The organism is Exiguobacterium qingdaonense (genome assembly GCF_018617855.1).
Classification (GTDB): domain Bacteria; phylum Bacillota; class Bacilli; order Exiguobacteriales; family Exiguobacteriaceae; genus Exiguobacterium; species Exiguobacterium qingdaonense.
Genome location: NZ_JACSKY010000011.1, coordinates 1 through 57,671, shown reverse-complemented (window position 1 = coordinate 57,671; position 57,671 = coordinate 1). Strand labels below are relative to the sequence as shown.

Sequence of the window (57,671 nt, the reverse complement as noted above, 5' to 3'; positions counted from 1 at the left end):
CCTCTCTTTATTGTAACGGACGTGCAACGGACATATCGTCCTTTTTCTTGCGCTTATCATCCTTTCATTCTGAAACGTTTTACAGATTTCAATCGTATCCTGTAGTACGATTTAGTCAGATAATGCTGTCCGTCATATGACAGATAAGGAGAAAACCTCATGCGTACTCGTTTTTCATGGAAACAATTGAAATGGCTCGTTCCTATCGCGTTGATCAGTTTGATTTTAATTCAAAGTGGACAGGAGCTAAGAGACCTCTCGCTTGCGACTGCCTTCACAACTTTAAAGCAGTTAAGCGGATGGGAACAGTTCACACTCATTGTACTCGGTGGATTCGCCGTCTTGACGATGACGGGATATGACTATTTCCTACTTCGTTCTTTACATATTGAGTTGCCGAGACGAAAAATCGTTCAGACGGCGTGGATCACGAACTCGATGAATGGGATGCTTGGATTCGGCGGCGTAATCGGGATTGCCCTTCGTACCTCGCTCTATCGTCCCTATACGGATACGAAACGTCTGCTTCGTGCGATCGGTTGGATGACCCCGACACTGATCAGCGGTCTCTCTATCCTCTCCATCGGTGTGCTCCTCGGGATGTTCCCCGCAGGTGCCCTCGTCGGAACAAAACCTTGGATTTGGCCGGTGCTACTCGTGGTGAGCGCGATGCTCCCGTTTTATTTATTCGTCACCTCACGCCGATCAAACGTTGGGTGGGCCACTCTGATTGGATACACGATGACCTCGCTTGCGGAATGGGTCACTGCAGGACTCGTTGCCCTCTATGCCTTATCGTTACTCGACGGGTCGGCCTCATTCGCGCAACTCTTCGGAGTATTTATCGTGGCGACGGTCGTCGGTGTCGTCTCACTCGTTCCCGGGGGTGCCGGCACGTTCGACTTACTATATCTCGTCGGGATGACACAGCTTGGGATTCACCAAGACATCGTCCTCTCGTCACTGATCATCTACCGGTTCGTCTATTTCGTTGTCCCTTTTTTGATTGGACTCTTTCTCGCAGCGATTTCGTTCGGGGACCAGGTCGTCAAACAAATCGAATATCGGCCAATCATCGGGTCTTCTTATGAGATTGGTACTGTCGTGTGGCGAATCGTTTCTCGAACACTCGCAAAAATCGGACGATTGGCAGGCAGCCTCATCGCACTCATGAGTAGCTTGTTGATTTGGTTCCAAACCCTTCTTCCGAGCGTGACACCGCTCTATGAGGTGAATCGCTGGTTCGAATGGATTGGGACGCTATTCTTATCAAGTGCTGGACTTCTTATGTTCTTGTCTGTATATGGTATGTTTGTGCGAACGAAACGAACGCTCTGGTTACTCAATACAGCGTTCATTTCGGCGACCATCGGTGTGATCGCTCGCGGCTTGAACCTGTTTGAAACATTCGTCGTGATCGGGTTCGCGACGTTCGTCTGGTTGACGCGTAAACGACACATCCGATATCGTTCGATTTTAACGACCGGACGCCTCATCCGAAACTTGATTTATGTACTGTTTTATGTCGGCTCCCATGCCCTCTTGTTGCAGTCGTTCGCTGGTACCGATGCCTTGTTCTTCACATCGCATCAGGCAGGTTGGTTGACCGTGTTCCTACTTCTCATCACATCACTTGTAACAAGCGTACTTCTTCTCTTGTTTGACCGTTGGAAACGTCCGGTACTTGGAGAATCATATGATGAAAGGCGAATCAGACAGTTTCAAGCAACACAACAGACATCGAGTAGCTTTGATTTGGTCCATATGGCAGATAAGCGTTTCTATATGAACGAGACTGGAAACGCGTGTCTCTTATTTGCGACAGCGCGGAACCATGCGATTGTTCTTGGAGATATCCAAGGTGAGAAACAGGCCGCGACTGAACTTTTGACGCGTTTCATTGAAGATGCGGACCGGATCGGGTATATTCCTTTATTTTATCAAATCACACCGAATTGGATGCCACGCCTCCATGATGCCGGCTTCACGTTCTTCAAACTTGGGGAAGAGGCGACGGTTGACGTGCAGACATTTTCGTTGTCAGGAAAAAAGCGGGCCAATATGCGCTCACTCTTTAATCAATTCGAGAAGAAAGGGATTACGTTTGATATCGTTCGCGAACCGGGTCTTTTGCTGTTACAGGAGTTAAAAGACATCTCGGACGAATGGATTGGGAATCGGAATGAAAAAGGGTTCTCCCTCGGTTTCTTCGACTACGAAACGTTGACCCGTTACCCGATTGCCTTGTTGCGAGATGCGGACGGCGTTGTCGTGGCTTTCATTTCGTTACTTCGAGGGGACGGGACGATTTCAATCGACTTGATGCGTTCGAAGAGTGATGCGCCCTCCGGAGCGATTGAAGTATTGATTCTTCACATCATCGACTGGGCGCGAACGGAAGGTTATGAACAGGTCGGACTCGGCGTGGCACCACTTGCCGCCGTCGGAGGGCAGACGTTCTCGCATTGGCCGGAGCGCGTCGCCGCTGATATCTTTGAGAATATCAGTTATATCTATCCGTTCAGTGGATTGAGACAGTTCAAGCAAAAATTCAAACCGTCGTGGGAAGGTCGGTATCTCGCATTTCGGCAACGTCGTAAATTGTTGCCTTCGATTTTACGGACAGCGCGATTGATTAGTCGGAAACGTTAAAGGAACCTCTTATGGCAAGAGGTTCCTGTTTTTGAATTACATCGAGGATTCACTCAATCCCCACTCGGAAAATGTCACGTCAAACCCTGTCGCATTCACATCCGGACTACAGGCATAAGGACCGACGCGTAACGTCGACACATCATGAAGGTGAGCGATGCGAAGCTGTTCACGCATTCCGTCACCATATTCAAAGAAAATCTCCACATCCCCGTCGGTATACACGATTTCAAACGTCAATGGATTTCGAACCATGTCATTTGAAAAATCACGTGTCGACCAATCCGAATAGCCAAACGAGGTGACGACTGCGCCAAGATGTGACGGTCCATCTGGAATATATTCGACAGACGTCTTGATCCAATGGTCATCGTTCACATACAAGACGATTCCGGCCTGATCATACATATGGCTCGGTTCCATCTGGATTGTCGCCCGACATGTAAAACGTCTAGCTTTGACGTCTGTCAGTCGTGCATGCGCCGTCATGCGATTGAATCCGTAGTGCGTGTTTCGCCAAAAATCTGTATCTGGTAGCGTATGAAAAGTCAACGGATCCAGCCCGCTAATCGTCTTTGGTTCATTGATCCATTTGCTTGAATGCATGTTGATTGATCCCTCCCCATTGCCCTCGCATCGCAAAAAGTAACGGTATCATCGGCGTGTGATACGGTATGAATTCATGCTGTTGAATCATCTGCAAAATCGTCGCTTCATCCGCCCACTTCACGGCCTGTACCTCAGATTCCTGAAGCGTCAGCTCATTCAAATCTACTTCCATTTCGACCAAATAAATATCGTCAAATCCTTCGTCAAAATTGACTGTCAGATGCGGTCGTGTCTGAGATAAATCAAGCTTGAGCCCAATCTCCTCTTCGAGCTCCCGCATGGCGGCTTGCTGGCTCGTGTCCCCCACCGTCGCACTCCCTCCGACCGTGATATCCCACATGTTCGCCCAACCCTCCTTGAACGGTTGACGCTGCTGAATCAACATCTCGCCCTTCTGGTTAAAGATGCACACGTGAATGACGAGGTGATACTCGCCCTCTAGCAATCGACTTCCGCGTTGACACATATGACCGGTTTTTTCTCGGTCGACCGTATAGATGTCCCACATTTCCATAAAGCACTCCCTTTTACGTTGCCGCGCTAGATGCCGCTGCTTGATCGGCTTTCGCGCAATCGATGGCTACGACGATGGCGATGAGAAGGTGCTCCATTTCGGGTTCTTCGACACGAATCTCATAACTATCGCCCCACGAGAACCATTTCTTTTGCACACTTCCGATGGACTGTCCGTTCTTCATCACGTCAAAATCCATATCCCACCAGTCTCCTTGGACATCGATCCCGGCCGCATCGATTGAATATTTCGGTTTGAAGAAAGAAAACTCTTTTGAGATGGTCATCATATCTGTGCCATCCACTTCCACAAAAAACTTTGGCAAAAAGCTGAACGTTTTTTTCGTAATGGTCGTGACTGTTTGGCCATTCACGTCTTTAATCTCAAACGACTTTGGAAACTTCATAAAGCTACCTTCGATAAAGTATTGATCATGTCCGTCCGCATCCTTGATGGTGAAACGACCGCGTAAACTGAACACTTTTTCTTTCATATAGAGCGTGCGCATGAGAATCCCTCCGATTTTGTGTAGTTCTTTACGTACGAGTCCAACTTCGAAATCGATTCATTTATGGAAAATTCGTCTCTTTTGAAACGATATCGAGCACTTTTGACAAGTGATTTAAGATGTAATCAGCTTCTTTGTTTCATACTCCCTACAGCTCAAGTAAGATGTTCTTAACAGGAATCTTCAAAACTGACGAGGTGAAAATGGATGTGCCATCAAATTTCCATTGAGATTAATCTTGATTCATTAACGTACTCTGATCAAATTGTTGGTGAGATTAACTTCGTGATTGATACATATGATTATTTCCCGGGAGTCGGTTGGTCTGATTTCGTTGCTGTCCTTTTAAAATGGTGGATTGACAGCTGTCGTGCGATTTTACATGCTCCACTTAAATCTATTCATTCGTTTTCATTTATGGATGGTCCCCTTTCTATATCAGCCAAAAAAATATCATTGTCCGAGCTTGAGCTATCATTTATGAAAGATAGTCAAATGAAGACGGAAATCGGTATCGTTTCAATTGGAGAACTGAAAGTTGCTCTTATTAAAGCAACACGACAGTTTATCAATGCAGTAAATCGATTGGGCTGGGAAAACGAAGAAGTCGATGTACTTAGGCATGCAATCAAATCACTAGAAGCGTATTAACAATAATAAGACTACGCAGGAATTCCCGCGCAGTCTTTGCATATCCATTTACTTATTTAGTCTCCCCATTATTTTTCAACAAGTTGAAGATACGTTGCGCTTGATCGGGTGTTGTCGCTCATATCGACGAACTTCTCTTCTTGTGGTCCGAAGACGTATACTGGTACATTGTCATCCGTATGTCCGGCCTGGTCGATTTGTCTTCCTTCTACCATGAGGAATAATCCATCAGTTACAGGTAAAGGACGCCTCATTGAGACGTCCTTGAACAATCATCCGTTCTTCATACTGAATTCATCCGCGAGCGTGAAGGACACGTCTTTCACTTCTAGGCCGCTTAACGCGAAATAGAGTTGGAGGTAGTTATGCTGGTTCAAGAAGAAGACCTGCTTCGTCTGCGTCACCCATTCTCCGTCTGTCCCATTAAACGTGAACGTCGCACCTGGGATATTGTTCGCAAACAACGTCACCGGCATCTGTGCCAACTCGCCTGCGTTCGAACGGGCCGTCAACGTGATGTCATACGTCCCCGTTTGATCGACCGAAATGGCGAAGACATGTGTATTCCCGGTCGAGGTGTCGATTCCTGACAAATCGACGTGTTCCCCGTTTTCGAGATGTTGATAGTCCAACTCAAATGCATCCTGTTGGTTCGTCTCATCCTCAAAGCCGAGCACCTCGACGGAACCGTCATGAATCCCAAGAAGACGCTCCATTGCTGGTGATTTCAAGACAAATGAACAAATGTTGTGCGCACTCCGCAACAACTCGCCTCGTGTCACCACGCCTTCTTCGAGCGAAGTCATCGTGTTGTCCTCGAATGAGTTGAGGTCCGGGCGGTCGACGACCATGTACAAGTCGTTTTGCGAGCGAACCATCGCTGCCGTATTTTGACGGTTGGCCGACTCATCCTCACGGAAGTTCACTTTTGCCCACCAGTCTGTCATGACGATACCTTCAAAGCCCCACTCGTCACGTAAGATACGCGTGTTTTGATCATAGAGGCCTGCTGTCCAGATGCCGTTGACCGCACCGTAGGTCGTCATGATGGACGATGCGCGTCCTTCTTTTACCGCCATCTCGAACCCTTTCAAATAAATCTCGCGTAACGCCCGCTCCGAGACGACCGAATCGATATCGTGACGATGTGCCTCTTGATTATTGGCGCTGAAGTGCTTGAGCGTGCCTGTCACACCGACGCGATGCATCCCGTTCAATTGAGCGATTGCCATCTTCCCAGTCACATGTGGGTCTTCCGAGAAGTACTCGAAGTTCCGTCCGTTCAACGGGTTGCGGTGAATATTCATCCCTGGTCCGAGCAACGTGTCGACCCGATTTTTCCGCATCTCAAGCCCAGTCATCTCAAACAAGTCTTCGACGAGGTGGACATTGAACGTGGAAGCCAACAGTGTCCCGTTCGGAAGCGCGAACGCCTTCGTCCCGATATCCATGCGAATGCCTGACGGACCATCGGCACAACACGCCGCTGGGATCCCGAGTTCATTCAACCGGTCGGACACGCCACCAAACGCCGCGGCCGTCCCCGGTGTGACACGCGGCGAGTTCATTCCCTGCCCACGGACGATGGTCACCAAGTCCTCATCCGACAATTGATCCAAGAACGCCTCAAGCGATGCCTTCCCGTTATACACATCACTCAATTTGATGCCTCGGTCACCAGTGTACAATCGCGTTTCCGGACGCTCTTCCAAATAACGCGTCTCGACGTCAACGGCGCGAAGCGGTGTCGACTCGTAATCCACTTCAAATCCCTGTTCATTTTGAATCGGTTTCATCCGTTCGAACGGGAGGACGGGGGCCATATTCTCGCTCAACGTCTCAAGGACACGCTGCTCACGTTGTTCGACTTCAAAAGCGAGTGTAGCCGCACGCACATCCGTTCCGACATATAACCGATACGTCCCCGCCTCTAAAACGAAGCTCGATTCATGACCCGTCGCACCGGAGTCGTCGTAGCTCGCAAAGTCAGTCATGTGAACATTGAACGAAAGGGTTTGGCGCTCACCTGGTTCAAGAAGCAATGTTTTCTCGAATGCCACTAAGGAGCGAAGCGGATTCCCGAGCTTCCCTTGCGGCTTCTCGACATAGAGTTGAACAACTTCTTTCCCGTCACGGTCACCTGTGTTCGTCACTTCCACCTCAACCGTCAGGACGCCATCGACTTCTTCCGTATTCTTCACTTTCGTATTGAACGTCGTATAAGACAATCCGAATCCGAACGGATATAAGACATCATCCTTTGCGAACGTTTCAAAGTAGCGGTAACCGACATAGATGTCTTCCTGATAAATTCCTTTATCCGCATGACCAAAGTTCTTTGTCGACGGATAATCCTCGATGGAACGGGCAATCGTATCCGTCAGTTTCCCGGAAGGACTCACATCGCCGACGAGCACGTCGACGAGTCCTTTTCCGCCTTCCATTCCCCCTTGCCATGCATAGAGGATGGCACTTGGCTCCTTCGCCCACTTCATGTCGATAATGTTCCCGACGTTCAACACGACGACCGTCTTGTTGAAGCGTTTCGTCACGCGCTCGATCATCGCGTGTTCGATATCCGTCAATAAGTAACTGCCTGGGTCGGCCGTGTTGTCACGGTCTTCCCCTGCCGTGCGTCCGATCATGATGAGGGCAACATCCGATTCTTGTGCCGCCTGTTCGACGAGCTCGTCCGATACGTCCATCTCCTGTTGCGACCACGGTTCGCCTGCCCAGCCGACACCTTGGTCGAACGGATTCTCTTTCACCCATTCCTCATACGTCGCATAGAGCGATTCATTGATGTGAATGTCTGGGCGCTCGTGTAGTGCCTCGAGCGGTGTCGTGACGTGCCCGATGTTCACCATCCCACCTGAACCGGTACCGCTCTTATAGTAATGGAACTGGCTACGACCAAATACGGCAAGCTTTGTTTCAGGCTGTAACGGCAGGGTCTTCTGTTCGTTTTTGACTAATACGACTCCTTCTGCGACCGCTTGACGTGCCAATTCCTCATAACGTTTCCAATCCAATGTATACTGTTTCATTTCGTCAGCTCCTTTAGTCCTTTTGCGATTTCATTCATACAATCTTCTGCCTGTGGATAGTCTCCCAATTTGTTCATGACAAGTGCGTTCGATATTGGCTTTGTTGAAAGTGTCGAACGAGATATTTATAATCGGATTCCATTATGTAAGCCCCTTTCTTCTGATGTTTCTGAACCTATTAAAATAATGTTACTGGATAAATTTGTACATCGACTCATCGCATGATACGTTGTTGAAACAGATCACTAAAGGAGTGTTATTGATGTACAACTGCGTTAGCTGTAACAGACAATTAACAGAACATGAAATCATCCATACAGATGAACTTGGTCACTTTGGTGATCCAATCAAACATTATTGTGATTCTTGTTTCATTGAGGGAGCCAAAATCGGTTTTCACAAGATGGAGATTGGTTGCTGCACAGCATGCCAACAACCGTTAGTTTTACAATTTGATCAGGAAGAAACCGCTAGCCTGGCTCGCGAAGATGGAACGGTTCATTACATATGCCCTCAATTGCTAGAAGCGTATCAACAACAAACTGAAGAGCTAATCGAACAGTTAGAAGATGTTCATGACCAGTTTATTTTTTACGTGATTCAACCCGATCCGACGTTGCCTGACTTTGGATAATCGATTCTCATTCGCTTTCCTACTGACTTTCGGTCTATAATGGACTGTATTGCAAATAGACATTGAAATTTTCTGAAGCAGAAGTTTTCACGAAAGAATGAGGTTACCCATGAACAAACAGCAATTTACTGATTATCGCCTGAGCGACGAGATTACGCGCGCATTAGGCATTATGAAATACGAATCACCGACCGAGGTACAACAACAGGTCATCCCCCGTGCACTCGAGCGCGAAGACTTGATCGTCAAAGCACAGACCGGGAGCGGAAAGACAGCCGCTTTCGGGATTCCGGTCATCGAGCTCATCGACTGGGCCGAAAACAAACCACAAGTTCTTGTTTTGACACCGACACGCGAACTCGCCGTCCAAGTCCGAGAAGACATGACAAACATCGGGCGTTTCAAGCGAATCAAAGCGACTGCCGTCTACGGGAAAGAACCGTTCTCGAAACAGCGTGAAGAGTTGAAACAGAAGACGCATATCGTTGTCGGTACGCCAGGTCGCGTCATGGACCATATCGAGCGCGAGACCCTCTCACTCGACCGCATCGAATACTTGATCATCGATGAAGCGGACGAGATGCTCAATCGCGGCTTCCTCGCTGACGTCGAGAAAATCCTTCAGCAACTACCAAGCGAGCGTGTGACGATGGTCTTCTCAGCAACGTTCCCACAAGACATCGAACGTCTCTGTCAGAAACATATGAATGTCCCGACACGTGTCGCGATTGAGTCGACCGGCATGACCGCTTCGACAATCGAGCACCGTTTACTCCCGGTTCATCGGAATGAGAAACTGGCTGTGCTTCAAGACATCACGGTCGTCGAGAACCCGGACAGCTGTATGATTTTCTGTCGAACGAAAGAGAACGTCGACACGGTGTACGCCGAGCTCGACAAAGCCGGTTACTCCGCTGAACGTCTCCACGGTGGACTCGAGCAAGAGGACCGTTTCGCCGTCATGAACGGCTTCAAGATGGGTAACTTCCGCTACCTCGTGGCGACAGACGTGGCCGCGCGCGGGATCGATGTCGACAACGTCGAGCTCGTCATCAACTATGACGTTCCTGTCGAGAAGGAAAGTTACGTGCACCGGACAGGTCGTACCGGACGTGCCGGCAAACAAGGTACGGCCATCACGCTCATGACCCGTCAGGAAGAACGTCTCATTAACGCGATTGAGTCTTACGTTCAATTCGAGATTCCGATGATCGATGCGCCGACAGAAGCGGAAGTCGCGGCGAACCAAGATGCCTTCGAGCAAAAGTTGAGCGGACGACGCGTCGTTCGAAACAACAAGACGGCTCGCATTAACCAGGACATCATGAAACTTCACTTTAGTGGCGGGAAGAAGAAAAAACTTCGTGCCGTCGACTTCGTCGGAACGATTGCCAAAATTCCTGGCGTATCTGCTGACGACATCGGGATCATCACGATCACCGATCAAATGACGTACGTCGATATCCTCAACGGAAAAGGATCGATTGTCCTTCAAGCGATGGAGACGACACCGGTCAAAGGGAAAAAGTTAAAAGTGAGCAAAGCCCGTAAGTAATGCCTACCTAGCCTCGAAGATGCTGTTCATCTTTGAGGTTTTTTTATTGTTCCACAATTCTCGAAAGCGCTTTCGAAAATGAGCAAAAAAATAAGTTCTTCCGAAAACGTTTTCATCTGCATCATACCCGTATCGTATGATTTGTTCAACCTTCCTCACTCAATTGTCAAAAAAGAGTCCAAGGTTTATGCCTTGGACCCCTCACTTGAATCGAAAATCTTGAACGTTCCCCGTGAATCCCGAGATATACACATGATTTTTCTCATCGACCCGATAGTAGTATTCTGCGTTCGGTTCATTTGTAAATGTGACGTAGATGGTATACGGATTCGTGTGTTCGAAACCCTCCGCGCGAAATGGGATTGTTCTTATGCTGTATGTTTCGTCCGGATACCGCTCAGCGAGATACATGTCAACGAGGCGCTTATCTTCCGCCACCCGCTCTGCGATAAGGACAGGGCGTGAAAAATAGAACGTACCGTACGTCACAACAATCAGCAATGCAACACCAACCATACCGAGTCTCCATTTCCCACGCAATGCTAGCGCAAGTAATAGTGGGATGGCAACTAGGATGAAAAACGCAACATGTTCCATCAACTCGATCGGATGCATCGATTTTCCTCCAATCAGTCTAGCGACTCTTCAGAGATGAGTTTGAACCCTTCAATCTCCGTCTCTTCTTCTACTTCAATCAACAAGCACGGTTTCCCCTTATAGTTCACTTGCTTCACGTATTTCAAATCTTGTGGGCTGACCGAGATATTGGCGACCTTTGTGTTGATCTTGATTGATTTCGACGTATATTTCGGAACGACACTCGTCGCTTTCATCTCATATTTTGTGTCGTCGACGACTTGCTTGAACGCCTGCTCGACCTTCTCCGTCGTCACATCTTCCACACCACTCGCTCGTAAGACGACTTCGACCGCACGGGAGTCGAGCATCGCCACTCTCTCTTCTTCCTGTTCGTTCTCTTCCTCGGAGACGATAATCTGATTGATCTCATCGTAGACGGTCGCGAGCGTCCGAGAATTGACTTCTTCGCCGATGACCGTTTTGATGACTTCTTCAAAGACCGCCTTTTCCTCCACTGCCGTGACAATCTCCGAACCGTTCAACACGTTCTCAATGAACGTCATATCCGGTTGATGCGCTTTATGGGCCGAGTAAAGGACGTGGTTCACATCGGCCGCGTTATCCGTGAAACACGGGAATAAGAAGCCGCCAATCGGTGCCTCGAGTTTGATGATCGGATTCATAATCAGGCTGGCTTTGAACTCCCGTTCGACGAAGTCGAAGACGAGTGATTTTTTCGGAAGTTCTGTCGGGCTGATGCTGCCGAGGATGAATTTCGTCGTATACACTTCATCGTTTGCGTGAATCTCAGACTCTTCCGAATGTCGGTTCGTCGGCTTATTGTAATTCCCCCGGATGAACGTCACCACCATATCTTTCTCAAACGGCGTGTCTTTCACCATCTTCAACGCGATGCGTTGCATATAGTCCGTCCAGACGTCGGTCTCTTCCGTACGAAGTCCTTCATACAGCAACCCTTGCGTATGGTCGACTTGACCTTCCTCCGGATACTGGAACTTTACTTCGAATAACTTTTCATCGAGTTTCCCACCGAGCACCTTTTTAAAGTTCGTCAAAAACAGTTCCTGTTGCTCTTCTTCGAGGAACGGGAACGGACGCAACTCTTCGTAATAAATCTCATTCGTTTCCTGTCGGATGTAAATCGTATATAGATCAGCAATCTTAAGTTTGGTCGCATTCACTTTGAACTGCCGGCGAATCGCCGCAATCTCTTTCTTGTTCATTCCATCCACCTCTTCTTTTCTCTCCATCCATGTCATCCATTATACCAGTCCTGATCATTCACTAGTTCTAAAGAAATGACACCGTAACGTTCACTCATGCCAGAGACGGATTTGCGATAGTCTTTGTAATCATTTTTATCGATTTTTACACTTTTTCAAAATCATCCTGTGTATGATCAAGTTGACTTGATTGAGTGATATTTGTCTCATTTGTTGGTTGATGAAAGGTTGCCCACTTGCCTCGCAAGTGTTCATTCCAAATACATAGTAGGAGGCTTTATATGTTGAAGAAACTCATGTCTGTCACACTGGTCACATTGCTCGTTTGGGTGGCCGCGTCCTTTGACGCTACACCGGTCTCAGCTTTCCCACCGAATATCCCGTCGAAAGCAGACGCGCTCACGAAACTGAACGCACTCACGGTCCAGAATGAAGGGTCGATGACAGGATACAGTCGTGACCTCTTTCCTCATTGGTCGAGTCAAGGAAGTGGTTGTAACACGCGTCACATCGTCTTGAAACGGGACGCTGACTCGGTCGTCGATGAATGTCCGGTCTCGACCGGTTCATGGTACAGTTATTATGACGGCTTGACGTTCACGTCAGCATCTGACCTCGACGTCGACCACGTCGTCCCGCTCGCTGAAGCATGGCGTTCTGGCGCAAGCAGCTGGTCAACGACGAAACGTCAAAGTTTCGCAAACGACTTGAACGGTCCCCAATTGATTGCGGTGTCCTCTTCATCGAACCGCTCAAAAGGAGACCAAGACCCATCGACATGGCAACCCCCACGAAGCGGTGCGCGTTGTGCGTATGCGAAAATGTGGGTCGAGACGAAGAGTCGTTGGGGCTTGAGCCTCCAGTCCTCCGAGAAATCAGCACTCACGACAGCAATCAACGCTTGTATTTATTGAGTCAGAAAAGGAGTTATGTATGAATAAGATCACTTCAACGTTTAAGGCAACTCACGGTGTCATGACTGAAGAAGTCGGTGTCATCAGCGGCGAGTTGGAATTGACGACGGCGTGTCAGGAAGATGGTTCTGTGACACTCCAGATTACGTACGTCGGGGCAAAGGATGTCTATACGCTCCCCGGGAGTCCCTATCAGCTCCATGACCTAAACGATCACGACGTCATCCATCAAATGCTTGTGAATGTGCTTGAACGAACATAAACAGGAAGGAGGCCATCACTCGATTTGAGTGACAGACTCCTTCTTTTACTTTTTCATCATTTTTAAAATGGAGCGCACGACAAGGTACGTCAGACCAAAGATGAACGCGACCAAGAGAAGACTCGCTCCTCCAACAATTCCGAATGTGAACATATGTGTACCTCTTCTTCATTTTTCTGAATTAGAACATAATGAAGATAACATATTTTCCCATTCTTATGAACCATGGCTAGTTTTGTTGTTGCTCATATCAACACCTTCCGTATCAGTTCTTACAAAAAAGCATCTCAGAAGAGACGCTTTGATGATGGCACAGTTTGATATTTCGTTAACACGTCTTTCGGAATATGACAATAATCATCCGGGCAACGCGTCAAACGGTCTTGATGCTCGTCCGCACTTCGGACATAGTTCGTGAGCGGCTTGACTTCAACAGCGATCTGTTCCGCATCCGAGCGTAAATCAATGAATGCCTGCGCCTCAGACAAATGTCGAGCGTCTTCACTATATACGCCTGTCCGATACTTCTCCCCGACATCATTTCCTTGTTGATTGAGACTATATGGATCAATGATTTCGAACAAGTAGTGCATCAAATTCTTGACCGTCACCACATCCGGATCGAACGTCGTTTTGACACATTCGGCGTACCCGTCATATTCCCCATCCAACGTGTCCGTCATTCCGTTCGCACGTCCCGCTTCGGTGATGAGAACGCCAGGTAACGTCTTCACAAATGCCTCGACACCCCATAGGCATCCTCCTGCTAAATAGATCGTTTCGATTCGAATCACTCCCCGTCTATTTGAATCTCGCGTCATTCTCCTTCAATATACCCCAATCGCTTCAAATCTTCATAGACGAGCGAAGACAACAGCTTTCGCCCTTTTCCGTTCAAATGGTCCGGATTATGGAAGAACGACTGCTCATGAATGAAACGTTCATCCCCCATGTAATTGAGGAAGGGCACATCTAAATCCAGTTTCTCTACATGTTGAAATACGAGACGTTCCATGACCCCTTCGTCGAAATACGCATGATACGATGCATGGACCGGTTCCATCGCCAAGACGACGCGATATCCTTGCTGTTTGCAGTAGTCGATGATGTCTTGTAAATGTGCCATATTCTCTTCAATCTCGTGATTGTTCACGGCATTCTCGTATTGCGCGGTGACTTCCTCAAACTTACGCTCAGAATAATTCAGCCCACCGTTCTCCCATGGCTTATGCGCATCAAAGCGAAAATCTCGGATTTCCCGGGAAATGGCGGCGTAGACACTGCCGCTGTTCAGCGCCGGGAAGCGTTCATGCGTATAATATTGAAACAGACTGGCCGACTCGATATCTTCCCGTTCCAATACACGGTAGTAGATTTCCTTCCGTCCGACGTACGAGTTGCTGAAGGTGATTTGAGATAGCGACACGATGACGACCCCACCTGGTTTTAAATGTTCATCGTATGCTTGCAACAACTTTAAATCGTATGCAATCGGTTGACTCGGTAACGCTAAATCGAGATGGGACACCCCGAGTGACTTAAACGAATATCCGTACATCGCATGAGATGTCCCGAGATTGAGGATATCGACAGGTTGAGGGTCTTCCTTGAAGGCAAGGATGGACCGGTTGTTATTGTATTCCCACGATTCTTTCACGAAATCATTGACTGGAATAAAGATGGCGATGATGACGAGTAATACGACGACTATTTTAATTCCTAAACGCTTCATGCTAATTCCTTTCCATTCACCTTAAAACCCACCGTATACGAATCCTTGGCTCGACACACCGAACAAGAACGCCGAGACAATCAAGAATAAGTTGATGGCCACGCTCGTCATCGCAGACTGACGTGCCATCCAGTCCCAAGCCGAGCCCTTCGTCCGCTCGATATGTTGGAATAGATGCACGACGACAAAGACGACGAGGAAGATGATTAAATCGAGTAACGAGAAGATTTGAATCGCCTGCATCATGCCTGACGGTGCCCATGAAGAAGGCGTCACGTATAGCTTGGCGTGTGAGAACGCCTCCGCCATGGAGTGAGACTGAAAGAAGACACGTGAGAAACAGACGAGCTGGAACGTGATGGCGATTTTCCACCATCGATGCAATGTCGGCACGCGGTCAAATCCTGCCCATGACGCCATTTTTTCACGCTGCTGTTTCGTATGGTCTCCGAACACGCGATAGATTCCGTGAATGAGTCCCCAGAGTACAAAGTTCCATGCGGCACCGTGCCAAATCCCGCTCACTAAAAACGTCGCGAGGATAGCTCCGTAAATCTGTTCACGTTTCTTCTTTCCTTTGGCGAGCGGCATGAAGATATAATCACGTAGCCACATCGAAAGCGTGATGTGCCAGCGGTTCCAAAAGTCAGCGATCGATACGGCGAAGTGTGGCTGCTTGAAGTTTTCCGATAAGCGAATCCCGAGTAAGCGTGCACAGCCGATCGCGATGTCACTGCACGCCGAGAAGTCGGCGAACAGTTGAATCGAGAACAACATCGTCGCGAGCACAATCTCCGAACCGGTCGGATCTGGACTGTTGAACACACTTGCAACAATCGGGGCCAACCGATCGGCAATCAACGTCTTTTTGAAGAATCCCCAGATGATGCGCTGGATGCCATAGCTGATGTTGTCGTAGTCGAGATGTTGTTCCGTCTTCAGTTGCGGAAGCAACTTTTTCGCCCGCTCAATCGGACCCGCCACGAGTTGCGGGAAGAAGGCGAAATAGACCGAGAAATAGCCGTAATGACGCTCCGCCTTTTGCTTCCCGCGCGAGACGTCCACGACATAGCTAATCGCCTGAAACGTATAGAACGAAATCGCCAATGGTAAGACGATTTCTTTATACGGGACATCATAATCAAACCCGCTCCATACAGCGAACGAACGAAGCGAGTCATTGACGAAATTAAAATATTTGAACCAGCCGAGGCAGAAGACGAGCCCCGAGATACCGACCCACATGAGCCGTTTCTTCTGTTCTTTCTTTTCCTGTTTCTCAATCAATATCCCAATCACGTAGGTGAAGGCGGTGCTGATCAACAGTAACGGGATGAATTGAACGCTCAATGTGGCGTAAAAGACATAACTCGCCAATATAAGGAGCACCCATCTAAATCGATGTGGTACTACATAGTAGGTTAAGACGATGAGTGTTAAAAATAAGAGGAATTCAATCGAAATAAAAGTCATATTTACCACCTGATGCTATGAAACTTGATGATGTACCGATTCCTGACAATCAGGTGGTCACAAGTTCTCGCTTCGGTAACGCGGCATAACGAATCTTTCCGAACGCATTGCGCGGAATCTCGTCAATCTGCATCACCCGAACACCTTTCACCTTGATTTGTTCTTTCATGATTTTTTTTATGTGCGTAACGTCGTCCTGTAACGTATACACGTATAGTCGGTCATCTTCCCCGGCACAAACGCACTCATGTCCATGCTCACGAAGAAGCGCCTCGACTTCGTCTAGGCTGATTCGACTCCCATGTAGTTTAATCATGCGTTTGATACGACCGACAATGAAGAAGTAACGTTCCTCATCCTGATACGCCATATCACCTGTACGCAACACACCTTGATTGTCGTCACCTTTCGCAAGATCCGCTAACGAGGTCGCGTAACCGAACGATACGTTGTCACCTTGATATACTAGTTCGCCCGTCACGTTCGCCTCATTGATGTCATTTCCGGCCTCATCTCGCAGCATGAGCGTTCCACCAGGGATGGCGATTCCGATGCTTCCTGCTTTTTCCGCATGCATCCGGTCCGGTAAATACGACATCCGGGCCGTCGCCTCCGTCTGACCGTACATGATGAAAAACTGAATCCCTTTTTCTTCACATACCGTCGCAAAGTGCTGCGCGAGCGCCGGATCCAACTTTCCACCCGCTTGCGTCAGTTTTTTCAGACTCGGAAGGTCATACGTCTCAAACTTTAACCGCTTCAACATCTCATAATGAAACGGGACCCCACCAAACGTCGTCGCCTGCTCGGCACGACACAGCTCCCAAAACTCTTTTTGAACGATGGAGCGGTCTGTCAGAATAATCGTCGCCCCTTTCAACAGATGGCTATTGATGATGGAGAGTCCATACGAGTAATTCATCGGGAGGGTTGTGATCGGCTTGTCCGTATGATCGATGTCGAGATAGTCGATGATCGATGTGGCGTTAGCTGATAGATTGTTATACGTGAGACGGACGAATTTCGGACTCCCGGTACTACCCGAGGTCGTCAACAGAAGGGCCAATTCTTCGTGGAGTTGATGGTGAACGGCTGTCCCTGTTTCGAACAGAACATAGTCACCGTATCGATAGAAAGACTCTAACGAATGTGCCAGGTCCTCTCTCGATTCAGGAGCCCAGACGTGGGTCGGCTCATAACGTTCCATCAGCTTCTGCAGCTGTTCTGCCGGAATTTCCGCATCGAGTAAGACCGGGACGACCTGCCCACGGAGAAAGCCGATATATCCGAAGAGCGACTCGATCCGGTTCGCACATAAACAGAAGACGAGCGACCGTTCGCCGACTTCCTCACAAATCGAATCCCCGACTTCAAGCATCTCTCTGTATGAATAAGAGCGGTCCGCATAGACCGCCTCACTATTCGCATACTGCTCGAGTGTTTGAAAAAGCGTCATGATTTGATGTCCACACCGAGACGCTGCAACAACGCGATACCAGACTTGTACGAATGGAACTCTGTCATCTCATCCGAGTCGATATAGACGTCAAACGCATCCTCAATCTCTGCGATGAGCGTCATGTGCCCGATAGAATCCCATTCTGTGGATTCCCCGAGTTTCATCTCTTCGAGGATCACATCGTCCTCTAATTCCAATCCGTTTTTAAATGCCATGTTATATGTCTCAAGCGTGCTCATTGTATTCATCCTTTCACGTTCACTCCAACGATTCGATTTCATCTATTCCTATTGACTGATAATGATAATCATTTGCCTTGTGATTCTATCACAATTTTTCGAAATCAGTCAATTCACTTTATGGGATAACGCTTGGAGTTGCGCGCTTTTGACAAGAAAAAGACCACATCGTTACGATGCGGTCTCAGGAGACGGTAAAACATATTCGAGTTGTAAGTCGAGTGGTTCTTCTTCGTACACTTCTGACACAATCTCCTCGGCTAATGTGCATCCCATCGCTTTATAAAAATGATACGTATCAATAGCCGGATTCGCACCGATGTATAACTTTTTCGCGCCTCGTTCAACCGCTGCCTGGCAAACTTGTTCAAACAGTACTTTCCCAAGCCCATGTCCGCGATTAGGACGACTCACATGAATGAAACCGAGGTTCAGATACTGTCCCTCTTTTCCGAGCGGTTGTCCGTTCAGTCCGGCAAAACCGAGTAGCGCCTCGCCTTTTTGGATTGCCACAACCACTCCGCCACGATCGATGTAGTAGTTGAGAATCTCAATGACCTGTTGTTTCCTCGCATCGTCCCATTCATCAATGTATTGCTCGTCTTTTTGATAAAGTTCGCCGCTCGAATCCACGGCATAGATGCGATGCGTTTCCTGGAAACGTTCGAAGGTGTTTAGAAAGTCTTGATTTATTCTTTTTGTAAGAAGATTGATGGTGTGGTTCATAAAGCGCTCCTATGTTTTGATTCGTTATTTGTGAAACTGAATATGTGAATCCTGCGTTGATTCCGAGCAAACTTTAAACAACGTTCACCGAATAAACTCTTTAAAAATCTCACTTAACTCTTGTGGAGTTTCTTTCATGCCGGTCTTCATCCACCTTTTCATGATGCTTGCCAATGAATCCGCGTATACCGCATTCGCATATGCTTCCGCTTTTTCAGATACATTACAATTCTCATAAATTTGAAAATCTGTACAGAGTAAATCGAAATGCTCCTCAAAGCGATTCAAAATCGGAAGTAAATCATTTTCTTTTAGAAGATTCAAAAATTCAAGATTGTCACTCCATATCTCAAAATACAACGTATCGAAATCAAGTTGCTCTTGTTTTGCTTCTGTTGATGCAAGTTGGATTCTCTCCCGAAATATTTGATACATATGATAGGTTAGTACATCCTCTTTCGTATCAAAATGAGCATAAAATGTATTTCGCGCCAATCCCGCAGTTTTAGTAAGTTCTGATATGGTGATACTCGTAAAGTTCGTTCGACGCATTAATTCCAACATAGTATCCACTAAAATATTGATTGATCTCTTAGAATTCGTATTTATTGGTTTTTGTTTTAGCATAAGTACTCCTTAATTTGTACAAAATGAGAGTTTTGTATGAATACCTCTATACTTATTGACGTATTGTCCACACGAACATTATATTGCAGATATATAAATTGAGCAATTGTTCAAATTATGACATATGTTCAATTTTAAATTTGTCCAGAATCTAATCTCACTAGGAGGACCACCTATGAAAACAACGATTATTCTTGCTCATCCATGGCATGGTAGTTTCAATAAATCCATCATGGATACAACAATTGAACAGTTAGTACGTAAGAAAAAAGATTATCAAATCATTGACTTAAATAAGGATCAATTCAATCCTGTCTTAAGTGAATCGGATTTATCTCTTTATTCGAAAGGTCAATCCCGAGATCCGTTAGTGAATCAATATCAGAAGATGCTAAGCGATAGTGATGAATTGGTATTTATTTTCCCTGTTTGGTGGTTTGACGTACCCGCTATTTTAAAAGGATTTTTTGACAAGGTTATGTTGAAAAACTTTGCCTATGTAGAGGAATCTACTGGATTGAAAGGATTACTCACCCATATTAAAAAAGCCACTGTCATTTCCACTTCGGAAGTGCCCACGTGGTATTTAAAATTTTTGGCCGGGAATCCGATTGAAGGGACTCTTATTCGTAGAACATTCAAAGGAATTGGACTTAAAAACGTGAAGTGGTTGAATAGTTCATTTACGAGTAGTGGGAAAGATCATCAAAGAAAAAGATTTTTAGATAAAGTAGCGAAGCGTATTTCAGTTTAATCTACAGTGCACAACCAAACTTTTGTGATTCGTATATCATCCATGACCTCAAATTTTGTATTAATAGCCAGTAGCAACATAAATTTGAGGTCCAACTTAGATGATTTGAATTGAAATCGCAACTTTTCTCGCTGTTGTCAGCTTTATTCATTTCATGAAGAGAACAAAGCGTTTGTTAGTGCTCGTGCTTCAGAAATCTCACTCATTTATGGTACGGTTCATTCCGATTAATACGATACGCCCGATATATCTGCTCACACAACACCAGCTTCATGAGTTGATGGGGGAACGTCATCTTCGAGAACGAGATCGTATCGTTCGCCCGCTTCATCACATCGTCCGACAGACCGAGCGAGCCCCCGATGACGAAGGCGATTTTACTTTTTCCGTACGTTGCGAGTTGATCGAGTTCACGGGCGAACTCTTCACTCGTCCGCTGCTTTCCTTGAATGGCCAAGGCGATGACGTGCGTGTCTGGGGATATTTTCGCCAAAATGCGCTCGCCTTCCTTTTGTTTTACTAGTAACATATCTGCCTCACTCAAATGCTCGGGTGCTTTTTCGTCTGACACCTCGATTTCCTGCACTTTTGCGTAGGCGGAAAGCCGCTTTGTATACTCGGCAATTCCTTGTTTTAAATATTTTTCTTTCAGTTTGCCGACCGTGATAATTGAAATATTCATCCAATTCTTCCTTTTTCCACAGTTTTTTAGGAGTTATCCATAGGGTTATCCACAGAGTTATCCACAAATCCACATGTTGATAATTAGTTTTTGCTTGACACAACATATGTTGCATCGGCATCACAGAACTCACATGTCACTTGTCCACTTGTGGATAATTCCTCTAGTAACGGGTACTCCCCCGTCTCATCCACAATGATGTCTAAAGCGAGTTCAACATGTTCCTTGCATACTTTTTTTTCCACAGTTTTTCCTCCTTAAAAAAGAAGCGTCGCCGCTTCTTTATGTTGCTTCAGTTAAGGTCGCCTCGGTTTCTCTTGCTTCCCCGCGACGTAAATACTCAATCGTAATCGTATCACCGACCGTCGCATCGCGATACAACGCATCGCGTAAATCGACGTATCGTTTAATCTCGCGGTCACCGATTTTTATGATCACGTCTCCGATGCGAAGTCCAGACTCTTCAGCGGGACTCCCCGAGGTGACCTCTTCGACGAAGACACCGTCTTCCTGGTCGAATGAGATCCCATACTCTTCCCGGACGTTCCCTGGTACGGCGATGACTTCCTGGATCGTGACCCCAAGCTGTGCCCGCGTCACCTGGCCATCGCGTTCTAACATGTCAATGACCGGCAGCGCCACGTTGACCGGAATCGAGAATCCGACCCCTTCTACGCTCGCCTCGGCGATTTTCATCGAATTGATTCCGACGAGCTCCCCGCGAACGTTGATGAGGGCACCGCCCGAATTACCCGGATTGATGGCCGCATCCGTCTGGATGACTTCCGCGTTATAATCCATCAAGCCGTCGCTGTTCGTATCGACCGGCACCGTCCGCTCGACACCACTGACGATACCACGGGTGACCGAGTTTGAGAAGACACCGAGCGGATTTCCGATGGCCATGACCGTCTCACCGGCTTGAAGGACGGTGGAGTCGCCAAGGACGATCGGTTTCGCCTCGATATTTTCTGGCAGTTCGACTTCGGCGACCGCCAAATCGTTGAGCGGGTCTTCGCCTAAAATCGTCGCCGATGCGATTTGACCGTCGGAGAAAGCGATATTGACCTCGTCCGCTTCTTCGATGACGTGGAAATTCGTGACGATGTACGCGGTGTCACCTTCCACTTTATAGATGACTCCGGAACCGGCACCCGCTTCCCATTGCGAATCAGAGGTGAAGGCGCGCTGAATGTTGGTGATGCTGACGACGGACGTCTTCGCCCCAAGCACTGCGTTTGTGACGTCGGATTCGGTGACGGTGACGGCTTGCTCTGTTCGAGTCAACTCATTTGTCACAAAACGAGAGGTTGGCGAATCCCAGAGCATCACGGTAACAAAAAATAAAGCCGCTCCTAAGAATCCACCAACCCCTCCGAGTAACAAAGGTTTTATGTTGGGTCTCGGCTTGTGGCGTACGTGCTCCTCTTGCTTCGGACGCCATTCGCTCCGAGACGGGTACGTCGAGTTCTCTTCTTTCACTTCTACTTCGTGCGCTTCAGGTTCGACGTCTTGAGGTTCATACTCATGGTGTCTCTCTTCATTCACGACGCGTCCCCCTTTCAAGACAGTGTGATACCTGTCTTTTCCCAAGTTTCTTTATAAAGAAACGAGTGAAGTCGGGATTGTCGGGTCCGTATCGCACAATTTAATTCGACCTAAGTCGACATCGCGCATACCGAGTGTTTGTGCGACGCTCATTTGTGCGAGCTCCTTCATGTTGTTGTCTTTGCTCAAGTGCGCCAAGTAGATCCGTTTTGTCCGGTCGCCGATGACCTCACTCATCGCGATGGCCGCATCCTCGTTCGAGACGTGGCCATAGTCGCCGAGGATTCGTCGCTTGACGCTCCAAGGATAACGTCCCATCTGTAACATCGAGACGTCGTGATTCGACTCAAAGATGAAGTCGTCCGCTCCACGGATGATTCCTTTCATCCGATCCGAGACATAACCCGTATCGGTAATATGGGCCAGACGTTTCCCGTCATGAGCAAACTGATAAAACATCGGGTCCGCCGCATCATGGCTCACGTTGAACGTCTCGATTTCGATATCACCGAACTGTTTCACATCTCCGACTTCGATTTGAAACTTCAAGGTGGGATCAATCTTGCCGATGTTCGCTTCCATCGCCGCCCATGTCTTCGCATTCGCATAAATCGGTAAGTTATATTTCCGGGCTAATATCCCGACACCTTTAATATGGTCGGAGTGCTCATGGGTGACGAGCAGTGCGTCAATCCCATCAAACGACCGACCGATGGCTTCGATGCGCTGTTGCATCGCTTTACCGGTCAGTCCGGCATCGACGAGCAATTTCGTCCGTTCCGTCTCGATATAGAGGGCGTTTCCGGTCGACCCGCTCGCTAACACACTATACTGTAAAGTCACGCGATCACTCCTTTCATTCTGCCGTTTCAAACTCGACACGTTCAACCGTACCATCAATCGCATTGACGAAGTAGACATCGTCATCAATCGCAATCGACCAAAGTGGTGGCATGATGATCAAATTGCCTGAACTGTCGAGTGGTAAGCTATAAAATCCTGTGTTGATGGCCCTCATGTCTTGGTTCGGTTGAAAATATTTCCGTGATGCGAGTTGGGAAATCGCTTCACTAGCTGTCAAAACGAGATCGTCTTGGGTTTTCGATGAGAGGTTTTTTAAGTGGCGCTGTTTGTAATCCGTCACTTCAAACGCCTCGTTCAGTTGAATCAAGATGAGGGAGGGACCGATATACACTTCCGTGTCCCCTTCGACCTCGGGTGTCGAAAAGATTTTATTGTCCTCGAACGTTTGGACGAAAGCAATCTGTCTCGTTTTTTCATCGTAACGCCAATAGGCATATTCATCTCCGAATGGAACATATTCCGCTACAAACGTCGAAGCGGTCGTCCGCAATTCCTTCGCATCAAGTGGGACCGGTTGTTTCAGTTCGACCTCGAGCTGCATGTTGTCGAGTGTCGTCGCCAGTTGCGCATCACGATTTTTCGTAATCATCGAAGCCGACATCTCTTCAGACGAGCCCGTCAAGTATCCGATGTCCCGACCCATTCGCGGCAATTTCGCCGGATCGACATTCCGCTGATCTAAAATTTGTGCAATCGACGTGTTATCACTCGTCACGACCTCGGTCGCCCACGTTTCGGTCAGCAACTGGAACAACAGATAGATGTTCAAGGCGAGGAAGGCGAAGATTAAAATCGTTTTCGCTTTACTCCAATCCACGATACATCATCCTTTCTGTCCAGCCTTCTGCTTGGTTGTATGGTACCCAACGTCCCGCCTCGCGCACGAACCAGTTCGGCGAGAACGTCACAAACCGACTCGTATCCTCGTTGTATTCAATCTCATACCCGATTCGAATCTCGGTCACATTCTCAAATCGTCCCGAATTGATGAGTGTGCCGAGCACTTCGTTCGCATCGGCCAATTGTGTCGTACCGACCGTGATCAAGCGATCGATTTCTAGATGGTGACGCGTGATCGAACGTACCTGTGCCCCATCGTTCTCGACACGTAGTGTGGATAAGTCGATGGCATCATTGTTGATGAACGCCTCACGTTGACTAAAGACCGGATATCCTCTCACATGAAAACGAAACACGCTCGTTTCAAAGCCTTTATTTGCTGGTGTGATGGCATCGAAGCGAAGAGAGAGCCCTTGCCCTTCCGAAGAATCATCGACCCATCCGCCGTGGAAGTTCACGAACTCCACGATTGAATCCAGTCCAAGTGCCACGTCACGTTCTGTACTGTTCCGAGACAAGTTTCGGTAACGACTCGCATTCAATGTCGCGTCATATTCGACAACGCTGACACCATTCGTCAATGCGCCGACCGAACTCGCCGGGTCGACCTCTTGAACGTTCGGATCGCCTGGGAAGAACGTTTCTCTCATCCAGTCGAGGCGAGCATCCAATTGAATGGACGAGACATCATACGCGAACAACTCATTCATTTCTGGACCGACGACCGGGATATAATTCACACGTTCATCAGTGTATGTGACACGTTTCATCGTTCGACTCGAATTTTTCAAGAAAAGGCTGTTCACGTCACCGTTTCCGACTTTTGTCAACTTGCCTTCCCAAATCGATTGGTCGCTCATGATGGCGCGGATGTTGAACGCACTGTTATCCATATAGATGAGGATCCGCTGAGGGATTTTCCCAGATAGACTATACGTTCCCGGTAGCATATAGCTAAGCGTGTCTGCATAGTAGGCTTCAGGCAAAATCAATTCGAGCCCCTCGTTTATATCCGTATAGAAGTTCGGTACGTTTTTCGCGGCGAGCGGCTTGAATTCACTTGCCTCAAACGAGTCCCGAATGACACGCATCAGTTGCTTCGGTGTATTTTTCGACGCAAAGACGGCATTGTTGTCGTGGACGACCGTTTGAACAGGAATGATGACCTGATTCGCCCTGCGCTGCAAGGACTCGTCCACCGTCGTCAGTTGTGTTTCCGATTGGACCGCCTGATAGGTAGGATGATAATCCCATAGAATGATCGTTTGAACGATCGACGTGACGATTAACGTGAGCAAAAGGAACGACTTCCACAGTTCTGGCTTTGCAATCGTAAATCGCTTCATCAATCATTCACCTCCACAATCGTATCGAACGGGATGGTGAAGTAAATCGTCGTGCCGCGACCAAACTCACTCTCTGCCCAAATGTCTCCACCGTGAGCGGAAACGACTTCTTTCGCAATCGATAGACCGAGTCCGGTTCCACCGATATTGCGCGCCCGTGCCTTGTCGACACGATAGAAACGCTCAAAAATTTTCTTCAAGTTCGATTTCGGGATCCCGACTCCCTCGTCTTTGATTCCAATGACGAGGCGTTTCGCCCGGAGCATCGTACGGAACGTGATCGTCCCGCCTTCTGGTGAGAACTTGATGGCGTTCGTGATGATGTTGTCGATGACCTGGGTCATCTTATCTTGATCGGCATGCACATACACGCGACGCTTCATCAGTTTGCGACGGAATTGAATCGCTTCTCCTTTCGTCATCTCATGACGGTCGATGATGTCGTTAAAGAATTGCACGAAGTCGAACTTCATTTTCTGCATCTTGTATTCCTTACTGTCCATCTTCGAGAGTTGCAACAGATCGTTGACGAGGCGAATCATCCGCTCCGTCTCGTTTTGCGTCGTCTCTAAGAACCGCGGTGCCAACTCATCATCCTGATAAGCCCCTTCTGCGAGGACTTCCAAATAACTGCGCATCGTCGTGAGTGGCGTCCGCAACTCGTGACTGACGTTCGCGACGAACTCACGACGGTCCTGCTCGACCTGCTCTTGTTCCGTGACGTCATGCAAGACGACGATGAGACCTGTGATTGGTCCACTATGCTTTTGAATCGGTGAGAAATAGGCACGAACGAGGAACAATTCTTCGTCCGTACTGAGGTCGATCAGCTTCGTCGGCATCGTTCCGTCTTCAGGGATGATGATTTCGTCTTCGAACGCGAGGAGGCTTTGTAAGTTTGCCCCCATCGCCTCTTCTTCAGCGACTCCGATCATGTCGCGCGCCTGATCATTCATCAAAATGACGCGCAACGAACGGTCCGTTGCGACCACACCGTCCGACATATTCTCAAGGACACTCGTCAATCGGCGACGTTCCGCTTCCGTCGTCGCGTTCGCCTCCATCAATTCATCCGTCAATTCGTTAAATGCATATGCGAGTTGACCGACTTCGTCATCTGAGTACACTTTTACTTTCCGCGAGAAATTCCCTTTTCGCATCTCGACAGCCTGCCTCCGCATATCGGCAATCGGTCGCGTGATCGTTCGCGACAACAAGATTCCGAGGAACGAGGTGATGATGAGCGCGATCAATGTTCCCGTCGCTAAAATGCGAGTCACTTGTTCCATCTGATTGTAGATGGACTGCATCGATGCCTCGATATAGATCATCCCGGTCGTCGTTCCATCTACTTCCGATTGAATCGGGACGGCGACGACACGCATCCGGTCATTCGAATCTTCGTAGACGAGCGTCTCTTGCGCCCCGCCTGTCGCGAATGACTTTTGGATGAACGTGCTCGCGGTGCGTTGTCCGACGAGACTTTGGTTATTTTGATTCGAGGTCGCCCGGACGACACTATTCGTGTCGATGATTTGGACTTCCCGAATGTCGTCAGCTAGCGTCGTGCTCTCTGTAAATTCAGACAGCAGCTGATCCAGTAACTGGTTCAACTGCTGGTCCGTGGTCGAGTCACTCTCGTTCGCGGCGATCCCTTCACTGACGTTATAGCTCAGTAGGTTCGCTCGGTCGACGAGTGACTGCGAGAAGTTGTTGATGTATTGTCGTTCTAGAGAACGTACAAAGTACACGCCGATGACTTGCATCGCAACGAGAATGAGCAGCGCATAGATGACGACGAGCTTCCACTGGATCGATTTAAAGAAGTTCGTCCGTTTCATCGTTTAATCTTCTTCCCCTGCCTTTAAATAATACCCGACGCCGCGACGCGTAATGATATACGTCGGTGTCGATGGGCTGTCTTCTACTTTCTCACGAAGTCGTCGCACCGTGACATCGACGGTACGCACGTCACCGAAGTAGTCATAGCCCCATACCGTTTGGAGCAAATGCTCCCGCGTCATTACTTGGCCAATGTTTTGCGCAAGATAATGAATCAATTCAAATTCGCGATGCGTCAATTCGATTTTCTCATCCCGTTTCGTCACCATGTACGAATCCGGGTGAATCGTCAAGTCGCCGAGCACGATATCGTTTGCGTTGGCTCCTTTCGTCTCCGGTGCCGGCGCCGTTGCGTGACGTCGCATGTTCGCTTTGACACGTGCCAGCAACTCGCGTGAGCTGAACGGTTTTGTGACGTAGTCGTCCGCCCCGAGCTCTAATCCGAGTACTTTGTCGATTTCGGAGTCTTTCGCCGTCAGCATGATGATTGGCATATCATACTTTTTCCGCACCTCGCGACATACTTCCATGCCGTCTTTAAGTGGAAGCATGATGTCGAGCAAGATGAGGTCCGGTTGAACCTCTTCTACCTTGACGAGCGCTTCTTCACCGTCATAGGCGACATGCACCTGATAACCTTCTTTTTCAAGTTTAAACTTCAATATATCTGCGATTGGTTGTTCGTCATCTACCACTAAAATCGTACGATCCATTCAGTGAGTCCTCCTCTTGTCATTAAACGTACATGCCTACATTGTAACTCTTTTTATACAGCTTAGAAAGCGTGGTCCATTTCCGTGGAAATGAAAAAGAGAGCCCATTGGCTCCCTTTCTTATGATTCGTAAATATCACGCAAGATGACCGTTTGCTCACGAGCCGGTCCGACCGAGAACGTCAACAACTCGATTCCTGTCAATTCCTCGATGCGACGCACGTAGCGCTTCGCATTCTCAGGGAGATCGTCGAAGTGACGGACACCCGTGATGTCTTCTGTCCAGCCTGGAAGTTCCTCATACACCGGTACACATTTCTCGAGGACACGGAAATTTGGCGGATACTCGTCAAGATGCTTTCCTTCATACTCGTACGATGTACAAATTTTGAGTGTCTCAAGACCTGTCAATACGTCGATTGAGTTAAGGCAAAGATCGGTGATCCCGCTGACACGGCGTGAGTGACGGACGACGACCGAGTCGAACCAGCCGACGCGACGCGGACGACCTGTCGTCGTTCCATATTCCTTCCCGACTTCACGGATCGTATGTCCGATTTCATCATCGAGTTGTGTCGGGAACGGACCGTCGCCGACGCGCGACGTGTACGCTTTACAGACACCGACCACATGATGAATCTTTGATGGTCCGATTCCAGCACCGCTTGATACACCGCCCGACGCAGCATTCGATGACGTGACGAACGGGTACGTTCCATGGTCGATATCGAGAAGAACACCTTGGGCCCCTTCAAAGAGGACTTTCTTCTCGTCGTCGAGTGCATCGTTTAAGACGACCGATGTGTCACACACGTGTTTTGCGAACTGTTGACCGTACGCGTAGTACTCTTCAAAGATGTCGTCGAACTCGACCGGGTCCACCTCGTACATTTTTACGAACATACGGTTTTTCAACTCGAGCACGGTCTTCAATTTCTCCGCAAACACTTCCTTGTCGAGAAGGTCAGCGATACGAATCCCGATACGCGCCGCCTTATCCATGTATGCCGGACCGATTCCTTTAAGTGTCGTGCCGACTTTTGCGTCACCTTTCGCGTCTTCCTCGAGACGGTCTTGAAGCTGATGATACGGCAAGATGATATGCGCCCGGTTTGAGATCCGGAGGTTATCCGTGCTCACACCGCGCTCATGTAAGTAAGCAAGTTCTGTCACGAGTGATTTCGGGTTGACGACCATCCCGTTCCCGATGACACACGTCTTATCCGAATAGAAGATCCCGGATGGAATGAGATGAAGTTTATATTTCGTATCATTGAAGACGATCGTATGACCAGCGTTGTCTCCCCCTTGATAACGCGCGACGACTTCGGCTTGTTTCGATAAGAAATCGGTGATTTTCCCTTTCCCTTCATCGCCCCACTGCGTTCCCACTACGACTACTGATGACATAATGAATCCTCCTTATTGATCAACGTTCTGTTCAAACCATCCGTAAGTGTACACTTGAAAAGCGATAAAGTCAATTGAATACCGAACGTTTTATATAAGATGTAATTATTCGTTCGTTATTTTGTTATTTACCTAGTAAAAAAAAGACACCACCGACGTTACATCGGTGGTGCGAAGGCTTGTGTCTCCATATTGACGAACTTGTTGTACTCTTTTCGGAAAGAGAGCTTGACCGTGCCGGTCGGACCGTTACGCTGTTTTGCAATGATGATTTCAATCGTATTGGCGTCTTCACTCTCTTTATCGTAATAATCATCACGATAGAGGAAGGCGACGATATCGGCATCCTGCTCGATCGCCCCTGATTCCCGGATATCCGACATCATCGGTCGCTTGTCTTGACGACTCTCAACCCCACGCGAGAGCTGGGACAAGGCGATGACCGGTACTTGAAGTTCCCGTGCAATCGCTTTGAGCGTACGCGAGATTTCCGATACTTCCTGTTGGCGGTTCTCTCCCGGTTTTCCGTTCCCGACGATGAGCTGCAAGTAGTCAATCATGATCATCCCGAGACCGTGCTCTTGCTTCAAACGGCGACATTTCGCTCGAATCTCGTTGACCCGAAGACCCGGTGTATCGTCGATATAGATGCCTGCCTGAGAAAGTGACGACATTGCGAGTGATAGGCGTCCCCAATCTTCCGCTTCAAGGCGGCCGGTCCGGAGGCGTTGGGCATCGATGTTCCCTTCCGCACACAACATACGCATGACGAGCTGCTCGGCACCCATCTCCAAACTGAAGATGGCGACGTTCTCGCCCGTACGGACCGCGACGTTTTGCGAGATGTTCAAGGCGAACGCCGTCTTCCCGACAGATGGACGAGCGGCCACGATAATCAGGTCGTTTCGCTGGAAACCGGCTGTCATCTTATCTAAATCGGTGAACCCCGTCGCAATCCCGGTGATCTCTCCGCTCGACTGATGCAACTTTTCAATCGTCGAATACGCATCGGATAAGACAGAACCAATCGGGTGGAAGCTCGACTGTCCCTTTCGTTGCGATACTTTTAAAATATTCCGCTCGGCATCTGACAGCACGGAATCGACTTCATCTTGACGCTCATACCCGTCCGAGACGATGTTGGTCGCCGTCCGAATTAGGCGACGGAGCGCCGCTTTTTGGTCGACAACGTTCAAGTAATAGCCGATATTCCCGATGGCCGGGACGGATTCAGCGACCTCTGCTAAATAGTTGAGGCCTCCGATCTCGTCTATAATCCCTTGCGCCTGCAGTTCGGAACTGAGCGTGACCAAATCGACGAGCTCACCCCGATCGTTGATTTTCAACATCGCTTCAAAGATGCGCTGGTGGCTGACACGATAAAAGTCGTCCGGGTCGACACGTTCAGAGGCCGTGATCAATCGGTCTGAATCGAGGATGATCGCCCCTAAGACGGCTTGCTCCGCTTCCACGCTATGCGGTGGTGTATTGACTTGAATCGCATCACTCATCCGTCTCTACCTCACCTTCAAGCTTCTTGTACATGTACGTTCAACGTCGCGACGACGTCGTGGTGCAACTTCACTGGCACTTTCGTGAAACCGAGCGCCTTGATCGGATGATCGAGTTCGATTTTACGCTTATCAATTTTATAGCCCATTGATTTGAGGGCATCTCCGATTTGCTTGCTCGTGACCGAACCGAACACGCGACCGCCTTCTCCGGCTTTCGTTGTGACGACAATCGTTTCTTTTTCAAGCTTTTCTTTGAGTTGTTTCGCTTCTTGCAACTCTTCTGCCGCAGCTTCTTCGGCCCGACGCTCTTTCGCTGCGAACGCTTTTAAATTACCTGGCGTCGCTTCAACCGCCAAATTTTTCTTGAATAAGACGTTTTTTGCGTAAGCATCTGCCACGTTCTTCACTTCTCCGGCTTTCCCTTGTCCTTTTACATCTACTTTCAAAATGACTTTCATTCTAATTCCTCTCCTTCGGTTTCATCTGTCAAATAATGATCAATTGCTTCTTTCAACAAGACGTTCGCTTGTTCACAACTCATCTCAAGTTGTGTCGCCGCATTCGTCAAATGTCCACCGCCATCGAGCATTTCCATGATGACTTGGACGTTGACGTCACCGAGCGACCTTGCACTGATTCCTGTCCGCCCGTCCGGCAAGATGGCGATGACGAATGATGCTTTGACGCCTTCCATATTCAGCAGTTGGTCTGCCGACTGGGCAATCAACACTTGATGATGCGCTTCGTCATCAGAAGCGACCGCAATCGCCATACCGTCCGCATAAATTTCGGTATTTTTTAATATTTGCGACTGCTCGATATACGCATCAAGGTCTTGGCGCATAAAGTGCTGTACGAGAACCGTATCGGCCCCTTGAATCCGTAAGAAGGATGCCGCATCAAATGTACGCGAGCCAGTACGGAGCGTGAACCCTTTCGTGTCGACCATGATTCCCGCAAGAAGTGACGTCGCCTCGAGAATTGAGAGTTTGCGACTTCCGACTTGATACTCAATCAACTCCGTAACGAGTTCACACGTCGACGAAGCATAAGGTTCCATATAGACGAGAACCGGGTCCTCGATAAACTCTTCACCGCGACGATGATGGTCGATTACGACGACCCGCTCCGACCGATGTAAAATGTCCTGCGAAATGACAAGTGATGGACGGTGTGTATCGACGATGACGAGAAGTGTCTGTTCATCAATAAGTGGTTGCGCCTCATATTCAGTCAAAAACTGGCTATATAGCGTATCATCATTCTCTACTTCTTGAACAAGACGCTGAATCCCGATACTCGTCTCACCGGAAGGGATGACGACGTACGCCTCACGTCCGACAAACTCGGCTAATTTCATTACCCCGATGGACGCCCCAATCGAATCCATGTCTGGATTTTTGTGTCCCATCACAAGGACACGACTTGATTCTCGAATCAAGTCACGCATGGAGTTCGAGATGACACGTGCCCGGACGCGCGTTCGTTTCTCTGTCGGATTCGTCTTCCCTCCGAAGAAACGTACCTTTCCGTTATGGCGCTTGACGACCGCCTGGTCACCACCGCGACCTAGTCCGAGGTCAAGACTAGATTGAGACAAATTGCCGAGCTCAGTCAATGTCGTCTCGCCACACCCGATCCCAATCGATAACGTCAACGGAATCTTTTGCTCTTTCGTCGATTCACGCACTTCGTCTAAAATCGAGAATCGGTTGTTCTCCAGTTCGGATAACGTCCGCTCATTCATGACGAGGAAAAAGCGATCCGCTGCCGTACGGCGCATGTATACATGATGTTGTTGCGCCCATTGGTTGAGAAGGATCGTCACACGACGATTGACCTCACTCCGTACCTGTTCGTCCACCGCAGTCGACATCTCATCATAGTTATCCAAATACAAAATACCGATTACCGTTTGCGATTGCACATATTTTTGCTCAATCTCTGCCTCTTCTGTCATATCAAACAAATAAAGCGTACGATGTGCTTGATTGTAGAAGACGCGGTAAACACGGTCACCCACCTCAATCGTAGCCTCGTCCTCTTCCTCTTCAATCAGTTCCTCGAATGAACGATGGAGCGCGTCGAGCGGTATACCGATTGCCATATCGAGTTCAAAGATTAGCCGGGACTGTTCATTGTACCAACTGATGCGTCTTTCCTGATCGAACACTAAAATTCCAATCGGCATCGTCGTCAACGCTTCTTCTCCGACATCTTTAATCTGATGAGATAGAGAGAGGACATACTGTTCCCAAATTTTACGCTCTCGTCGCATCGTCACTTGCTGATAAATGAAAAAAATCAGCGTACCCATAAACAGGGGGACTGCCGCTACAATGCTGTATAACGCCAATCCTAACGAAACAAAGAATCCAATCACATATGGCGTCATGTGTCGCGTGTATTGGTTCTTGACGGATGTTTTTACTTCACCACTGTGCATGTATGCCTCCTAAAATGAGTAATGTTCACCCATGGAATCGTAAAGGTTTCTGCTCTATCATACCATATTCGTCGGTTTCACTTACACACTTACAGACAAGATGAAATACAAAAAAACGACTTATCCAAAAGGATAAGCCGTTCGTCAAACATTACTCTGCAACGTATGGAAGCAAAGCCATTTGACGTGAACGCTTGATAGCGACAGTAAGTGGACGTTGGTATTTCGCTGAAGTACCAGTCACACGACGTGGAAGAATTTTACCACGCTCCGAAACGAAGCGTTTGAGCAATTCTACGTCTTTATAATCGATATGAGTGATGTTGTTCGACGTAAAGAAACATACTTTACGACGACGACGACCTCCTGGACGACGTGCCATGTGAAGACCTCCTTTATAGGTTAGTTTTAATTGTCAATGATGCTTAGAATGGCAAGTCATCATCTGACAAGTCGATTTTACCGCCACCCGAGAACGGATCCGCGTCAAAACCTTTATTTGAGGATTGGGATGAAGCCGAAGAGGCTCCTGCGCCCCATCCTGATCCACTTGATTCACCACCACTGAAGACATCTCCAGATGGTGCTTGCTCACGTTGCGCTGAGGCACCGCGTGGTTCTAGGAAGCGTACGCTATCGGCGACTACTTCTGCCCGGTAACGACGTTGGCCATCTTGTCCTTCGTAACTACTGATCTGAAGGCGACCGTCAACGCCGGCCATGCTGCCTTTTTTCAAGTATTGCGCTACGTTCTCTGCTTGTTTGCGCCAAACGACACAATCAATAAAGTCCGTCTCACGCTTCCCATCTTGTCCAGCGAATGGACGATCGCAAGCGAGAGTAATGCGTGTTACGGCGATTCCGCTCTGCGTATAACGCATTTCTGGATCGCGAGTCAATCGACCAACTAACACAACTCGGTTAATCATCTCCAAGCTCCCCTTTCACGATACGAAACGTTAAGGATTAACGCTCGTCTTTTGTTGTCATTTGACGGACAACGTCGTCAGAGATCTTCATGAGACGCTCTGTTTCTTGGATCGCTTTAGGTTCAGCAACGATGTTAAGAAGAACGTAGTGTCCTTCACGCATCTTGTTGATTTCATAAGCGAGACGACGTTTACCCATGTCTGTTGTTTTTTCAACAGTACCGCCGTTTTCAGTGATGACGTTGTTGAAGCGTTCGATCAAAGCTTTCTTCGCTTCCTCATCAACTGATGGACGGATAATGTAAAGAAGTTCGTATTTACGCATTATCTTTCACCTCCTCTTGGACTAACGGCCCCTACCGGTTGTAGGAGCAAGGAGCAAACAATTGTTTTACTCACGTCATAATATACTATCAAACTTCTTTTACTTTTACAATACGTTTCCGTAAATCAACTTATACGTTGAAGCGGAATGTGACAACGTCGCCATCTTGGAAGACGTACTCTTTTCCTTCTGAACGAAGTTTCCCTTGTTCTTTCACCGTCGTCATGTTTCCTGCTGCTGACAGATCCTCATATGCGACGACTTCGGCACGAATGAAGCCACGCTCAAAGTCAGAATGGATGACGCCCGCGCATTGTGGTGCCTTCATCCCTTGTTTGAACGTCCAAGCACGAACTTCTTTCTCGCCAGCTGTGAAATATGTGGCGAGACCAAGCGTCGAATACGCTGCTCGGATCAATTGATCGAGTCCTGATTCCTCGATACCGAGATCTTGTAAGAACTCAAGGCGCTCTTCCGGTTCGAGCTCTGAAATCTCTTCTTCGATTCGCGCGCAGATAACAATGACTTTCGACCCTTCCGTCGCCGCGTGCTCACGGACGGCTTGTACGAATTCGTTCGCGTCTGCATCTGCCACTTCGTCCTCACTCACGTTTGCCACATAAAGCATCGGCTTCATCGTGAGCAATTGGAAGTGTTTGACGATTGCAAGCTGGTCTTCTGACAACTCAGCTACACGTGCTGGGCGCTCTGATTCAAGCACCTCTTTCACGACTTCAAGAGCTTCAAGTTCTTGCACGGCCCCTTTATCTTTCGCCTTCACCATCTTTTGAACACGTGAAATGCGTTTTTCGACTTGCTCGAGGTCTGCTAAAATCAATTCAAGATTGATTGTCGTAATGTCGTCAATTGGTGAAACACGACCAGCGACGTGTGTGATGTTCTCATCTTCAAAACAACGAACGACTTGGCAAATCGCATCGACTTCACGAATGTTCGCCAAAAACTTGTTACCGAGTCCTTCACCTTTTGATGCGCCTTTTACAATCCCGGCGATATCTGTAAATTCAAACGCTGTTGGCACCGTCTTCTTCGGGTTGACGAGTTCAGTCAATCGATCAAGACGTGCATCCGGTACTTCGACGACCCCGACGTTCGGGTCGATTGTCGCAAACGGATAGTTGGCCGCTTCGACTCCTGCTTGTGTAATCGCATTGAACAACGTCGACTTCCCGACGTTTGGCAATCCGACAATTCCTGCTGTTAATCCCACTAATAGTTCCTCCTCATCCGGTGTTTCCCGGGAAATGTTAAGCCGTCTGTGGAGTGGGCACCTCTAGTACACCACACCGTCACATCCTTCACAATTATAGATAGTCTACAATTAAACCGCAACTCACGTTCATAACCTAAAGAAAAACGCCGCTTATTCGGCGGCGTTCCCTTGTTCAAGCACCTTCTTGAATCGTTTATCAAAGTCTCGACGCTGCATGAGCACGCTCGCCCCGCAGCCTTGGCACTTGATACGAATGTCCATCCCTACACGTGTGATTTGCCAGCGATTCGTCTTGCAGGCATGTGGCTTTTTCATTTCCACGATATCATTCAACGCATAAGCTTTACTGTGCATTTTCTGCTTCTCCTCCTTTAGGAGTCGGGTTAGGTGGAAGCATGACTGTTCGTGGGTACGGAATTTCAATGTCACGTTGGTCGAATCCAGCCTTCAATTCTTTATGCAAAATTCGTCCGGCCGCGAAATGCTGGGTCGGTGGTACTTCTGCCATCAAGCGATAGACGACTTCTGAAGCACCAAGCGACTGCACTCCAGCGAGAGTAATCGGTTCGATGAAGAGGTCATGATATTTTGCCTCGACTTCTTTTGCAATCTCTTTGATTGCTGATTCGACGCGTTCCATATCTTCTTCGTAAGCGACACCGACATCGACGACCGCCACACTGTTTTCAAGTGAGTAGTTCGTCACTTGCATGATCTGTCCGTTCGGAATGATGGATACTTGTCCGTTCAATCCTTTTAGTTTCGTCGTTCGAATACCGACCTCGATGACAATCCCTTCAACTTCTTGGTTCAAGCTGACGTAATCCCCATTTTTATACTGGTTTTCGAAAATGATGAACGCACCGGTGATGACGTCCTTCACCAAACTTTGGGCACCAAACGAAATAGCGAGACCTGCCACCCCGGCTGAAGCGATCAACCCGGCAATATTTACGCCGAATTGCCCAAGCACCGTCAGCACCATGATCAATCCAATGACATAACGAATCGTATTTTGTGCCAGTTTCAATAACGTTTCGTTCTGTCGTTGTGCGACAATGTCATTTTCTTTTATTTTTCGAAGCGTAAACACGCGTTCCACCATCGTGGTCAAAATTCTTGTCGCGATATATAAACCGAGGATAATGAGCGCCACACCGGCGAGTTTAATCCCAAGTCCAATCCACATGTCCGTATCTTTGAAATATTCCACGAATCGATTCACACTATCAATCGTTTCATCCGCAACCGTATTTAAATCTTTTTCTGTATTTTGCGAAGCCATCTTTTCACCTCAAAAGTCATAGATTCTCAATCATTCAAACACATTTCATGACTTTTCTCAAACCCTGCATTCGGAAGTTTAGAAGTTTTCCACTTTTGGGAATGGTTTAATACGAGATCAATCCCCCAACTGCAACTACGAATAGGCAGCTTAGAAGAGAGGATGAGATTCATGCCGTTTCGCTTAAAACCTCATAAACCATACTCCTTCTTCATTGAACACACTGAACGGAGTGGATCGAGATTGCTTGCGGACCAACTCTACGAACAACTTGTCGATGAAACCCATCGTCCCATCGTGCTTGTGTGCATCGGTTCAGACCGCTCGACAGGTGATTCGCTCGGCCCCCTCGTCGGAACGTTTTTGGAAGAGCGTCACATTCGGAATGTACATGTATATGGTACGTTGACGAAACCTGTACATGCGCTCAATTTGGTAGAGACGCTACATGAAATTCAGACTCGCTTTCATCAGCCGCTCATCATTGCCATCGACGCCTGCCTCGGACGTTTGTCGAGTGTCGGATACGTCTTCTTCTCAGAAGGGCCTCTTGCGCCCGGTGCAGGTGTCCAAAAAGAACTACCCGCAGTCGGCGCTTACAACATTAAAGCCGTTGTCAATGTGAGTGGGTTCATGGAAATGATGATTTTACAAAATACTCGTCTCCATCTCGTATACGAACTCGCCCGCTTCATCACTGAAGGGTTCGTTGATTTTGACGCACGAATCGGTCGCCTCCATCACGAGGAAGCCGCCATCACACGTCTACGTCAGTCACGAGACGAATCAAAGTCTTGAGGCGATAATAGCGTCAACAACTGTTCCAAGTCGTCTTGTGAAAAATATTTTAGCTCGAGGACACCGCCTTTTCGGCGCGGACGAATCGACACATCCATTTGAAGACGCTCGGCAAGCACCGCTTCGACCGCCTCGATATTTGCGTTCGATTGCTTCGGCGTCTTTTTTGCTGTGCGCTCTTTTTGTAAGTGTCGTTCGAGTCGTCGAACCGTCCAGTGTTCGGCGATGACCCGTTTTGCAATCTGCTCCATCGCCTGCTCCGACTTCATGCCCGTAATGGCCCGAGCATGACCCATCGTCAGTTCTCCGACCATGACCGCATGTTGTACTGAACTCGGCAAACGAAGGAGACGAAGGCTATTCGTCACATGACTCCGACTCTTTCCGACGCGGTCAGCCAATTGTTGTTGCGTCAGACCGAGTGTTTGCATCAGTTGTTCGTAAGCGACCGCTTCTTCGATGGCGTTCAAGTCGGCACGCTGAATGTTTTCAATCAACGCCAACTCCATGACGCGATCGGAATCCGCCGTGACGACTAAAGCAGGAATGTCTTCCTTCCCGGCGAGTTTTGCCGCCTGGAAACGTCGTTCACCGGCAATGATTTCGTAGTACCCCGTCGCTTTCCGGACCACAATCGGTTGTAACACACCGTATCGTTCAATCGATTGCTTCAACTCTTCTAGTTTTTCAACCTCGAATTGTTTTCGGGGCTGATTCGGATTCGGGCGAATAAATTTCAGGGCTAGTCGTTCCATCTATGAACCTCCTTCATCGTATGAAAAAACACGGACTCATTTTTGAGGCCGCGCTTTCGGGATGCGAATTCGAATTTCAACAAATTCCTCTTCGTCTACTTCTTCAGTTTGGACATCAATCCCTGTTTTACCAATCAAATCGATTGAGTCACGAATCGTGTTGATGGCGATTCGGGTGTCGCGCGCAAAGCTCTTCGTCCGACGACGTTGTTTTTTCGGTTTCCGTTTCTCTTCTTCGATCGGTGTTGTCAAAAAGGCGACACGCTCTTCTGTCTCTTTGACGTTGAAGTCTTGTTCCAACACTTCTGCAAGCACCTGAAGTTGCAATCCTTCTTCTTTCAACGGTAAGAGTGCACGGGCGTGCCGTTCATTGATTCGTCGATCGCGAAGCGACTGTTTGACATCTTCCGGCAATTTTAACAAGCGCAACTTGTTGGCAATCGTTGATTGGCTCTTTCCTAGACTTTTTGCGAGCGCGTCTTGGGTCAAGCCGTTCAAGGCAAGTAAACGATCATATGCTTCCGCCTCTTCGATCGGGCTTAACTGCTCACGTTGCAAGTTTTCAATTAAGGCAAGAGCGGCAGTCGTATCATCGTCCATATCGCGAACGATGGCCGGAATGGCCGACCATCCGAGTGATTTCACCGCTCGGAAGCGACGCTCACCGGCAATGATTTCATAGCAGTCCCCGTCTGCCTTTCGAACCACAATCGGTTGAAGGAGTCCATGTTCCGAAATCGTCGTTGCCAGTTCCTCAATTTTAGCCGGTTCGAATACTTTACGCGGCTGGTAACGGTTCGGACGCAATCGTGACAGTGACAGCTCTTGCACCGTATCATCCGCTCGAACTTCCGCGATCTGCGTCACGGCAACTTCGTCTTTTCGGTTCACACCGAACAATTTCGCAAATCTATTCTTCAACGTTGGGCACCCCTTTATGTAAAAAAAATAAGCAGACTCCACCACTGGAATCTGCTTTTGTTTCACGTGAAACGACATCATCAGATAAGTGGCTCTTTTGCCGGTGTCCCCGCTTTACGCGGATATTTCCCAGGCGTTTTTCGTAGTTTATCTACAACTACGATATTACGCTCACTCATCTCTCCTGGCAATAGGAACTGGTGTGTCGCTTTTTCTTTCCCGCCTAAAACAGCCAATGCATTTTTTGCATCTGTCATCTCGTCTGCTACTTTAGCTGCTTTGAGCGCAACGAAATTCCCGCCCACTTTCGCAAGCGGTAAACAGTATTCCGCCAACACGGTCATGCGGGCGACCGCACGTGCGGTGACGACATCAAACTGCTCACGGAACTTTTTATTTTTCCCGAACTCCTCGGCACGACCATGGTGGAACGCGACTCCTTCTAATCCGAGGGCGAGGGCCAACTCGTTCAAGAACGTGATGCGCTTGTTCAATGAGTCGATGATCGTGACGTGTAAGTGTGGGAATAAAATCTTTAGAGGGAGACTCGGGAAACCTGCCCCAGCTCCTACGTCGCACAACGTTTCGACTTTCGTGAAATCGAAATGAAACGCTGCGCTAAGCGAATCATAAAAATGTTTCAAATACACTTCTTCTCGGTCCGTGATGGCCGTTAAATTCATTTTTTCATTCCATTCGACGAGCATTTCAAAGTAACGTTTGAACTGAGTGAGTTGCGTCTCACTCAGCTCAAACCCTTCAGCTCGTAACGCTTCAACAAATTGAGATTCGTTCATCGTTTCACTCCACCGTCGCATATTGTCCTTGTTCGATATAGACGAGCAAGATTGACACGTCTGCCGGGTTTACGCCTGAGATACGTGACGCTTGTCCGATCGAAAGGGGACGAACTTGTTTTAGTTTTTGTTTCGCTTCTGTCGCGAGACCACCGATTGCATCGTAGTCCAAGTTTTCTGGGATTCGTTTTTCTTCCATACGACGCATCTTCTCGACTTGTTCGAGCTGTTTTGAAATATAGCCTTCGTACTTCACTTGAATCTCGACTTGTTCTTTCACTTCAAACGCCAACTCGTCTGTTGATGGGACGACCGTCATAAGCGCTTCATACGACACTTCTGGACGCTTCAACAGGATATTGGCATGTGTCGCTTCTTTGAGCGGATGTGCACCGACCGATTCGAGCATCGCATTGACTTCAGGTGTCGGTTTGACGACTAGCGACGAGAGACGCTTCACTTCTTTTTCAATCGCTTCACGCTTCCCGTTTAGATGTGCATGTCGTTCTTCTGAAAGTAAGCCGATCTCATGTCCGATGTCGCTGAGTCGTAGGTCTGCGTTGTCATGGCGCAACAAGAGACGATATTCGGCACGAGATGTGAGAAGGCGATACGGTTCGTTCGTCCCTTTCGTCACGAGGTCATCGATCAAGACACCGATATATGCCTGGGAACGGTCCAAGATGACCGAATCTTTACCGAGCACTTTGCATGCGGCATTGATTCCAGCCATGATCCCTTGTCCGGCCGCTTCTTCATAGCCGCTCGTCCCGTTGATTTGTCCAGCTGTGAAAAGTCCTGGGACTGCCTTTGTTTCGAGCGTCGGCCACAGTTGTGTCGGTACGACCGCATCGTACTCAATCGCATAACCGGGACGCATCATCTCTGAATGTTCAAGCCCCGGGATTGTCCGAAGCATTTGATGTTGCACGTCTTCCGGCATACTCGTCGAGAAGCCTTGGACATAGATTTCTTCTGTGTCGCGTCCTTCTGGCTCTAAGAAGATTTGGTGACGCGGTTTGTCATTGAATCGAACGACCTTATCTTCAATCGATGGGCAATAACGTGGTCCCGTACCTTTGATTGCACCCGAGTACATCGGTGAGCGATGCAAGTTCTCATCAATCAATTGGTGCGTGCGCTCACTCGTATACGTGAGCCAGCATGGGATTTGTTCGATTGGATTCAAATCCGTCGACGTGTATGAGAAGAACGATGGATTCTCGTCTCCTGGCTGAATCTCCGTCTTCGAATAATCGATTGTCTTCCCGTCGATTCGTGGCGGTGTGCCCGTTTTGAACCGAACCAATTCAAGACCGAGTTCTTCTAGATGCTTCGATAGCTCGACCGATGGCATCTGATTGTTCGGACCACTTTCGTATGCCAGTTCACCGATGATGATTTGACCACGCATGAACGTTCCTGTCGTGACGATGACGGCCTTCGCGCGATATTCTGAACCCGTGTTCGTTACCACGCCACGTACTTCTCCATCTTCAATCAATAAACGTTCAACCAATGCCTGACGGAGCAACAGGTTCGGCTCGTCTTCAAGCACTTTCTTCATATGATTTTGATATTGGAATTTGTCCGCCTGTGCACGAAGCGCACGTACTGCGGGACCTTTCGATGTGTTGAGCATCTTCATCTGAATATATGTCGCGTCAATTGCACGACCCATCTCCCCGCCGAGAGCATCGATTTCACGTACGACGATTCCTTTCGCTGGTCCACCGATTGACGGGTTGCAATACATGAATCCAACCATATCGGGGTTCATGGTGAGCATCGCTGTTTTCACACCCATTCGAGCCGATGCGAGTGCCGCTTCTATCCCTGCGTGCCCGGCCCCGATGACGATAACGTCAAACTCGCCTGCCGTATAAGCCATATTCGTTCCTCCTTATTATTTCCCAAGACAAAACTGTGAAAAGAGCTGATCAATCAAGCTCTCCTGTACGGTATCTCCATTGATTTCACCGAGCGTGTCCCACGCACGACGTAAATCGATTTGGACCATGTCGATTGGCATATTCATGACAGCACTCCCGAGCGCCTCATCGATTTGTCCAATCGTCCGTTTAATTAACTGAATGTGTCGAGCGTTCGAAATATACGTCATATCTTGTGACTCGACGCCTTTTGCGAAGAAGAGGTTCGCGATGGCCGCTTCTAGAGCATCGATTCCCTCATCTAGTAAGAGCGACGTCGCCACGATCGGACGTCCTGCCGCTAGTTTCTCTAGCTTAGAAGAATCCATGTTTTGTGGCAAGTCCGTCTTGTTGATGATGATGATGGCGTTCATCCCTTTGACGGCCTCAAACAATGCCTCATCCTCGACGGTCAATCCTTCATGACCGTTCAGGACGAGAAGAACCAAGTCTGCCGCTTCTAACGCCTTCCTCGATTTTTCCACACCGATCCGTTCCACAATGTCTTCCGTCTCCCGAATCCCTGCAGTATCAATCAGTTTGAGCGGAACACCTTTCACATTGACGTATTCTTCAATCGTATCACGCGTCGTACCGGCGATTTCTGTGACAATCGCCTTCGTCTCTTGAACGAGCGTATTCATCAAGGAAGATTTTCCGACGTTTGGTCGACCGATAATCGCCGTTCCTAAACCTTCGCGTAAGATCTTGCCTTGTTTCGCCGTTTCGAGTAACTGCTCGAGGATACGTTTGACCTCACCCGCTTTCTCTTCGACGATGGCCTGTGTCATCTCTTCCGCATCATACTCTGGATAGTCGATGTTGACCTCGACTGCCGCAATCGTCTCGAGTAATTGCTGACGTAACTCGCGGACGAGACGTGACAAACGTCCTTCCATTTGCGCCATCGCGACGTTCATCGCCCGATCGGTCTTCGCTCGAATCAGGTCCATGACGGCTTCCGCCTGAGACAAGTCGATGCGTCCATTCAAAAAGGCACGTTTCGTGAACTCGCCCGGTTCTGCTAGACGGATGTCTCGTTGGTCGAGAATGAGCTCTAGGACACGATTGACCGCCACGACGCCTCCATGACAATTGATCTCGACGACATCTTCTCGCGTGAACGTCTTCGGTGCGCGCATAATACTGACCATGACTTCATCTACCACTTCGCCCGTATCAGGACGTTTCAACGTTCCATAATGAATCGTATGTGAATCGACTGTTGTTAAGTCTTTTCCAGAAAACACATTGTTCACCGTTTCGACCGCCAAATCGCCCGATAACCGGACAATCCCGATGGCACCTTCACCCATCGGCGTCGAAATCGCTGTAATCGTGTCAAACTCTAGCATCTTTCTCCCTCCAAACCTAAACATCTTCTTCTATCATATGCATAACGAACCTACTATACACGATATTCGACTTGAACGAAAGAGTCGGCCTATCGGTGAAGTCATTGCAGATCCTATCTTTATTTTCGTACAATAAAGGAATATATTTACATAAGAAAGAGGGGATTCACATGAACCAGCAAAACGCGATTCACGTCATCACGGAACGATTGAAACAAGATGAGGCCGTCCAAGCCATCTTCATGAAAGGTTCGTTCGGTCGTGGGGAGGCGGATGAACACTCCGACATCGACCTTTACGTCATGGTTCATCCCGATGAGGAAGTCTCCTTTCAATCGAGGCGCCTCGAGCACCTACACGCCTATCGTCCAACCTTACTGAAAGACGAGATTCATATCGTCGCACCACAACTCATCGCCGTCTTTGATGATTTCTTACATCTCGATCTGTTCACGGTCACAGAAGATTCATTGAATCATCAAGACTCGATTCATGTACTCTACGACCCACAGCAGCGGCTCGCTATGCATGCCACTTCATTGCAACTGGATGAGAGAGCGATAAATGAGCATGCGTTCGATGCCATTTGGTTCTTTTTTCAATATACGAAATCTCGAAATCGGGGCAATGACATATGGGCAACTGAAATGCTTCGGCAAGGGATGAATCATTTCGCATATGTGTTAGCCGCCCATCATACACCAGAGCGGGCTTCCCTCGGATTAAAGGATGTGACAAAGCAACGTACAATCGATTTACATCCGTTTTATGACCAATTGACGCCCGGCTCGCACGAAAAAGCCGCCCACATCTATATGGAGCGACTCAAGGAAGAGCAATCTTTTTTCGCTTCCCTTTCCGACTTCAATGTTTTCGGACCGTTCATGGAACAGTTGCTTCAACGAGAAACAAGCCGTCCCTCATTTTAGGACGGCTTGGCTTGTTTTCAAGGTCGGACTTGCCGCTTCGTCGAGCGAATCGTGAAGTAGAGGAACAGCTCTAGTACCGCAATCGCAATGAGGACTCCACCGAACAGTTGAAATAAGACGAGCAGACTACTGAACGGATTCGTCAACATGAGAATGCCGACAGCAATCCACAATATGCTTCCAATCAAAAACCAAAGCCATCGTCTCGCCATCGATTGACGATATCCGAGCGCCTGAATCAGACGGATGATTCCACCCATCAAAAACAGGGCTCCGATTAAAATCGGCAGAAGACTCGCTAACGTCTCAGCGAAGAAAAAGACGACCGCTGCCAAAATCAAGTGAATGATCCCCATAAAGAAAGCAGGTGGCAATCCTCCCTGACGCCTGCGCATCCCTTGGAAAATCATCCAACCTCCCATGATGGCCAAATAACCGGCGATGACGTATACCATGACATCAAAGAAAAATCGAGGATACAACAGAATGAGAACACCGAGTACAAAGTAAAGGATTGCTTGCCATAACGTCGAACGTTCCAGACGATGAATGAATGCCTCCATTTTCCCACACCTCCGTTTACTCGTTTCTTTTACTATTCCCGTCTCTTCGACACGCAATCCACAAAAAAAAGCTGAGCGTCAGGAGACACTCAGCTTAGTGATTATTTACGTTTTTTCTTTTTGTTTTTCTTTTCTTCTTCGGCAAGCGCTGCACGTTCTGCTTCTTTCGCAGCAATTTTCGCTTCAGCCGCAACCTTCATCTTCTCACGCATCGGGAGCATGATTGCCATCGTGACGATGATCGAGATGATGTAACCGACTACCCAGTACAAGGAGAGGGCAGCTGGAAGGTTAATCGACATGATGAAAATCATGACCGGGAAGATATATAACATCATCTTCAATTGCGGGTTCTGCTCTTGGCCAGCCATCGAAATTTTCTGCTGAGCATATGTCAAGATTGCCGCTAAAAACGGCAAGATGAACGTCGGGTCCGGAGCACCGAGGTCGAACCATAGGAAGTTCGCTTCGAAAATCTCAGGCGTACGACGAATCGCATCATAGAACGCGAAGAGGATCGGCATTTGAATCAAGATTGGCAAACATCCTGCGAGAGGGTTGATTTGGTACTCTTGATAAAGTTTCATCATCTCTTCTTGAAGTTTACGTTGTGTTTCCTGGTCTTTCGAGCTGTACTTTTCACGAAGCTTCAGCATTTCTGGTTGCAACACTTGCATAGCGCCCATACTCTTCGTCTGCTTGATCATGAGCGGAAGAATCAACAACCGGACGATAATCGTCGCGATGATGATTGAAATCCCGTATTGCCACGGGCCACCGACTAAGTAAGCAACTTCCTTCAAAAGCCATGCGAGTGGCCATACGAAATATTTCGCCCAAAAACCTTCTGAGTCAGCCGTAACTGGTTCGGCTTGGATGGTAGACGGATCCACACAGCCTGCCATCAGCATGATGACCGCGGTCATGGCAGCGAGTAATCCTAATTTTAGCTTTTTGCTCATAGTTCCTCCTACAATTTCTTTATCAATTCTTCTTAACGCACACGTCGATCGGGCAATCTTATCAGACTCTAATTATATGAGAGAACAAATTCAGATTGTCATGGTCACCGGTCTTGCTTTCGCCAAACTTTGGACCGTTTAAATACGTGTTTCAAACTCTCGGTCACTTCCGACTGCGTCAGTGCGGTCGCAGGTTTCCGAGCAATGATCACATAATCATTCGGGGCAACGTTCGGTTCGAGCAGGCGAAGCGACTCACGCATCAATCGTTTCATACGGTTCCGTTCCACAGCATTTCCAAGCTTTTTGCTGACAGAAAGACCCACTCTGAAATGCGCTTGATCCGCTTTGAGCGTGTAGACGACAAACTGACGATTGGCCACGGAGCGTCCTTCACGAAACACCGCTTGGAACTCTTCATTCTTCTGCAGGCGGTATTCTTTTTTCAAAATTCTCACTCCATCCTTCGCTTCAAAAATCGTCAACTAACATCATATCATATCCTCATCATTTGAACGAGGGAGAATCCATGAAATGCTACGTTTCTGTGACAAACTAAAAATTGCCCGAGGATTGATCCCCGGGCAATCTTTATTCGACATTATACAGTCAAGGCTTTACGGCCTTTACGGCGACGAGCAGCAAGAATGTTGCGACCGTTTTTAGTCGCCATGCGTGCACGGAATCCGTGGACTTTCTTACGCTTACGGTTGTTAGGGTTGAAAGTTGGTTTCATGGTTACAGCACCTCCTCAAGATTAACGCTCTATTAGCAAGTTATAGTTTCATTTAAGGCAGTCTTTAAGATTATATAAATCGAATCAATAATTGTCAATGTATTTTCGGACGGTTTTCGAATTCAATGAGTGAGTCGCTTCGAAAGTGGTTTTCCACATGGATTCGATCGTATGCGTGGAAGGGATGAGGAGGATGAAATTATACACAACCTTTACGTATTTTATAAACGGTCTCTATAAATAGCCATGTTGAGCCATTTTATCCACAAAAACTCGAAGTTATCCACACTTATATGTGAATAACTCTTCTTTTTTCATATTCAAATTCCTTATTTCTCGTTTTCTTCTTTTACAAAAACAATCTTCTGTTTCACTTCCTCCTCTTTTGTGTATAACTTTTTTATCATCAAATCGATTATCCTGTCATTATCCACAACATATCCACAGGTTATCCACAAAACACACAGCATGTGGATAAGTGGGTGTGGATACTTTTCTTTAACTGTGGATAAATACCGAAAAGCATTGCCACGTCTATTTTATTTTGCTAAACTGAATGTGCACAAACTTGTGGATGAACAATTCGTGATTCCGAGATATACACAGGCTGTGGATAAGTGTTATCCCCATAATGAACACCATGTGGATAACTTTATCCACAGTTTTTGTTCTTTGGGGATAACCCTAGTTTCTACTATAGAATAGTGTATGTGTATATCGTGTGAATAAGTTTTACCAAAATGTGAGTAAAGGAGGTCTTTCATTGAAGAATGCTCGCGAAATTTGGAGAAATGTCTTATCGATTATCGAAGAAGAGGAACGAACTCCAAAAGCTAGTTTTGATATGTGGTTGAAATCAACCGAGGGGATATCATTGATGGGAACGACGCTCGTCGTGTCGGCACCCGCCAGTTTTATCGTTACGTGGTTAGAGCGACAATACTTGTCTCTGCTACAGGATACGGTTGAAGAAATTACAAACAACAAGCTTGAAATTCATTTCATCGAAGAATCTCAAGCACACAAGTATGCTCCAGCAGATGGATCAAATGAATCTATCGCTGTGACGGAAACGAAAGAACAGCCCATGTCATTACCTTCAAAAGAGGAAGGGGATCTTGGACAACTGAATGACAAGTACATTTTTGAGACGTTTGTCATCGGATCGGGGAACCGATTTGCCCATGCAGCATCGCTCGCCGTCGCGGAAGCACCGGCACGTGCGTATAATCCGTTATTCATTTACGGGGGTGTCGGACTCGGCAAGACGCATTTGATGCATGCGATCGGTCACTATGTAAAAGCTCAAAAACCAGGGGCTAGGATTGCATATGTTTCCTCTGAAAAATTCACGAATGAATTCATCAACTCGATTCGGGATAACAAGACCGGTGAGTTCCGTAACCGTTATCGCAACATCGACGTGTTGTTGATTGATGATATTCAGTTCTTAGCAGGGAAAGAGCAGACACAGGAAGAGTTTTTCCACACGTTCAATGCGTTGCACAACGATCAGAAACAAATCGTGATCTCAAGTGACCGACCACCAAAAGAAATCCCGACGTTAGAAGATCGACTACGTTCACGATTCGAATGGGGACTCATTACAGACATCACGCCGCCCGACCTCGAGACACGAATCGCGATTCTCCGTAAAAAAGCGACCGCTGAAGGACTCGATATCTCGAATGAAGTCATGCTGTATATTGCGAATCAAATCGATACAAACATTCGGGAGCTAGAAGGGGCGCTGACACGAGTCGTTGCTTACGCAAAACTCGTCGGGCGACCAATCGACCCGGATGTGGCAGCCGAAGCGCTTCATAACATCATGCCTGTCCAGGAAGCAAAGAAGATTGTCATTCGTGACATTCAAGAAGTCGTCGGTCAACACTTCAACATTCAAGTAGAAGAATTGAACTCCAAAAAACGGACGAAAACGTTAGCATTCCCGCGTCAAATCGCCATGTATCTGTCTCGGGAGATGACAGAGAGCTCCCTACCTAAAATCGGGGAAGAGTTCGGGGGGCGTGATCATACGACCGTGATTCATGCGCACGAGAAGATTAGCACGCTTTTAAAAAACGATGTGGAAATGCAGGAGACGATTCAAACGCTGAAAAAGACACTTTCAAACTAACGAAAGATTCACTGTGGATATCCTGTGGATAAACCACCCTAGTTATCCACAAGTTATTCACAAGGGAAATCGCTTTATACGTAGGCTTAAGGGGACTTATCCCCAGTATCCACAGCCCCTATTACTATTATGACTTAATTCATACTATTATTATCATTAGGAAATGAACTCATTTCACCTTAGGAGGAATTATCCACATGCATTTAACGATTCAACGAGATGTATTCATGCAAGCCGTACAAGACGTATCAAAAGCTGTGGCTTCACGCACAACCATTCCGATTTTGACAGGCTTAAAGCTAGAAGCACATGCGGACGGTTTAACACTGACAGGAAGTGATACTGAGATTTCGATTGAACGTTTGATTCCAATCGAAGAAGGTGGAATCGAACTCATTCAGATTCAACGTGCCGGAAGCGTCGTGTTGAACGCCCGCTTCTTAGGAGAAATCGTGAAGAAGTTACCGACGAACGAAGTCACACTCGAAGTCTCGCCGAACTTCATGACTCGAATCGAATCTGGACAGGCAGAGTTCCATTTGAACGGGCTCGACCCAGACGAATATCCGCGTCTACCTGAACTCGCGAGTGACCGTCGTTTCTATTTACCAGCCGATCTGTTGAAGACAATCATCCGTCAGACGAGCTTCGCCGTTTCTTCTCAAGAGACGCGCCCGGTATTGACGGGGGTCAACTTCTCAGCAGAGAAAGGTTTCCTCACATGTGTCGCAACGGACAGCCACCGTTTGGCGCTTCGCCGTGCCCGCTTTGAAACGGATAACGATTTGACATTCCAAAATGTCGTCGTTCCTGGCCGTTCGCTCAACGAATTGGCTAAATTGCTCGACCGTGAAGAGTTACCGATTGAAATTGTTTTAACGGATCAACAAATTCTGTTCCGCATGAAGAACATCTCGTTCTTCTCTCGTTTGTTAGACGGGGCGTATCCAGACACGTCACGTCTCATTCCGGAAGAATATCGTACAGCGGTACGAATGAATGCGAAAGAATTCTTACAAGCCATCGACCGTGCATCGCTTCTCGCACGTGCCGATCGCAACAACGTCATTAAATTCGTGGCGGAGGATACGACAGCAGTCGAAGTGTCTTCGCACTCACCCGAGGTCGGGAAAGTATCGGAACGGGTCAGCATCCTGTCACTTGAAGGGGAGGAACTGAAAATTTCCTTCAACTCAAAATTTGTGATGGACGCGCTCCGCGCACTCGATGCATCTGAAATCGAAATCCAGTTCACGGGTTCGATGCGACCGTTCATTTTACGACCGGTTGAACAAGATAGTGTTCTTCAACTGATTTTGCCAGTCCGCACATCGTAAGTTGCGGATAGGGATGATGAGGTGTCTTGCCTTGTCATCCCTCTTTTTGCCTTATTCGACGATTTTCGATAAACTAATATGTATGGCGATTTTTTCAGATCAGCATGTGAGAAAGGAAGTGACGACATGGAAAAAGTGTCGATTACAACCGAGTATGTGACACTCGGACAATTTTTAAAATTAGCAGATATCATCTCAAGCGGGGGACAGGCAAAGTTCTTTTTAGAGGATGTCATGATTAAAGTGAACGGCGAGCAGGACCAGCGCCGTGGTCGTAAATTAAGAGATGGAGATACAATCGAAGTCGAAGGCTTCGGGGAATATCAAATCGAGGGAAACTAACGTGCATTTAAAGTCGATCCGATTGCAAAACTATCGCAACTACGAAACCCTCGAGCTAGATTTTTCAGAACAGACGAATGTTCTGATTGGTGAGAACGCCCAAGGAAAAACGAATCTTCTCGAATCGATTTACGTACTTGCGCTCGCGAAATCGCATCGGACGACACAAGACCGTGAGTTAATCGGTTGGGAAGCTGATGCTGCGAGTATCGAGGGACGGATTCATAAACGGACGGGCGAATCGGTACAGAGCCTCTCTTTTTCTCCTAAAGGAAAAAAGGCAAAACTCAATCATTTGGAACAACGTCGTCTCAGTGACTATGTCGGCGCATTCAACGTCGTCTTGTTCGCCCCTGAAGACTTAGCCATCGTAAAGGGCAGTCCGCAAGGGAGGCGACGATTTTTAGATATGGAAATCGGACAGGTCAGCCCGGTGTACTTACACGAGCTCAATCAGTATTTGAAGACGTTGAAGCAACGGAACGCTCTATTGAAGCAGTTATCCACAAAAGGTGGAGACGAGACGTTTCTCGAGGTGTTGACAGATCAATTGATTGAACTCGCCGTGAAAATCGTGATGAGACGATATCACTTCATTGACCAGCTCGAAAAGTGGGCAAATCCGATTCACTCCGGGATCACACGAGAACTCGAAACATTGACGATTCAATACGTTTCGGACACGTTCCAAAAAGAACGGTTCTCAAAAGAACAGATGTTTGAAACGTATCGTCAAAAGTTTGATAAAATAAGAGAGAACGAACGACGAAGAGGTGTGACCTTGTTTGGTCCGCATCGTGACGATTTTGAGTTGTATGTCAACAATCGAAACGTTCAAACGTTCGGTTCACAAGGTCAGCAACGAACGGCGGCCTTGTCATTGAAGCTAGCTGAAATTGAATTGATTCATGAAGAAGTAGGCGAGTATCCTCTGTTGTTATTAGACGATGTGTTATCTGAGCTTGACGATCATCGCCAAACCCATCTCCTCGACACGATGGGACAGAAAGTACAAACGATTTTGACGACAACAAATATTGACGGGATTGCACATGAGACTATTCAACAAGCTAAAGTGTTTCACGTGAAACAAGGTGCAGTTGACACAGAATCCGTGTAGTCGTGGTAAGTAGGAACACCAAATCATGTATAGTAGGTGAAAATAACCGATGAGTAATGAAAATGAAAAAGAATTGCAAGCGTACGGCGCCGATCAGATTCAAGTCCTTGAAGGCTTAGAGGCTGTCCGTAAACGTCCAGGGATGTATATCGGTTCCACAAGCTCTCGTGGTCTCCACCATTTAGTATGGGAGATTGTCGATAACTCGATCGATGAGGCGCTTGCGGGTTATTGTGACACGATCACTGTGACTGTCGAGCCAGGTAACTCGATTGTTGTCGAAGACAACGGACGTGGGATTCCGGTCGACGTTCAAAAGAAAACAGGTCGACCTGCCGTTGAAGTTATTTTCACAGTGTTACACGCGGGCGGTAAGTTCGGCGGTGGTGGATACAAAGTGTCAGGTGGTCTTCACGGTGTCGGAGCGTCGGTTGTTAACGCTTTGTCGACTAAACTCGAAGTGTTCGTACGCCGCGACGGAAACGTCTATTACCAATCGTTCAAACGTGGTATTCCACAGGGAGAACTTGAAATCGTTGGGACGACAGATACGACCGGAACGACGGTCCGCTTCTTCCCGGACGGTGACATCTTCCAAGAGACACTCGAATATGATTTCGATTTGTTAGCGACGCGTCTACGGGAGCTTGCCTTCCTAAATAAAGGACTGCGGATCATCGCAAAAGACGACCGTAATGACGAGACGATTGAACGAAACTATCACTATGAGGGTGGGATCAAGTCTTACGTCGAGCACTTGAACCGTTCAAAAGCATCAATCCACGAAGATCCCGTCTATGTTCATGGAACGAAAGACGGAATCGAAGTCGAGATTGCGCTTCAATACAACGAAGGTTTCGCAAGTAACATCTACTCCTTCACGAACAATATCCCGACGCATGAAGGGGGAACACATGAGACTGGATTCAAAACAGCGCTCACACGTTCCATCAACGATTATGCAAAACGCTTCGGGTTGATGAAAGAAGCCGATGGTAGCCTTTCAGGGGACGACGTCCGTGAAGGATTGACAGCGATCGTCTCGGTCAAACACCCTTCTCCACAGTTCGAGGGCCAGACGAAGACGAAACTTGGCAATGCGGATGCCCGGACGGCGACAGACACGCTATTCAGCGATACGTTCGAACAATTCCTGCTCGAGAACCCATCGGTCGGCCGTCTCATTGTCGACAAAGGGTTGATGGCGGCACGCGCGCGTCTCGCCGCGAAACGTGCACGCGAGATGACACGTCGCAAAGGAATACTTGAAGTCAGTTCATTGCCAGGGAAATTGGCTGACTGTTCTTCCAAAGATGCATCAAAATCTGAATTGTACATCGTTGAGGGTGACTCGGCCGGTGGTTCTGCGAAATCAGGTCGTGATCGTCATTTCCAAGCGATCCTGCCGATCCGAGGGAAAATCATCAACGTTGAGAAGGCACGTCTCGATAAGATTTTGGCTAACCAAGAAGTCCGGACCATCATTACGGCTCTCGGAACAGGGATTGCCGACGAGTTTGACTTATCAAAAGCGCGTTACCATAAACTGATCATCATGACCGATGCCGATGTCGACGGTGCGCACATTCGAACATTGCTGCTCACATTCTTCTATCGTTACATGCGTCCGCTCGTTGAAAGTGGATATGTCTATATCGCGCAACCACCGCTCTATGGAGTGAAGCATGGTAAAGAAACGGTCTATGTCCAAAACGAGCGAGAGTTGCAGGCGGCGATTGCACAACTTCCTGAAAATGCACGTTATAGCGTTCAACGTTACAAGGGTCTCGGAGAGATGGATCCTGAGCAGTTATGGAATACGACGATGAACCCGGAAACGCGTTCGATGCTTCGTGTCGATCTTCAAGATGCAATCGAAGCGGATGAGATCTTTGAAACGCTCATGGGTGATAACGTTGAACCACGCCGTGACTTTATTCAATCTCACGCCCATTACGTGAAGAACCTCGATATTTAATAAGAAGGGTAGGCAATAACGAATGGCAGAACAAGAAAATATTAAAGATATCAATATAAGCCAAGAGATGCGTACGTCGTTCATGGACTATGCGATGAGCGTTATCGTATCACGTGCCCTTCCGGACGTGCGAGATGGATTGAAGCCGGTTCACCGTCGTATTTTATATGCGATGAACGAACTAGGTATTCGCGCGGACAAGCCACATAAGAAGTCGGCGCGTGTCGTCGGGGACGTCATCGGTAAGTACCACCCACACGGTGACTCAGCCGTATACGAGACGATGGTCCGCATGGCTCAAGACTTCAGCTATCGCTATGAACTAGTTGACGGTCACGGGAACTTCGGTTCAGTCGATGGTGACTCGGCCGCTGCGATGCGTTATACCGAAGCGCGCATGTCCAAAATTGCGATGGAACTCGTACGAGATATCGGTAAAAACACGATTGATTATCAACCGAACTTTGATGGTGAGGAAAAAGAACCAGTCGTTCTACCGGCCCGCTTCCCGAACTTCCTTGTGAACGGAACGAGTGGGATTGCGGTCGGGATGGCGACGAACGTTCCGCCTCATAACTTGAACGAGGTCATCGACGGGGTATTGGCGCTTTCCCACAATCCGGACATCACGATCGCGGAGTTGATGCAACATATCCCGGGTCCTGACTTCCCGACGGCCGGAGAGATTTTGGGACGTAGCGGGATTCGTCGGGCATATGAGACTGGGCGCGGTTCAATTACAATGCGCGCGAAAGCTGAAATCGAGGTCTTGAAAAATGGCCGCGAACGAATTCTCGTGCACGAAATTCCTTACCAGGTCAATAAAGCGCGTCTCGTTGAGAAAATTGCCGACTTGGTTCGCGACAAGAAAATCGAGGGCATCACAGATTTACGAGACGAATCAGATCGTAACGGGATGCGTATCGTCATCGAAGTGCGTCGGGACGCGAATGCAAGTGTCATCTTGAACAACTTGTATAAGCAAACACCGATGCAAACGACGTTCGGGGTCAACATGCTTGCCCTTGTAGGTGGCCGTCCGAAAACGCTGAACATCAAACAAGCGATTTATTACTATATCGAACATCAAAAAGAAGTCGTACGTCGTCGTACACAATTTGATTTGGATAAAGCTGAAGCGCGTGCCCACATACTAGAAGGCCTTCGTGTCGCCCTAGATCACTTAGATGAAGTCATCGCCATCATCCGCAGTACGCGAACAGGTGACGAGGCGCGCGAAAAATTGATTGCCCGCTTCGGACTTTCGACTGAGCAGACACAAGCGATTTTAGATATGCGTCTTCAACGACTGACTGGTCTAGAGCGTGAAAAAATCGAAGGCGAATACGGTGAAGTGAAAGCGTTGATCGATGAACTACGTGCGATTCTAGGTGACGAAGAATTACTCCTCGACATCATTCGCAACGAGTTGACTGAAATCAAAGAACGGTATGGTGACGCACGACGTACAGTGATTCGCACGGACATCGTCGAACTTGAGGATGAGGATTTGATTCCGGTTCGTGACATGATGATCACGCTCACGAGTGAAGGCTATATCAAAGCGATTCCATCAGATTCGTACCGAACGCAGCGTCGTGGTGGACGTGGAAAACAAGGAATGGGGACGAACGATGCAGACTTTGTCTTGCGTTTGCTTTCAGCGTCGACCCATGACACTATCCTGTTCTTCACGAACTTTGGACGCGTCTTCCGTCTCAAAGGATACGAAATTCCAGAGATGAGTCGTACCGCAAAAGGGATGCCAATCATTAACTTGCTTCAAATCGACAAAGGGGAGAAAGTTGAAACAATGATTCCGGTCGATTTCAATAGTTATTTGGCTAACCAAGCGGTCGCTGAAGAGACAGAGGATGAATCTGAAGAAGTGGCAGATGAGCAGTTGTCTCTCGTGTTTATCACAAAAGAGGGATTGGTCAAACGTTCGCCACTCTCGGCATACGCTCGAATCAACAAAAACGGTCTACGTGCCATCAGCTTGAACGAGACAGATGAGCTTGTTACGGTCCGTCTTGCGAAGAGTGACGATGAAATGTTAATTGTCACACGACAAGGGATGTCGATTCGTTTCCCACTTGAAGGCGAAGTGCGTTCAATGGGACGAACCGCACGAGGCGTTCGCGCGATTCGATTGAAGAAAGACGATGACTTGGTCGTTTCAATGGAGATCGTTCGCACGACACAAGACGTCTTGATCATCACAGAAAAAGGATACGGAAAACGTACGGCCATGGAGCAATTCCGCACACAAGGTCGTGGCGGTTCTGGAATCATTGGGATCAAGACAGATCGGGGAACGGTTGTCGGGATGCGTATCGTGGATGAAGACGATGATATCATGTTGATGACCGAACATGGGGTCGCGATTCGAATCGATTCGCAAACCATTTCCCAGATGGGCCGGAGCACTCGCGGTGTGAAAGTAATGAACATCGAAGAGGGCGATCGCTTAGCGACCATCGCAAAACTGAAAAAAGATGAGTTGGAAGAGGAATCAGCAGTCGATTTGGAGAATGGGTTTGGGGATGAAGCACCTGAAACCGACGAATCGTCTGATGTGACTGAATAAGACGAGAGGTCGAACGGTGTTTCCGTTCGATCTTTTTTGTATATTTAGGAGGGATTCGAGTGCGTTTGAATTTATCCACTGTGCATGTCGGTATGACGTTATTGACACCCGTTTCTTCCTTAGAAGCTGGAATTTCCTTGACGAACGAACATTTGCGATTGCTACATTTTTTAAAAATCAAAGAGATTGATGTTGCACCCGTCGAACGAACGGTGTTCACTTCAATAGAAGAACGACATTTTTTTGGTCAGGTGCTTCAATACGAAAAACACTACAGTCAATGGGAAGAGCGTATCGCACCTAATCCTTACGAAGCGTTAGAGTTCATTCATCAGTTATTTCATCAGGAAATCCCACTTTCAGCAGTCGTTCATTTTTTTACGCGTCAACCGTTACGAAAAAATCATGTCATTTACCACGCAATCTATCGGGCACTCGTTGCCCGAACCTTATCGAAATATCGTGGTGATGAGCATCAGCTTCAATTTGATTATGGAATTGCTTCTTATTTTGCCGATGCGAGTTATGCCAAAATTCGAAAATGGTCTCATATGCGTTATTTCACAAAAATGGAACGGGAGCTATTGTATCAACATCCGCTTATCTCGGCATCGATGCTTCCGAGCACCCAAACGTTGCGAGGGCGTGTGTATCAATTGATCACGGAGCATCATGAACGTTTGGATGGATCCGGATTTCCAAAACGGCTGACTGAACGTGAATTGAATCCTGCATCTCCTCTATTTATTGTAGCGGATCGTTTTTGTCAGTTAACCGTACCTAGGACGTTCCGAAAGCCGCTCTCTCCTGAAGAGGCATATTTCTATATGTGGCAAAACAAAGCCTATGACGAGGAAGCCTTGTCCTTGCTCGCATCATTACTCGGGTTTTATGAAATCGGTCGTCGGGTTTTATTGAGCAATGGGGTACGCGGTTCGATCCACGCATATACGAACCGTGTCGAACAGCCTATTGTCCTTGAAGATGCAGGTGAAACAAACTACGATTTATCGCATATGGATGAAGTGAGAATCGTAGCTTTCATATAAGAAGAGATTGGCGATTCCATTCAACAGATTCGAACGGAATCGTCTTTATTTATTCTTTATTAAAAAACTTTCATTTCATAGTTGACGGATATAATTTCAGGTGCTATTATAAATGAGTCGCTAAGAGCGGCAGACGAACTTTGAAAACTGAACGATGAGGCAAAAATAAGTTTTACAATTTTTGAATGAAGCGCAAGCTTCGTCAATCTAA

57 protein-coding genes are annotated in these 57,671 nt (G+C 47.8%); 16 read left to right on the top strand and 41 right to left on the bottom strand.

Translation table 11 applies throughout. From position 1 onward, the window contains the following. Positions 1-159 precede the first annotated feature (159 nt). Positions 160-2,652 (top strand): bifunctional lysylphosphatidylglycerol flippase/synthetase MprF, encoded by a 2,493-nt coding sequence (mprF, locus tag KNP00_RS11750; protein ID WP_215145471.1) that lies wholly within the window; start codon positions 160-162, stop codon positions 2,650-2,652. Between the two features lie 36 nt (positions 2,653-2,688). On the opposite strand, the gene KNP00_RS11745 is transcribed toward mprF, so the two are convergent. Genes KNP00_RS11745 through KNP00_RS11735 form a run of 3 tightly spaced genes read right to left on the bottom strand, consistent with a single transcriptional unit; the run spans position 2,689 to position 4,283 of the window. Beyond that, positions 2,689-3,258, bottom strand: a complete 570-nt coding sequence (locus KNP00_RS11745; protein WP_215145468.1) for a DUF1349 domain-containing protein — start codon at positions 3,256-3,258, stop codon at positions 2,689-2,691. After that, positions 3,233-3,775 (bottom strand): NUDIX hydrolase, encoded by a 543-nt coding sequence (locus KNP00_RS11740; RefSeq protein WP_215145466.1) that lies wholly within the window; start codon positions 3,773-3,775, stop codon positions 3,233-3,235. Before KNP00_RS11740 ends, KNP00_RS11745 begins: the two co-directional genes overlap by 26 nt. Positions 3,776-3,788: 13 nt before the next feature. After that, positions 3,789-4,283 (bottom strand): LURP-one-related/scramblase family protein, encoded by a 495-nt coding sequence (locus KNP00_RS11735; RefSeq protein WP_215145464.1) that lies wholly within the window; start codon positions 4,281-4,283, stop codon positions 3,789-3,791. 207 nt (positions 4,284-4,490) lie between these two features. Between KNP00_RS11735 and KNP00_RS11730 the strand changes: the two genes are divergently transcribed. Then, the gene (locus KNP00_RS11730) at positions 4,491-4,934 is read left to right on the top strand and encodes a hypothetical protein (protein ID WP_215145456.1); all 444 of its coding nucleotides are present in this window, start codon (positions 4,491-4,493) and stop codon (positions 4,932-4,934) included. 68 nt (positions 4,935-5,002) lie between these two features. Here KNP00_RS11730 and KNP00_RS11725 read toward each other — a convergent pair whose 3' ends face one another. Further along, on the bottom strand, positions 5,003-5,188 hold the full coding sequence (locus tag KNP00_RS11725; protein WP_215145453.1) for a hypothetical protein: 186 nt from the start codon (positions 5,186-5,188) through the stop codon (positions 5,003-5,005). An 18-nt stretch (positions 5,189-5,206) separates the two neighbouring features. Beyond that, complete coding sequence (locus tag KNP00_RS11720; RefSeq protein ID WP_215145451.1) at positions 5,207-7,981, bottom strand: glycoside hydrolase family 3 protein; 2,775 nt, start codon at positions 7,979-7,981, stop codon at positions 5,207-5,209. 262 nt (positions 7,982-8,243) lie between these two features. Between KNP00_RS11720 and KNP00_RS11715 the strand changes: the two genes are divergently transcribed. Both KNP00_RS11715 and KNP00_RS11710 read left to right on the top strand, forming a co-directional pair. After that, positions 8,244-8,615, top strand: coding sequence for a hypothetical protein (locus KNP00_RS11715; RefSeq protein WP_215145449.1), 372 nt, complete (start codon positions 8,244-8,246; stop codon positions 8,613-8,615). A 109-nt stretch (positions 8,616-8,724) separates the two neighbouring features. Further along, the gene (locus KNP00_RS11710; RefSeq protein WP_215145447.1) at positions 8,725-10,170 is read left to right on the top strand and encodes a DEAD/DEAH box helicase; all 1,446 of its coding nucleotides are present in this window, start codon (positions 8,725-8,727) and stop codon (positions 10,168-10,170) included. 201 nt (positions 10,171-10,371) lie between these two features. Here KNP00_RS11710 and KNP00_RS11705 read toward each other — a convergent pair whose 3' ends face one another. Together KNP00_RS11705 and KNP00_RS11700 are read right to left on the bottom strand one after the other, a co-directional pair. Further along, the gene (locus tag KNP00_RS11705) at positions 10,372-10,785 is read right to left on the bottom strand and encodes a hypothetical protein (RefSeq protein WP_215145439.1); all 414 of its coding nucleotides are present in this window, start codon (positions 10,783-10,785) and stop codon (positions 10,372-10,374) included. 14 nt (positions 10,786-10,799) lie between these two features. Further along, complete coding sequence (locus tag KNP00_RS11700) at positions 10,800-11,993, bottom strand: DUF4317 domain-containing protein (protein ID WP_215145438.1); 1,194 nt, start codon at positions 11,991-11,993, stop codon at positions 10,800-10,802. A gap of 281 nt (positions 11,994-12,274) precedes the next feature. On the opposite strand from KNP00_RS11700, the gene KNP00_RS11695 reads away from it, so the two are divergent. Together KNP00_RS11695 and KNP00_RS11690 are read left to right on the top strand one after the other, a co-directional pair. Further along, positions 12,275-12,907, top strand: a complete 633-nt coding sequence (locus tag KNP00_RS11695) for an HNH endonuclease family protein (protein WP_215145436.1) — start codon at positions 12,275-12,277, stop codon at positions 12,905-12,907. 19 nt (positions 12,908-12,926) lie between these two features. After that, on the top strand, positions 12,927-13,169 hold the full coding sequence (locus KNP00_RS11690; protein WP_215145434.1) for a hypothetical protein: 243 nt from the start codon (positions 12,927-12,929) through the stop codon (positions 13,167-13,169). A 287-nt stretch (positions 13,170-13,456) separates the two neighbouring features. On the opposite strand, the gene KNP00_RS11685 is transcribed toward KNP00_RS11690, so the two are convergent. The 7 genes from KNP00_RS11685 to KNP00_RS11655 all read right to left on the bottom strand — a co-directional run bounded on the left by KNP00_RS11685 (position 13,457) and on the right by KNP00_RS11655 (position 19,425). Then, complete coding sequence (locus KNP00_RS11685) at positions 13,457-13,954, bottom strand: peptide-methionine (S)-S-oxide reductase (protein ID WP_215145511.1); 498 nt, start codon at positions 13,952-13,954, stop codon at positions 13,457-13,459. 32 nt (positions 13,955-13,986) lie between these two features. Beyond that, positions 13,987-14,901, bottom strand: coding sequence for a hypothetical protein (locus KNP00_RS11680; protein WP_215145432.1), 915 nt, complete (start codon positions 14,899-14,901; stop codon positions 13,987-13,989). A gap of 21 nt (positions 14,902-14,922) precedes the next feature. Further along, positions 14,923-16,374, bottom strand: coding sequence for an MBOAT family O-acyltransferase (locus KNP00_RS11675; protein ID WP_215145430.1), 1,452 nt, complete (start codon positions 16,372-16,374; stop codon positions 14,923-14,925). 49 nt (positions 16,375-16,423) lie between these two features. Continuing rightward, the gene (locus KNP00_RS11670; protein ID WP_215145428.1) at positions 16,424-17,830 is read right to left on the bottom strand and encodes an AMP-binding protein; all 1,407 of its coding nucleotides are present in this window, start codon (positions 17,828-17,830) and stop codon (positions 16,424-16,426) included. Further along, entirely contained in the window at positions 17,827-18,072 is a 246-nt protein-coding gene (locus KNP00_RS11665; RefSeq protein ID WP_215145426.1) for an acyl carrier protein, read from the bottom strand. Before KNP00_RS11665 ends, KNP00_RS11670 begins: the two co-directional genes overlap by 4 nt. A 171-nt stretch (positions 18,073-18,243) precedes the next feature. After that, a complete protein-coding gene (locus KNP00_RS11660; RefSeq protein WP_215145424.1) occupies positions 18,244-18,798 on the bottom strand; it encodes a GNAT family N-acetyltransferase in 555 nt (184 codons plus the stop codon). A gap of 84 nt (positions 18,799-18,882) precedes the next feature. Continuing rightward, positions 18,883-19,425 carry a TetR/AcrR family transcriptional regulator gene (locus tag KNP00_RS11655; protein ID WP_215145422.1) on the bottom strand — a complete coding sequence of 181 codons (543 nt, stop codon included), beginning with the start codon at positions 19,423-19,425 and terminating at the stop codon, positions 18,883-18,885. Positions 19,426-19,600: 175 nt separating this feature from the next. Between KNP00_RS11655 and KNP00_RS11650 the strand changes: the two genes are divergently transcribed. Beyond that, complete coding sequence (locus KNP00_RS11650) at positions 19,601-20,179, top strand: NAD(P)H-dependent oxidoreductase (protein WP_215145420.1); 579 nt, start codon at positions 19,601-19,603, stop codon at positions 20,177-20,179. Between the two features lie 202 nt (positions 20,180-20,381). Here the strand turns inward: KNP00_RS11650 and rlmH are convergent, their stop codons facing one another. The 18 genes from rlmH to KNP00_RS11560 all read right to left on the bottom strand — a co-directional run bounded on the left by rlmH (position 20,382) and on the right by KNP00_RS11560 (position 37,157). Then, on the bottom strand, positions 20,382-20,861 hold the full coding sequence (rlmH, locus tag KNP00_RS11645) for a 23S rRNA (pseudouridine(1915)-N(3))-methyltransferase RlmH (protein WP_214703537.1): 480 nt from the start codon (positions 20,859-20,861) through the stop codon (positions 20,382-20,384). 83 nt (positions 20,862-20,944) lie between these two features. Then, positions 20,945-21,106, bottom strand: coding sequence for a CxxH/CxxC protein (locus KNP00_RS11640; protein ID WP_215145418.1), 162 nt, complete (start codon positions 21,104-21,106; stop codon positions 20,945-20,947). A 37-nt stretch (positions 21,107-21,143) separates the two neighbouring features. Then, on the bottom strand, positions 21,144-22,409 hold the full coding sequence (locus KNP00_RS11635; RefSeq protein WP_215145416.1) for a S1C family serine protease: 1,266 nt from the start codon (positions 22,407-22,409) through the stop codon (positions 21,144-21,146). Between the two features lie 51 nt (positions 22,410-22,460). Then, positions 22,461-23,252 (bottom strand): MBL fold metallo-hydrolase, encoded by a 792-nt coding sequence (locus tag KNP00_RS11630; protein WP_215145414.1) that lies wholly within the window; start codon positions 23,250-23,252, stop codon positions 22,461-22,463. Positions 23,253-23,265: 13 nt separating this feature from the next. Further along, a complete protein-coding gene (locus tag KNP00_RS11625) occupies positions 23,266-24,090 on the bottom strand; it encodes a two-component system regulatory protein YycI (protein WP_215145412.1) in 825 nt (274 codons plus the stop codon). Next, entirely contained in the window at positions 24,077-25,459 is a 1,383-nt protein-coding gene (gene yycH, locus KNP00_RS11620; RefSeq protein WP_215145410.1) for a two-component system activity regulator YycH, read from the bottom strand. The genes KNP00_RS11625 and yycH overlap by 14 nt, the downstream gene beginning before the upstream one ends. Next, on the bottom strand, positions 25,459-27,300 hold the full coding sequence (gene walK / locus KNP00_RS11615) for a cell wall metabolism sensor histidine kinase WalK (protein ID WP_215145408.1): 1,842 nt from the start codon (positions 27,298-27,300) through the stop codon (positions 25,459-25,461). The genes yycH and walK overlap by 1 nt, the downstream gene beginning before the upstream one ends. A gap of 3 nt (positions 27,301-27,303) precedes the next feature. Beyond that, the gene (gene yycF, locus KNP00_RS11610; RefSeq protein WP_215145406.1) at positions 27,304-28,014 is read right to left on the bottom strand and encodes a response regulator YycF; all 711 of its coding nucleotides are present in this window, start codon (positions 28,012-28,014) and stop codon (positions 27,304-27,306) included. A gap of 120 nt (positions 28,015-28,134) precedes the next feature. Then, positions 28,135-29,424, bottom strand: a complete 1,290-nt coding sequence (locus tag KNP00_RS11605) for an adenylosuccinate synthase (protein ID WP_215145404.1) — start codon at positions 29,422-29,424, stop codon at positions 28,135-28,137. 158 nt (positions 29,425-29,582) lie between these two features. Continuing rightward, a complete protein-coding gene (gene dnaB, locus KNP00_RS11600; RefSeq protein WP_215145403.1) occupies positions 29,583-30,935 on the bottom strand; it encodes a replicative DNA helicase in 1,353 nt (450 codons plus the stop codon). 17 nt (positions 30,936-30,952) lie between these two features. Beyond that, complete coding sequence (rplI, locus tag KNP00_RS11595; RefSeq protein ID WP_215145401.1) at positions 30,953-31,396, bottom strand: 50S ribosomal protein L9; 444 nt, start codon at positions 31,394-31,396, stop codon at positions 30,953-30,955. Next, positions 31,393-33,384: a DHH family phosphoesterase gene (locus KNP00_RS11590; protein WP_215145399.1), complete on the bottom strand. Its 1,992-nt coding sequence runs from the start codon at positions 33,382-33,384 to the stop codon at positions 31,393-31,395. The genes rplI and KNP00_RS11590 overlap by 4 nt, the downstream gene beginning before the upstream one ends. 151 nt (positions 33,385-33,535) lie before the next feature. Beyond that, on the bottom strand, positions 33,536-33,766 hold the full coding sequence (rpsR, locus tag KNP00_RS11585) for a 30S ribosomal protein S18 (RefSeq protein ID WP_015880232.1): 231 nt from the start codon (positions 33,764-33,766) through the stop codon (positions 33,536-33,538). Between the two features lie 43 nt (positions 33,767-33,809). Next, positions 33,810-34,313: a single-stranded DNA-binding protein gene (ssb, locus tag KNP00_RS11580; RefSeq protein ID WP_215145397.1), complete on the bottom strand. Its 504-nt coding sequence runs from the start codon at positions 34,311-34,313 to the stop codon at positions 33,810-33,812. Positions 34,314-34,350: 37 nt separating this feature from the next. After that, on the bottom strand, positions 34,351-34,638 hold the full coding sequence (gene rpsF, locus KNP00_RS11575; RefSeq protein WP_026824729.1) for a 30S ribosomal protein S6: 288 nt from the start codon (positions 34,636-34,638) through the stop codon (positions 34,351-34,353). Positions 34,639-34,768: 130 nt separating this feature from the next. Continuing rightward, positions 34,769-35,869: a redox-regulated ATPase YchF gene (gene ychF / locus KNP00_RS11570; protein ID WP_215145395.1), complete on the bottom strand. Its 1,101-nt coding sequence runs from the start codon at positions 35,867-35,869 to the stop codon at positions 34,769-34,771. A 153-nt stretch (positions 35,870-36,022) separates the two neighbouring features. Beyond that, positions 36,023-36,226, bottom strand: a complete 204-nt coding sequence (locus KNP00_RS11565; protein ID WP_215145388.1) for a DUF951 domain-containing protein — start codon at positions 36,224-36,226, stop codon at positions 36,023-36,025. Beyond that, on the bottom strand, positions 36,216-37,157 hold the full coding sequence (locus tag KNP00_RS11560) for a mechanosensitive ion channel family protein (protein WP_215145386.1): 942 nt from the start codon (positions 37,155-37,157) through the stop codon (positions 36,216-36,218). The genes KNP00_RS11565 and KNP00_RS11560 overlap by 11 nt, the downstream gene beginning before the upstream one ends. Positions 37,158-37,328: 171 nt before the next feature. On the opposite strand from KNP00_RS11560, the gene yyaC reads away from it, so the two are divergent. After that, a complete protein-coding gene (gene yyaC, locus KNP00_RS11555) occupies positions 37,329-37,955 on the top strand; it encodes a spore protease YyaC (RefSeq protein WP_215145384.1) in 627 nt (208 codons plus the stop codon). Here yyaC and KNP00_RS11550 read toward each other — a convergent pair. The 5 genes from KNP00_RS11550 to mnmE form a co-directional block, all read right to left on the bottom strand. After that, on the bottom strand, positions 37,928-38,710 hold the full coding sequence (locus KNP00_RS11550) for a ParB/RepB/Spo0J family partition protein (RefSeq protein ID WP_215145382.1): 783 nt from the start codon (positions 38,708-38,710) through the stop codon (positions 37,928-37,930). The genes yyaC and KNP00_RS11550 overlap by 28 nt on opposite strands. A gap of 36 nt (positions 38,711-38,746) precedes the next feature. Further along, positions 38,747-39,631, bottom strand: coding sequence for a nucleoid occlusion protein (gene noc, locus KNP00_RS11545; RefSeq protein ID WP_015880224.1), 885 nt, complete (start codon positions 39,629-39,631; stop codon positions 38,747-38,749). Positions 39,632-39,711: 80 nt separating this feature from the next. Then, positions 39,712-40,428, bottom strand: coding sequence for a 16S rRNA (guanine(527)-N(7))-methyltransferase RsmG (gene rsmG, locus KNP00_RS11540; protein ID WP_215145380.1), 717 nt, complete (start codon positions 40,426-40,428; stop codon positions 39,712-39,714). Positions 40,429-40,432: 4 nt separating this feature from the next. Beyond that, positions 40,433-42,319, bottom strand: a complete 1,887-nt coding sequence (mnmG, locus tag KNP00_RS11535) for a tRNA uridine-5-carboxymethylaminomethyl(34) synthesis enzyme MnmG (RefSeq protein ID WP_215145378.1) — start codon at positions 42,317-42,319, stop codon at positions 40,433-40,435. A gap of 15 nt (positions 42,320-42,334) precedes the next feature. Continuing rightward, entirely contained in the window at positions 42,335-43,714 is a 1,380-nt protein-coding gene (mnmE, locus tag KNP00_RS11530) for a tRNA uridine-5-carboxymethylaminomethyl(34) synthesis GTPase MnmE (protein WP_215145376.1), read from the bottom strand. Between the two features lie 170 nt (positions 43,715-43,884). Here mnmE and KNP00_RS11525 point away from each other — a divergent pair, with 170 nt between their 5' ends. Then, on the top strand, positions 43,885-44,643 hold the full coding sequence (locus tag KNP00_RS11525) for a nucleotidyltransferase domain-containing protein (protein WP_215145374.1): 759 nt from the start codon (positions 43,885-43,887) through the stop codon (positions 44,641-44,643). A 17-nt stretch (positions 44,644-44,660) separates the two neighbouring features. On the opposite strand, the gene KNP00_RS11520 is transcribed toward KNP00_RS11525, so the two are convergent. The 4 genes from KNP00_RS11520 to rpmH all read right to left on the bottom strand — a co-directional run bounded on the left by KNP00_RS11520 (position 44,661) and on the right by rpmH (position 46,904). Next, on the bottom strand, positions 44,661-45,206 hold the full coding sequence (locus tag KNP00_RS11520) for an HdeD family acid-resistance protein (RefSeq protein ID WP_215145372.1): 546 nt from the start codon (positions 45,204-45,206) through the stop codon (positions 44,661-44,663). 101 nt (positions 45,207-45,307) lie between these two features. Then, a complete protein-coding gene (gene yidC, locus KNP00_RS11515; RefSeq protein ID WP_215145370.1) occupies positions 45,308-46,168 on the bottom strand; it encodes a membrane protein insertase YidC in 861 nt (286 codons plus the stop codon). 104 nt (positions 46,169-46,272) lie between these two features. Beyond that, a complete protein-coding gene (gene rnpA / locus KNP00_RS11510; protein ID WP_215145368.1) occupies positions 46,273-46,617 on the bottom strand; it encodes a ribonuclease P protein component in 345 nt (114 codons plus the stop codon). Between the two features lie 152 nt (positions 46,618-46,769). Next, positions 46,770-46,904, bottom strand: a complete 135-nt coding sequence (gene rpmH / locus KNP00_RS11505) for a 50S ribosomal protein L34 (RefSeq protein WP_015880216.1) — start codon at positions 46,902-46,904, stop codon at positions 46,770-46,772. A 763-nt stretch (positions 46,905-47,667) separates the two neighbouring features. On the opposite strand from rpmH, the gene dnaA reads away from it, so the two are divergent. From dnaA to KNP00_RS11470, 7 genes are all read left to right on the top strand, one after another. Beyond that, the gene (dnaA, locus tag KNP00_RS11500) at positions 47,668-49,044 is read left to right on the top strand and encodes a chromosomal replication initiator protein DnaA (protein WP_215145367.1); all 1,377 of its coding nucleotides are present in this window, start codon (positions 47,668-47,670) and stop codon (positions 49,042-49,044) included. Between the two features lie 197 nt (positions 49,045-49,241). Then, positions 49,242-50,381, top strand: a complete 1,140-nt coding sequence (gene dnaN / locus KNP00_RS11495) for a DNA polymerase III subunit beta (protein WP_026824743.1) — start codon at positions 49,242-49,244, stop codon at positions 50,379-50,381. A gap of 126 nt (positions 50,382-50,507) precedes the next feature. Beyond that, positions 50,508-50,723, top strand: coding sequence for a S4 domain-containing protein YaaA (gene yaaA, locus KNP00_RS11490; RefSeq protein WP_015880213.1), 216 nt, complete (start codon positions 50,508-50,510; stop codon positions 50,721-50,723). Position 50,724: 1 nt separating this feature from the next. Further along, a complete protein-coding gene (gene recF / locus KNP00_RS11485; protein ID WP_215145365.1) occupies positions 50,725-51,843 on the top strand; it encodes a DNA replication/repair protein RecF in 1,119 nt (372 codons plus the stop codon). 49 nt (positions 51,844-51,892) lie between these two features. Then, complete coding sequence (gene gyrB / locus KNP00_RS11480; protein ID WP_215145362.1) at positions 51,893-53,821, top strand: DNA topoisomerase (ATP-hydrolyzing) subunit B; 1,929 nt, start codon at positions 51,893-51,895, stop codon at positions 53,819-53,821. Positions 53,822-53,843: 22 nt separating this feature from the next. Further along, on the top strand, positions 53,844-56,411 hold the full coding sequence (gene gyrA / locus KNP00_RS11475) for a DNA gyrase subunit A (protein WP_215145360.1): 2,568 nt from the start codon (positions 53,844-53,846) through the stop codon (positions 56,409-56,411). Positions 56,412-56,470: 59 nt separating this feature from the next. Next, a complete protein-coding gene (locus KNP00_RS11470; RefSeq protein ID WP_215145358.1) occupies positions 56,471-57,460 on the top strand; it encodes an HD-GYP domain-containing protein in 990 nt (329 codons plus the stop codon). Positions 57,461-57,671 lie beyond the last annotated feature (211 nt).

Bases quoted from the DNA above. Each gene is read 5' to 3' on its own strand.
- rpmH (WP_015880216.1), bottom strand. From the start codon at position 46,904: ATGAAACCAACTTTCAACCCTAACAACCGTAAGCGTAAGAAAGTCCAC.
- KNP00_RS11565 (WP_215145388.1), bottom strand. From the start codon at position 36,226: ATGCACAGTAAAGCTTATGCGTTGAATGATATCGTGGAAATGAAAAAG.
- KNP00_RS11715 (WP_215145449.1), top strand. From the start codon at position 8,244: ATGTACAACTGCGTTAGCTGTAACAGACAATTAACAGAACATGAAATC.
- mnmE (WP_215145376.1), bottom strand. From the start codon at position 43,714: ATGCTAGAGTTTGACACGATTACAGCGATTTCGACGCCGATGGGTGAA.
- KNP00_RS11700 (WP_215145438.1), bottom strand. From the start codon at position 11,993: ATGAACAAGAAAGAGATTGCGGCGATTCGCCGGCAGTTCAAAGTGAAT.
- mprF (WP_215145471.1), top strand. From the start codon at position 160: ATGCGTACTCGTTTTTCATGGAAACAATTGAAATGGCTCGTTCCTATC.
- KNP00_RS11550 (WP_215145382.1), bottom strand. From the start codon at position 38,710: ATGGAACGACTAGCCCTGAAATTTATTCGCCCGAATCCGAATCAGCCC.
- KNP00_RS11590 (WP_215145399.1), bottom strand. From the start codon at position 33,384: ATGCACAGTGGTGAAGTAAAAACATCCGTCAAGAACCAATACACGCGA.
- dnaB (WP_215145403.1), bottom strand. From the start codon at position 30,935: ATGAGTGATGCGATTCAAGTCAATACACCACCGCATAGCGTGGAAGCG.
- KNP00_RS11605 (WP_215145404.1), bottom strand. From the start codon at position 29,424: ATGTCATCAGTAGTCGTAGTGGGAACGCAGTGGGGCGATGAAGGGAAA.
- KNP00_RS11675 (WP_215145430.1), bottom strand. From the start codon at position 16,374: ATGACTTTTATTTCGATTGAATTCCTCTTATTTTTAACACTCATCGTC.
- KNP00_RS11525 (WP_215145374.1), top strand. From the start codon at position 43,885: ATGAACCAGCAAAACGCGATTCACGTCATCACGGAACGATTGAAACAA.
- ssb (WP_215145397.1), bottom strand. From the start codon at position 34,313: ATGATTAACCGAGTTGTGTTAGTTGGTCGATTGACTCGCGATCCAGAA.
- KNP00_RS11695 (WP_215145436.1), top strand. From the start codon at position 12,275: ATGTTGAAGAAACTCATGTCTGTCACACTGGTCACATTGCTCGTTTGG.
- yycF (WP_215145406.1), bottom strand. From the start codon at position 28,014: ATGGATCGTACGATTTTAGTGGTAGATGACGAACAACCAATCGCAGAT.
- KNP00_RS11660 (WP_215145424.1), bottom strand. From the start codon at position 18,798: ATGAACCACACCATCAATCTTCTTACAAAAAGAATAAATCAAGACTTT.
- KNP00_RS11710 (WP_215145447.1), top strand. From the start codon at position 8,725: ATGAACAAACAGCAATTTACTGATTATCGCCTGAGCGACGAGATTACG.
- rpsF (WP_026824729.1), bottom strand. From the start codon at position 34,638: ATGCGTAAATACGAACTTCTTTACATTATCCGTCCATCAGTTGATGAG.
- yycH (WP_215145410.1), bottom strand. From the start codon at position 25,459: ATGAAGCGATTTACGATTGCAAAGCCAGAACTGTGGAAGTCGTTCCTT.
- yaaA (WP_015880213.1), top strand. From the start codon at position 50,508: ATGGAAAAAGTGTCGATTACAACCGAGTATGTGACACTCGGACAATTT.
- KNP00_RS11655 (WP_215145422.1), bottom strand. From the start codon at position 19,425: ATGCTAAAACAAAAACCAATAAATACGAATTCTAAGAGATCAATCAAT.
- walK (WP_215145408.1), bottom strand. From the start codon at position 27,300: ATGAAACGGACGAACTTCTTTAAATCGATCCAGTGGAAGCTCGTCGTC.
- rsmG (WP_215145380.1), bottom strand. From the start codon at position 40,428: ATGAACGAATCTCAATTTGTTGAAGCGTTACGAGCTGAAGGGTTTGAG.
- yyaC (WP_215145384.1), top strand. From the start codon at position 37,329: ATGCCGTTTCGCTTAAAACCTCATAAACCATACTCCTTCTTCATTGAA.
- KNP00_RS11690 (WP_215145434.1), top strand. From the start codon at position 12,927: ATGAATAAGATCACTTCAACGTTTAAGGCAACTCACGGTGTCATGACT.
- KNP00_RS11665 (WP_215145426.1), bottom strand. From the start codon at position 18,072: ATGAGCACGCTTGAGACATATAACATGGCATTTAAAAACGGATTGGAA.
- KNP00_RS11680 (WP_215145432.1), bottom strand. From the start codon at position 14,901: ATGAAGCGTTTAGGAATTAAAATAGTCGTCGTATTACTCGTCATCATC.
- gyrB (WP_215145362.1), top strand. From the start codon at position 51,893: ATGAGTAATGAAAATGAAAAAGAATTGCAAGCGTACGGCGCCGATCAG.
- KNP00_RS11650 (WP_215145420.1), top strand. From the start codon at position 19,601: ATGAAAACAACGATTATTCTTGCTCATCCATGGCATGGTAGTTTCAAT.
- KNP00_RS11740 (WP_215145466.1), bottom strand. From the start codon at position 3,775: ATGGAAATGTGGGACATCTATACGGTCGACCGAGAAAAAACCGGTCAT.
- gyrA (WP_215145360.1), top strand. From the start codon at position 53,844: ATGGCAGAACAAGAAAATATTAAAGATATCAATATAAGCCAAGAGATG.
- KNP00_RS11705 (WP_215145439.1), bottom strand. From the start codon at position 10,785: ATGCATCCGATCGAGTTGATGGAACATGTTGCGTTTTTCATCCTAGTT.
- rlmH (WP_214703537.1), bottom strand. From the start codon at position 20,861: ATGAATATTTCAATTATCACGGTCGGCAAACTGAAAGAAAAATATTTA.
- KNP00_RS11725 (WP_215145453.1), bottom strand. From the start codon at position 5,188: ATGAGGCGTCCTTTACCTGTAACTGATGGATTATTCCTCATGGTAGAA.
- dnaN (WP_026824743.1), top strand. From the start codon at position 49,242: ATGCATTTAACGATTCAACGAGATGTATTCATGCAAGCCGTACAAGAC.
- KNP00_RS11520 (WP_215145372.1), bottom strand. From the start codon at position 45,206: ATGGAGGCATTCATTCATCGTCTGGAACGTTCGACGTTATGGCAAGCA.
- KNP00_RS11720 (WP_215145451.1), bottom strand. From the start codon at position 7,981: ATGAAACAGTATACATTGGATTGGAAACGTTATGAGGAATTGGCACGT.
- KNP00_RS11670 (WP_215145428.1), bottom strand. From the start codon at position 17,830: ATGACGCTTTTTCAAACACTCGAGCAGTATGCGAATAGTGAGGCGGTC.
- KNP00_RS11745 (WP_215145468.1), bottom strand. From the start codon at position 3,258: ATGCATTCAAGCAAATGGATCAATGAACCAAAGACGATTAGCGGGCTG.
- rplI (WP_215145401.1), bottom strand. From the start codon at position 31,396: ATGAAAGTCATTTTGAAAGTAGATGTAAAAGGACAAGGGAAAGCCGGA.
- rpsR (WP_015880232.1), bottom strand. From the start codon at position 33,766: ATGGCACGTCGTCCAGGAGGTCGTCGTCGTCGTAAAGTATGTTTCTTT.
- KNP00_RS11730 (WP_215145456.1), top strand. From the start codon at position 4,491: ATGTGCCATCAAATTTCCATTGAGATTAATCTTGATTCATTAACGTAC.
- mnmG (WP_215145378.1), bottom strand. From the start codon at position 42,319: ATGGCTTATACGGCAGGCGAGTTTGACGTTATCGTCATCGGGGCCGGG.
- KNP00_RS11560 (WP_215145386.1), bottom strand. From the start codon at position 37,157: ATGGCTTCGCAAAATACAGAAAAAGATTTAAATACGGTTGCGGATGAA.
- KNP00_RS11735 (WP_215145464.1), bottom strand. From the start codon at position 4,283: ATGCGCACGCTCTATATGAAAGAAAAAGTGTTCAGTTTACGCGGTCGT.
- yidC (WP_215145370.1), bottom strand. From the start codon at position 46,168: ATGAGCAAAAAGCTAAAATTAGGATTACTCGCTGCCATGACCGCGGTC.